Here is a 42,219-nt window from a genome sequence, read left to right on the forward strand (position 1 = left end):
CGTGACAGCGGTGAATCCCGCATCGGCCAGTTCGGCCCGCACCGTGTCGCCGGTGCTCCTGAGTGCCCGCGGGTGGATCACCAGGACGCGGCGAACCCGCTCCCCCAACACAGCCGGGAGCCGTTCCAGCAGCCCGTGCCCGATGACTACCTCGTAGTTCTCTGCCGCCTGGGTTCCGGTGACGTTGATAACGGTCGGCTCTTTGCTGACTGTCGGCTCGTTGGCCATGACTGTCCCTTCGTTGGTCTGATCAGCTACGACTGTGTCAGCTGAAACTGTTGGATGAGCTCGGCGACGAGCTGGTCAATGGAGCGGCCCCGCGTATCAAGGACGCAGTCGGCCAGGCCTTCGTAGACTGGCCGCCGCTCCCGATCCATCCGGGTCCAGGCCTCCACCGGATCGCCGGCAAGGAGCGGGCGGCTCCGGTCCCGGGTGATCCGGCGACGCACCGTGGCTATGTCAGCGTCCAGGAAGACCACCCGTGCCCCGGCGAGCAGCGCGCGGGTCCCCTCGTCGAGGACGGCTCCCCCACCGAGCGATACCACCTGGTGCGCCGGTGCCTCGGTGAGCACCTCGGCAACCACCTGGGCCTCGAGCGTCCGGAAAGCCGGTTCACCCTGCTTCTTGAAGATGGTGCTGATCCGCCCGTGCCGCGCAACGATGATCTGATCGGTATCGACGAACGGCCAGCCCAGCCGTGCGGCGAGGCCCGCGCCGACCGCTGACTTACCGGTAGCCATCAGTCCGATGAAGACCACCGGTCCGACGCCGGGTGAAGCCACTAGTTCCCAGCCGAGTTGAGCGAGGTGGGAATGGCCGCCAGATAGGCTGCCAGGTTGCGTGCTGTCTCCTGGACAGAGTCCCCACCGAACTTCTCGGTGACCGCTTCGGCGATGACCAGGGCCACCATGGCTTCGGCGACCACCCCGGCGGCGGGGACGGCGCAGACGTCGGACCGCTGGTGATGCGCCCGGGCGGCGTCACCGGTGCTGACATCAATGGTGCGCAGGGCTCGTGGCACGGTGGCGATGGGTTTCATGGCGGCACGGACCCGCAGTGTGTCGCCGATGCTCATCCCACCCTCAATCCCGCCGGCGCGGTTGCTGGTCCGCTCGATCATGCCGGAGTCACCGCGCACAATCTCGTCGTGGGCTTTTGACCCGCGTCGCGCGGCAGTGAGGAACCCGTCGCCCACCTCGACGCCCTTGATGGCCTGAATGCCCATCAGTGCTGCCGCGAGGCGGGAGTCCAGGCGCCGGTCCCAGTGAACGTAGCTCCCCAGCCCTGGTGGCAGCCCGTAGACCACCACCTCCACCACCCCGCCGAGCGTTTCACCCTCTTTGTGGGCGGCGTCCACCTCGGACACCATCGCGAGGGAGGTTTCGCGGTCAAAGCAGCGCAGCGGATCCTGATCCAGCGCGATCACATCGGACGGCCCGGGCAGGGGTGAACCTTCGGGGACTGCTACCGACGCGATGGCGACCGTGTGGCTGACCAGGGAGATGCCGAGCGCTGACAGGAAGCGGGCGGCTACTTCTCCCAGCGCAACCCGGGCGGCTGTCTCCCGCGCGCTGGCCCGTTCCAGCACGGGACGCGCCTCGTCGAAGCCGTACTTCTGCATTCCGGTGAAGTCCGCGTGTCCCGGACGGGGGCGGGTCAGTGGCGCGTTCCGGGCGAGTTCGGATAACTCGGAGGGGTCCACCGGGTCGGCTGACATGATCTGGTCCCACTTGGGCCATTCGGTGTTGCCCACCTGAATCGCCACGGGTCCGCCCTGGGTCAGCCCGTGCCGGACACCGCCGATGATGCTGACCTGATCCTGCTCGAACTTCATTCGGGCGCCACGCCCATAGCCGAGCCGCCTACGGGCCAGCGCAGCCTGAATGTCACTGCTCGTGATCTCCACGCCTGCAGGCATTCCTTCAATAATTCCCACCAGTGCCGGTCCGTGGGATTCTCCGGCAGTTAACCAACGCAACATGCCTCCAATCCTGCCACGGTGTCGCTGCTGTTTCAGCGCGAGGGCGCTCCGACTGCGTCACACATGACTTTTAGGACCGGCAGATCGTCGGTGAAAGCACCGCCGGAGAACAGCCTGACCTGCTCCACCGCCTGATAGATCAGCATCTCCAGTCCCGGCACGATGGCCCCGCCTCGGACCTGCCAGACGTCAGCGAGGGGACTTGGCCAGGGGTCGTAGGCAACGTCCAGGAGCACCGGCTGGACCCCCACCAATGCTTCCGGAGCGCAGGACACTTCCTGGGCGAGCGAATCAGCCCCGTGCGGAGGGAGGGTGGAGATGGCGACGTCGGCGTGTCGCAGACCCTCCACGGCGTCGTTCCACCCGCGGACAGCGACGTCGAGCCCGAGGGAGCGTCCGAGGACCTCCAGGGGTGCAGCACGCTCAGGGGATCGGACAAAGACGGTGACCCGGGTGGCACCCAGTTCCTGCAGGGCGGCCAGGGAGGCGGCAGCGGTCCCGCCGCCACCGAGGATCACCGCAGTCTCCGGCGGTACACGGACTCCGCCGTGCCTGAGCGCACCCACAATGCCTGCGACGTCCGTGTTGTGGCCGGTCAGGACGCGGTCTCCCCCCGCGCCGTCGACAGTCACAGTGTTGAGCACGCCCAACGCAGCTGCGTGCCCACTCACCTGGTCGACCAGGTCAACCATCGCTGCCTTGTGCGGCATGGTCACCGACAGTCCACGCCAGCCGTCAGCCGTCCGGACCTGGCTGACAAACGACTGGAGGTCTTCGGGCAACACCTCGATGGCCTCATAGCTGCAATCAAACCCCAGGAGCCGATAGGCGGCCCGGTGAAGCGCAGGCGATTTTGAGTGTCCGATCGGTGACCCAATCACTGCTGCCCGCAGTGGCTGCCGGGCGCGGGCTGTGCTGGCGGCGGCGTGCGCCGACCGATTCACCTAGCTGCACCGGCCGGGGTTGTCAGCGCACCAGGCCTGGTATTCCGCGACATAGACGGCGTGCTCGGCGAGTGTTTCCGAGAACTTTGTTTCGCCTGTGTCGAGGTTAACGGTGACCCAGTAGTAGAAGGGCACGTCCGCGGGATTCACCGCGGCATCGATTGCTTCGGCACCGGGTGACCCGATTGGCCCCACCGGCAGACCCGGGTTGGCGAAGGTGTTGTACGGGTTGGACTCGTCGGCGCGTTCCTCTTCGGTGAAGTCGAAGCTGCGCCGGTCCAGCCCATAGGTGACCGTCGCATCCGACTGGATTAGCCCGTTCGTCTCGGTGTTGTCTTCTCCGAGCCGATTCTCGATAGCCCCGGAGACCGCGGCGTAGTCGGCTTCGCCGGCCTCGGCCTCGATGATGCTGCCGATCGTCAGAATTCTGAACTGCTCCTCCGGATCGGTGACACCCGCGTCCTCGAGGAGGGCGAATGTCCCATCGACCATCGTCTGGATCATCTCGGTTGCGGTGGCGTCGACGTCGAACCGGTACTCTCCCGGAGCGAGATAGCCTTCAAGGCTCCGAGCGTCGTCGGGAAGCCCGAACTGGGTGGGATCGGCGGCCAATTCTTCAAACTCGTCCCGCGCGATGCCGGTCGACTCGGCGAGAATGTCAAGCGTTTCCCCCTGCCGGAGTCCCTGCGCGACAGCCGCGTAGAGGACCTTGTTCGCTTCGACGTCCAGCAGTGCCAGCGCCGCACCCTCGGAGGACATCTGGTAGCTGAGTTCGTACTCGCCGGGCTGCACTTCGCGTCCGTCTGCCACTTGTTGCAGCGCGGAAACGAATTCGGAGCCGTCAGCGACAATATCGACAGATTCCAGGCCGTTGCCGATGGCGAGTGGGCCCGCACCCTCGGGCACCGTGAAGACAACGCTGCCTTCGCCGGGTCCGGGATAGTCGGTGATGTCGTCCAGTCCAAGCAGATCGCGAAGCATCAGGGACACCGCAACGACTACCCCGATGAATCCGAGGATGACCACCAGCATGACGATGGTGCGACGACGGCGGCGACGCTGCCTGGCTTTCGACGGACGGCGGTTGCGCCGGTGGCCCGACCGGGGTTCGAAGAACTGTTCGACGGGTTCGACTGTTTCGTCGTGGGAACCCTCGTACCCGTCGTCGTGCTGGGCGTCGTCGGTGTGACGCTCCGGTTCGCTGTCGGCGGCCGGGAACTGGGGGTGGTGGTGGCTCACAGTTCCAGGTTCCTTTCGCGGCTGTTCTCCGTAATGTCCTGCTCCTTGTTAAGGGTCAGCGGGTCCCCTTGTGGGCGGGCCCGCTGTCGCGCTGCAACCGGATCCCCCACATCCCGCATTTGTGACCTTTGCATATCCATGGCGTGCTGCAGAATTTCGACAGCCGCCGCCTGATCTACCACCTTACGGTGATCGCGGGTATTCAAGCCAGCTTGCCTCAGGGAACGATGTGCCGAAACGGTGCTCAACCGTTCGTCGATCAGCCGGACGCTGGCGGTGAGACCGGCCCTCTGGATCGCGTTCGCCAGCTCCAGCGCATAGCCGCGGGCCATCTCGGCGGACGCCGATTCGGTGCCGCTCAGGTTCCGCGGCAGACCCACGAACACCTGGACGGCCTCCCGTTCGGCAATCTCCCGGACCAGAATGTTGAGGTCCGATTTTTTCTTCAGATCCCGTTTCATCGTCCGGACGGGGGTGGCGAGCAGCGACCCGCTGTCGCTGCTGGCTACCCCCACCCGTACCATTCCGACGTCGACGCCAATTTTGACGCCCCGCGGGTAGTCCCCGGTGCCGGGTGAAGTGTCAGTCATCGCTGATCAGGCGGGTGATCAGCGGGACGCGACAGCGGACCGGATGGCGGTCAGGGCAGCCTCGATCTGCGCTGGATCGGACCCTCCGCCCTGAGCCACGTCGTCCTTACCGCCGCCGCCGCCGCCGAGGATTCCAGCGGCGACGCGGACCAGCGCGCCGGCCTTCACGCCGGCGGCGCGGGCGTCCTCGTTGGTCGCGACCAGGACAAGCGGACGGTCGTTGCTGATTCCGGCGGTAGCCACCACTGCAGCGCCTGATCCTAGCCGGCTTCTGAGGTCGAGAGCGAGAATCCGCAGGTCGTCGGCTCCGCTCACCGTTCCAGCGTCGTGCGCAAGGAGGCGGACGCCGTCGACGTCGACCGCGGAGCCCACCAGGGCCGCAGCCGACGCGCTGAGCGCTTCCTTCCGCAACCGTTCAAGTTCCTTTTCGGCGGTCTTGAGCTTCGCCAGGGTGGCTGCGAGCCGTTCCGGCAGCTGGACTGACGGCACCTTGAGCATGTCCGACAGCTCGGTCACCAGGGCACGCTCAGCCGCGAGGTGGCGGAACGCGTCCATTCCGACGAACGCCTCAACGCGGCGGTTACCTGAACCGACCGACTGTTCGCCCAGCAGGGTCAACGATCCAATGAGCGACGTCGATCCGACGTGGGTGCCCCCACAGAGTTCCCTTGACCAGTCACCGTCAATTTCGACCACCCGGACGGTGTCGCCATAGGCTTCGCCGAACAGGGCGGTCGCGCCGAGTGCTTTCGCCTCGTCGAGCTTCATCAGCTTGGTTTCTACCGTGTGGTTGTTGCGGATGGCGATATTGGAGACTTCTTCGATCTCCGACTTGGCGCTGGCGCTGATGCCTTCGCCCCAGGAGAAGTCGAACCGCAGGTACCCGGCCTTGTTGAAGGAGCCGCGCTGCAGCGCTTCGGGGCCGAGGATCTGGTGGAGGGCGGCGTGCACGATGTGGGTACCCGAGTGGGCCTGCTCCCCGGCGTGACGGCGCTGCCGGTCCACGGCCGCCACCACGGGTGAGGTGACCGAAATGTCGCCTTCCCGGACAACCGCGCGGTGGACGCTGAGGCCTTTGATGGGGCGTTGCACGTCGAGGACTTCGACCACGAAGCCGTTGCCGGTGATGAGCCCGGCGTCGGCGGCCTGGCCGCCTGCCTCAGCGTAGAACGGCGTCTGGTCCAGGATCAGGTCGATCTCTTCGCCCTGCGATGCCGCGGGCACGGCAACGCCGTCGCGGACAATTCCGGTGACGATGGCTTCGGTGGTCAGCTCGTCGTACCCGGTGAACACGGTCTGGCCGCTGGCCAGCAACTCGGTGAAGACGGACAGATCGGCCTGGCCAGCCTTCTTACCGCGGGCGTCAGCCTGGGCGCGTTGGCGTTGCTCGAGCATCAGCGACCGGAACCCGTCGGCGTCGACCGCGAGGCCGGCTTCGGCAGCCATTTCGAGGGTCAGGTCGATGGGGAAGCCGAAGGTGTCATGCAGCGCGAAGGCGTCCTCACCGGACAGCGGGCGTCCTGCGGCCTTCGATTCCAGGACCGCGCCCTCAAGGCGGGCGGTACCAGAGGCGATGGTGCGCAGGAAAGCACGTTCCTCGGCGTAGGCGATCCGGCTGATCCGTTCGAAGTCCTTCTCCACCTCGGGGTAGGTGCCCTTCATCGCGTCCCGGGACGCCGGCAGCAGTTCGGGGAGGCAGGCGCGTTCGACGCCGAGCAGACGCATGGCACGGACGGCCCGCCGGATCAGGCGGCGCAGCACGTACCCGCGGCCCTCGTTGGAGGGGGTCACACCGTCGGCTATGAGCATCAGGGCTGAACGGATGTGGTCGGCCACGACGCGCATCCGCACGTCATCGGTGTGGTGCGGGTCCGTGTCTGATTCGGCACTGGTGTAGGTCTTGCCCGAGAGTTCCGCGGCGCGGTCCAGCACCGGACGCACCTGGTCGGTCTCATACATGTTCTCGACACCCTGCAGCACCATGGCGAGGCGCTCGAGGCCGAGCCCGGTGTCGATGTTCTTGGCCGGCAGTTCGCCGGCGATGTCGAAATCTTCCTTGCTACGGACTGCTGACAGCTGGTATTGCATGAACACCAGGTTCCAGATTTCGATGTACCGCGGGGAGTCGGTGGCCGGTCCGCCGGCAATGCCGTACTCGGGGCCCCGGTCGTAGAAGATTTCCGAGCAGGGTCCGCCTGGCCCGGGCTGCCCGGTGCTCCAGTAGTTTTCCGCTTCGCCGAGCTTCTGGATGCGTTCAACGGGGATACCGACCTGGTCGCGCCAGATGGCGAGGGCCTCGTCGTCGTCCTGGTAGACGGTGACCCAGAGACGATCGGGGTCCAGCCCGAAGCCTCCGGCGTCGAGTGGGGAGGTCAGGAGCTCCCACGCCATCGGGATGGCGCCTTCCTTGAAATAGTCTCCGAAGGAGAAATTACCGCACATCTGGAAGAACGTTCCGTGGCGGGCCGTTTTGCCTACTTCTTCAATGTCGCCGGTCCGGATGCACTTCTGGATACTGGTGGCCCGGTCGAAGGGGGCCTTCTCACGAGCCGTCAGGTACGGGATGAAAGGGACCATTCCGGCGATGTTGAAGAGCAGTGACGGGTCGGTCGATACCAGCGACGCCGACGGCACAACCGTGTGCCCCTTGCCCTCGAAAAACGCGAGCCAGCGCCGTGCAATCTCATGGGATTTCATTGAAGCTTTCAGTCCTTATGGTTTTTTCAGGGCCAGGATCCTGTGGGTCGCACCCCAGCTGGGGGTGCGGGACGGGCTGCCAGGCAGCCCCGGTCCGGTTACTGGCCGGGACGTTCCGGGCGAACTTCGGCGGGGTCGATGCCGAGGGCGGCACGGAGGTCGGATTCGCGCTCCTGCATCCCTGTCCGCAGCGCATCAGCGAAGTTGGCGACACCATCAGTCACTTCGCCCATCGCACGGTTCAACCCGGCAGGCCCGTAGCTGTCGGCGACGGAGGCGAGTTTCCGTACGGCGATGACGCCGATGGCAACTCCGGCGCCCATCCAGATGACGCGCATGATCATTGTGTTTTTCATCGTTTCCTTAGCGGCTGCGGCGGCGGGGAGCGGGCTTGCCTCGACCGGCCAGGGCGGTGCGCACCCCGTAGGAGAACGCGGCAACCTTGATCAACGGGGCACCGACGGTAGCGGCGATCAGGGATGACAGGGCCGAGAGGTTGGCGGTCGCGTCGGAGACGTTGGACGTGATTCCGTCGACATTCTTCAGCTGCTGATGCGTGGTGGTGACGGTGCTTGTCACTTCCTCGATCAGGGGTGTGGTTTCGTTGCTGACACTCCTGATGGTGGTCCGCAGTTCGTCAAACACTTTGCCGAGCTTCCACACCGGTATAGCCAGCAGTGCGACCAGCACCGCGAACACACCGGCTGCGATGAGACCGGCGATATCTCCACCAGACATGGATCGTGTCTCCTTTTGAATCAGGTAGGCCGCCTGGGCGTCGATAGCTCAGCGGCGATAACTTACCTATGTACCTTACCTACTCAAAGGCCCGCGGCGTGTGCCGCGGGCCTTTGAGCGCCGGTCCTTGCTGTAAAAGCTAAGGAACTAGCGTGCGTAGTACTCCACCACGAGCTGCTCTTCGCAGGTCACTGGGACCTCGGAGCGCTTCGGGCGGCGCACCAGGCGCGCCTGGAGCTTGTCCAGCTGGACCTCCAGGTAGCCGGGTACTGCGGGCAGCACATCGCGGTGCGCGCCTGCGGCGGCAACCTGCAGTGGGTCGAGGACCTCGCTGCGTGGGTGTACGTGAATGAGCTGTCCTTCGGCGACGCGGTAGGACGGGCGGTCAACGCGTGAACCGTCGACCATGATGTGACGGTGAACGACGAGCTGGCGAGCCTGCGCGCTGGTGCGGGCGAAGCCGGCGCGGAGCACCAGGGCATCGAGACGCATTTCGAGCAGTTCAATCAGGTTCTCACCGGTCAGGCCCTTGGTGCGGCGAGCTTCCTCGAAGACCCGGGTCATCTGGGCTTCGCGGATGCCGTACTGGGCGCGCAGACGCTGCTTTTCGCGCAACCGTACAGCGTAGTCGCTGTCCTGCTTGCGGCGGGCGCGTCCGTGCTGGCCGGGCGCGTACGGCCGACGTTCCAGATACTTTTCGGCCTTAGGGGTCAAAGCAATGCCGAGGGCACGCGAAATGCGAACCTTGCGGCGGGCACGTGTGTTGTTAGCCACGAATACCTTCCATTATTTTTGCGGCAAAGTTGCGCTGCTGCCCAGTTGGTTTCCCAGTTGAACGGCAGGCACTTTCAGTGTCGCTGGCCTCCACTTGCGGAGAGCCGGGAGTGGCCGCTTCCCGGTACTACAGTTCGCAGTGCGCGCAGCCCTGCCCCGAAGTGAACCGCCGGAGCGGGTCATGCCTGAATGAATCAAAGCTTCGATGGTGGGTTGCGCAGAACGCGACTTGCCAGTCAACCGTCAATCCTAGCAGTGCTGCGGGCACCGAGCTGAATCACTTGCCGCGGATGATCCGCCGCAGTCGGGCGAGCCTGGAGCCGATGTCCCGTTCGGCCCCACGATCGGTGGGCTGGTAGTAGTCGTGGCCGGTCAGATCATCAGGTGCGTATTGCTGCGCGGCGATGCCGTGCGGCTCGTCGTGGGAGTAAAGGTAGCCGCTGCCGTGCCCCAGTTGTTTGGCCCCCGGGTAGTGGGCGTCCCGCAGGTGCTGCGGAATGCCCTGCCCCCGCCCGGCGCGCACATCGGCGACGGCTGCGTTGATTCCGTTGTACGAGGCATTGGATTTGGGCGCCGTCGCGATATGCACCACCGCCTCGGCCAGGATGATCCGCCCCTCGGGCATGCCGATCAACGCGACGGCCTGTGCTGCAGCGACGGCCGTTTGCAGGGCGGTCGGATCGGCCATCCCGACGTCCTCGGCGGCCGAGATCATCAGCCTCCTAGCCACGAAGCGAGGGTCCTCCCCCGCCTCCAGCATCTTCGCTAGATAATGCAGCGCCGCGTCGACGTCGGACCCCCTCAACGATTTGATGAAGGCACTGGCGACGTCGTAGTGCTGGTCGCCGGCACGGTCGTAGCGCAGGGCGGCCACGTCGACTGCTTTCTCGGCATGTTCGAGCTGCACCAGAACCTGCTCCCCGGGCTCGTCGGTGGCCGAGTGGGCCACCCCGGCTGCGGCTTCGAGGGCGGTCAGTCCCCGGCGTGCGTCCCCTGCGGCCAGCCGGACCAGGTGTTCGAGAGCGTCGTCGCTGACCCGAACCGACCCGTCGAGTCCCCGCGGATCATTCACCGCGCGGGTCAGGAGATCGGCGATGTCCGCCTCGGTGAGAGGTTTCAGGGTTTGCAGCAGGGACCGTGACAGCAGGGGTGATACCACCGAGAAGGAGGGGTTTTCGGTGGTGGCGGCGATAAGCACCACCCAGCGGTTCTCGACCCCGGGCAGCAGCGCGTCCTGTTGTGCCTTATTGAAGCGGTGAATTTCATCGAGGAAGAGGACCGTGGTGGTGCGGTGCAGGTCGCGGGCGGTGAGGGCCTCGTCCATCACCCGGCGGACGTCCTTCACCCCGGCGGTAATGGCCGACAGCTCAACAAAGGTCCGGCCGCGGCCCCGCGCAATCACATGTGCGAGCGTGGTCTTACCGGTGCCTGGCGGCCCCCAGAGGATCACCGAGGACGGTCCTGCCGGGCCGGTACGGTCGGCGTCGCCCGCCAGGGTCCGCAGCGGCGACCCTGGGCCGAGGAGGTGTTGCTGACCCACTACTTCGTCAATTGAACGCGGCCGCATCCTCACGGCCAGGGGGCTGCGGTGGCGTTCGGCACTGGTGACGCTGTGGCTGGTGACGTCGTCGTCGTCGTCGGACCCGTACGCCGCGCTGAATAGATCATTCACACAGCCAAGGCTACTGTGAAGCACTGAGGGTGGGGCTATCGGCAGCCGGCCCAGCTGAGGGACAACCAGTCGCAGAGGAAACGGAGACGCTAGTGGGATCACCGCGCCAGGTGCTGGTGTCACCCGAGCGGCTGCCCGGCTGGGTGGAGCGGTTCAGTGCGGGGAACGGCGGTTTGGCTCCGACCGACGGGCTCGACGACGACGCCCGGTCGCGCGGGGCGCTCATGCTCCGCGGCGCCAACGGCTGCGTGGCCGTGCTCCACCCGCCCGGGGAGTCCGGCGGGGAGTCCGCCGGGGACAGCCCGGGGGGCCCAACGGTCGATGACCTGGTCGCGGCGGCCACCAGCCAGCGTCTCATTGGGTTGCTGCTGGTACGCCGGGGCGGCTATGCGGTGGGTGTGGCCGAGCACGGCAAGCTGGTGGCGTCGAAGACCGGCACCAAATATGTCCAGTCCCGGACCGCGGCCGGCGGCTGGTCACAGCAGCGCTTCGCGCGGCGGCGGGCCAATCAGGCGGCCGGGTTGGCCGATGCAGCAGCGGTTCATGCGGCGCGGCTGTTCGCCGAGCACAGCCCCGGCAGCCTGCAGCTGGGCGGAGACCGGCCGCTGGCCAGCGAAACCCTGGCGAACCCGGTCCTGCGCAGCTATCGGGCGCTGCCGCAGCTGGCATTCCTGGTGGTACCCGATCCGCGGCTGGACATCCTCAAGCAGGCAGCAATCGACGCCCGCTCGATCAGGATTACCATCACCGACCCGTGACTCGGGTGCGGGTTGATGCGTCGGTTGACCTGCCTCAGCCGGTTGATGCGTCGGTTGACCTGCCGGTTGCCGGACTTACCGGCGTTCGTCTGAGGCGCGTTGGGCGGCGTCGCGGAGACGTATAACAGCCTGATCGGGATCGTCCGCACCGTACACCGCGGAGCCTGCGACAAAGACTGTTGCCCCGGCGTCGGCGGCCCGGAGGATGGTGTCCTCGGTGATGCCACCGTCCACCTGAAGTGCCACCGGCAGACCGCTCCCCCTGATCGCTTCGGCCGCGCGCCGGATTTTGGGCAGCATGACGTCGAGGAACGGCTGGCCACCGAAACCGGGTTCGACCGTCATGATCAGCAGGAGATCCAGTTCGCCCAGGAGGTCGAGGTAGGGTTCGACGGGTGTCGCCGGGCGTAGCGCCATGCCTGCCTTGGAGCCGATGCTGCGCAGTTCGCGGGCCAACCGGATCGGCGCCGCCGCTGCTTCGGCATGGAACGTCACTGAGGCTGCACCGAGTTCGGCGTAACCGGGAGCCCACCGGTCGGCGTCGTCAATCATGAGGTGCACGTCCAGCGGAAGGTTACTGACCTCGTGGATCCGTTTGACCACCGGAAGACCAAGGGTCAGGTTGGGGACGAAACTGTTGTCCATGACGTCCACGTGCACCGCATCAGCCGACGCAATACGTGCGAGCTCTGCCTGCAGGTTGGCGAAGTCGGCGGACAGGATGCTCGGGTTGATGCAACAGGCGGTCATGGCGCTCCTTGGGCGGAAGAGGATGGTTCTATGCAGTGCGGCGGATCAGGGCCAGATACATCGCATCCGTGCCATGGACGTGTGGCCAGAGCTGGGCTGTCGACTCGTGCCCGGCGGCCAGCGACCCGGTGAGGCTGACGCCGTCGAGGACAGCGCCCGCGTCGATGAGTTCGACGTCGTCACGGCGGCGCAGGCAATCCTGGACCACCGCCGAGGTCTCGGCCGGGTGCGGGGAACAGGTCACGTAGGCGACAACTCCCCCGGGTCGGACGGCCGTCAGCGCCGCGGCCAGGAGTTCACGCTGCAGCGTTCCGAGTCCGGCAATGTCGGAAGGCTTGCGCCGCCAGCGGGCTTCCGGGCGGCGGCGCAGCGCGCCGAGTCCAGTGCAGGGCGCGTCCACCAGGACGCGGTCAAAGGTGTCGGGGAAATCCTCGGCGACCGTTCGACCGTCGCCGACCCGGACGGACCAGACCGCAGGGTCGAGCGGCCGGAGTGCCTGCCGCACCAGCTGGGCCCGGTGCTCCAACGGCTCATTGGCCACCAGCGTGTTACCCCGCTGCTGTGCCAGGGCACCCAGCAGTGCCGACTTGCCGCCGGGGCCAGCGCACAGGTCCAGCCACTGCTCGGAGTGGCCGGCAGTGCCGGTTTTCACCGACCCCGCTCCGTCTTCCGCCGCCTCCGGTTTCACGGCTTCCGACTCAGCTGGCACCAGCTTCACTGCCGCGAGGGCACGGGCAACCAACTGGGATCCGGCATCCTGGACCCGGGTGGTGCCGGTCCTGATGCTTTCCAGGCGGCCGACGTCGCCCGCTGAGAACAGTGCCGATCCTTCGGCCAGCTCCCCGGGAACAGCCCCGGCTTCGAACGCCTCATCGAGGGACCCCAGCCCGGGGAGTGCCAGTAAATTGACTACCGGTGCCGCGTTGTTCGCCGCGAGCAGCGTTTCTATCTCGGACACGTCCCGGCCGTGGTCGACGAGGGCCTGCCGGAGCGCCCGGACAATCCACTCCGGGTGGCTGTGGGTAAGCGAACTGATCTTGGTGGCATCGGTCAGGCCAGCGGTGAGTTCTGCTGTCCACTCCTCAAGGGATTTCGATGAAACCCGCCGCAGGACTGCATTGATCAGAGCCGACGGTCCGGCACCGATGACGGCGCGGGCGAGGCCGACGGTCTGGTCCAGTGCAGCATGAGCGGGAATCCGCATGGCGAGCAGCTGGTGCGTGCCGATCCGCAGGGCATCGAGGATGGCAGGATCGAGCTTCTCCAGGGGGCGGTCGACGCACTTCGCCAACACAGCGTCATACGTGCCCTGGCCGCGCAACGCTCCGTAGGCCAGTTCGGTGGCAAAGCCTGCGTCGCGCTTGTCGAGCTTGTGTTTGCGGATGCTGACCGGCAGCACCAGGTTGGCGTAGGCGTCGTCGGCGGCGACGGCGCGGAGCACCTCGAAGGCGACCAGTCGTGCCGGGTCGGCGCGTCGGGTCCGCTCCGATGGTGCGGCGGTGGAGAACCCGCGCGGCTCTGACCTGTTACGTTCCCGTCCGGCCGCATTGCGACGGCGGTCGGAACCGCCCGCTTTGCCCTGCCCTGGATTGCTCACGAAAATAACCTCGTCACGAAAAAACCAGCTCTCCTTGTTGAAGGGCGCCGCGCGCCCAGTCCTGTGCACGCATCATCTTTTTCCCAGCAGGCTGAATATCGCCCAGCACCACGGGAGTGGAGCCTGTTCCGACCAGCACGGCAGCGCCGGCCATCGTCACTTCGCCCGGGGCGAGAGCCGCAACCGCGTCCGCACCCACATCGGGATTCGCGACCCACGGCGACACCGGGCCCACCTTTACCCGCTGATCACCCAGCTGGGTCCAGGCGCCCGGCTCGGGTGTCACACCATTGATCCGTCGGCGGACAGCAAGAGCCGGCTGACCCCAATCCACCCGGGCATCGTCGATGGTGAGTTTGGGTGCCAGGCTGATATCTCCCTGTTGGGGAACTGCCACGGCCTGGCCGGCCGCGATGGCTGACAGGGTCTGGACCAGCAGGACGGCGCCACTGTGGGCTAGCCGTTCCAGCAACTCGCCACTGGTGTCGCTGGGTTGCACCGTTTCGGTCATGGTGCCGAAGACCGGCCCCGTGTCGAGGCCCGCTTCCAGGCGGAAGGTGGAGGCTCCGGTGATTTCGTCGCCGGCGATGACTGAGTGCTGCACCGGGGCGGCACCGCGCCAGGATGGCAGCAGCGAGAAATGGAGGTTGATCCAGCCATGCTGCGGCAGCTCCAGCGCTGGCTGCGGAACCAGCCCGCCGTAGGCAACGATGGCTGCCACTGCGATATTGAGGTCGGCAATCTGCGCGGTAACTGCGCCGTCAATCCGGTTGGCGCGAATGACCGGGAGATTCAGTTCCGCCGCTCGGGCGGCTACCGGACTGGGCGTCATGATCCGTTTACGGCCCAGTGGCGCGTCTTCACGTGTCAGCACCGCGACGACGTCGAACCCGGCAGCCACCAGCGCGTCGAGGGAGGGCACCGCCACGGCCGGAGTGCCTGCAAAGAGCACCCTCATGATCGTCTGGCCCCACTCCGGCTCGTCCCAGTGGTTGGTCGGGCGGTTGACGCTCCGAGCCCGAAACTGGAACCGAGTGACTGTGACCGGTCACGGGTGGTCTGGTCGGCAACCGAGGAGTAGGCCGAGCTCCGGATGGCACGCATGGCGGCTTTGCGGTGCTCCCCGTCGAGGCGTTCGATGTACAGGGAGCCGTTGAGGTGGTCGGTCTCGTGCTGGAAGCAGCGGGCGAGCATACCGGTGCCCTCATAGGCGACAGCGTCACCATGGATATCCACGCCAGTCACCCGCGCCCAGTCCGCGCGCTTCAACGGGTAGCCGAGTCCGGGGATCGACAGGCAACCTTCCAGTTCCTCGTCCCCGGTCCCGGTTTTTACCTCCAGGACAGGGTTGATGACGTACCCGGAAACGTCGTCGATCCTGAAGGTGAAGACCCTCAGGCTCACCCCCACCTGGGGCGCTGCGAGTCCGGCGCCATGCACGTCGTCCATGGTTTCCATCATGTCGGAAACCAGTCTGGCGAGTTCGGGTCCAAAACTGGTGACCTCGGCAGAGGGGGTTCTCAGTACCGGGTCGCCGATGATCCGAATGCTCAAGACGGCCATGCTCTCCGTGGTCCTAACGTTGGGAATACTTCACTTTGGGTCGATGCCATTCTAGGCGCGAACCTCGTCGACCTCGGTCGAAGGAAGGCTAGCCGACCATCCCGCTTGCCGTGACGCCCGCGGCGGGTACCGGCGGTGGGCCGATGGGCAGCAGCGCGCGGCCGGCGGCGGCGGCGTCGAGCCCGGCCTCCCAGGACCGGCGCAGGGCACAGAACCGGAACCAGTGCTCTTTCAGGACCTCGGGGTTGGCGCGCATGGCGCGTACCTCGGTCTTACCGATTGCGACTCCCAGCAGGATCAGCTCGTGGTCATACTTCCACGGCTCCCAGACCCCCTTCTCGCCGTCGACCAGGCTTTCCTGAGCTTTCATGCCGGCCACCAGTTGCATCACCACTTTGTCGTCCAGCGGTTTGACCTGTCCGTCACGGTCGGTGTTCTTGGTCTTGAAGTCGATCAGGCACAGCCGTCCCCCAATCTCGGCCAGTAGGTCAAGTGTCCCGGCGTAGCCGACCTCGTCGTTCCAGACGGTCAATTCAGCAGCGATCGGGCGGACCTGGTAGAGCGTCCACCATTCGTCAAACCGGTCGGCGAAGGCTTCCTCGCCGTTCTCCACCAGGGCTAGCCGGGCGGCGTCGACGTCGTGCGCCTGTTCCAGATCACGAAGCGCCACCTGTTCGCAGTAGTAGTGCACCCGGGTGCCTCTGCCCGCTGCCTCATCGCGGTACCGCTCCGCAGCGACTGATGCGTCCTTCACGACGGTCCGGAGCTGCGCCGGATTGCCCAGTGCCGCGGGGACGCGGGGATCATTGGCGACGGCGTTGGCAGCCATGTAGCCGATCCACCCGTCCAGCGACGCAGCAGCCTGCGAGATCACTGTGGTGATCGAGGGGACTATCGGGCGGTCCCTGGTGGAGCGGGAATACATGCGTCCGTGCTCTGTTGAGTGAGCCAGCAGCGGTTGTGTCATGCTTCCAGTCTGACATCGGATACTGACAATCTACATTTGGCCCGAATCTGACGCTGGTGGACGCGGATTGGACGAACCCCATTTCCTCCTATAGAGTTTTTACTCGTTGGAAAACGACGAATAACCCTGCAAATCCAAGGATTTTCACTGGGTTATGGATCATCACTCAACATGCGGACGTAGCTCAGCTGGCTAGAGCACCACCTTGCCAAGGTGGATGTCGCGGGTTCGAATCCCGTCGTCCGCTCGCAAGTCACTGTAGCTGTCGAAGTACGTTTCGGCAGTCCTGGTTTACTAGGCACGGTGGGGTGGCCGAGAGGCGAGGCAGCGGCCTGCAAAGCCGTATACGCGGGTTCGAATCCCGTCCCCACCTCCAGTACAAAAGCTTGCACCCATCTCGATGGGCGATTGGCGCAGCGGTAGCGCGCTTCCCTGACACGGAAGAGGTCACTGGTTCGATCCCAGTATCGCCCACTCAAAGCGGTTCCCGTGGTTTCTTCGGAATTCACCGGGTACCGCTTTTTCGCGGACGTAGCTCAGCTGGCTAGAGCACCACCTTGCCAAGGTGGATGTCGCGGGTTCGAATCCCGTCGTCCGCTCCACACCACGCAGCACCCAGGACACCCCCAGCTTCGTTTGGGGGTGTTTTTTCTTGCTGGTTCGGCTCCATGCGACCCCGATGCCCGCGCGGCGGACGGTTTCACTGGGCCTGAGCACCGCCGCCCAGGGACAGCCCGCCGGTAGCGGGCCTCCGTGCAGGGCTTGGCCCAGGATCAGTGCAGCAGTTTCAGGCCCACCACGCAGGCCACAATCCCGAGGACCAGCAGCACTTTGATGACGGACGCGGATTCGCCGTCGAAAATCATCGCGTAGGCCACAGTCAGCGAGGCGCCGATTCCCACCCACACCGCATAGGCGGTCCCGACGGGCAGTGTGCGCATGGCCCAGGCCAACCCGACCATGCTCAGCGTCACCGCGACACCGAAAACGATTGAGGGAACCAGCCGGGTGAACCCCTCGGACTTCCCCAGGGCCGTAGCCCAGACGGCTTCAAGTACGCCGGATACCACTAGAACAATCCATGCCATGACAGTCTCACTCCTGAAACGCCGTCTTGTCGCTGACCGGGTACGGCGCACCTCGTCCGGGTGCCATCTGGCTCGTCAAGATTGTCACACCCCCGGTGCCGGGGCAATCTGGGTGGGAACTGGGTGGAAATACGCCGAGGGCGGACACCCAGGTGTTGCACAGGTTACGTCCTTGGAACTGCCATTCCATCGGCCTAAGATATTTGGCAGAGGGAACAACAGGTTCCCGGATCGAAAGGAGGTGCCTGTGTCTGTATTTGACGGGCTCAAAGGCAAGGCCGGGATGCTGAAGGAAAAGGCGACCGAGCTGGTGGGCGAGAACTCTGGCAAGATCAAGGACGGCATCGGTCACGCTGGCAACTTTGTTGACAGCAAGACCGGAGGCAAGTACGCCGACAAGATCGACAAGGTTCAGTCCAAAGCCTCCGAAATGGTCGATAAGACCGACCGCGGGGACACCAACCGGCCAGCTGGCCCCGGGACTCCCCCGGCCGTATAAGACCTACTGCTCGACAAGAAAGTGCCGGTCCTGCCGCGAGGCAGCACCGGCACTTTTTGCGTGCCAGGGGTCTGGCTAGGCTTCACTGCCCTGGCGTGCCAGGGCTGTCAGGCGTGACACCGCACGGTGATACTTCTTCATGTAGCCGCCGGTCATCATTTCCTCGGTGAAGAGCTGGTCGAAGGCTACGCCGCTAGCCAGCACCGGAATGTCCTTGTCATAAATCCTGTCCGCGAGGACCACGAAGCGGAGCGCTACCGCCTGCTCCGAAATAGTTGTCACATTGTGCCAGGCAATGAAATCGACGTCGTCGATCAGCTGGCGGTACCGGCTTGGGTGCACCCCGGACAGGTGCTTCACCAGATCGCTGAACGTATCCTCGGCGAGGATGCCGTCCGGGCCGGCCCTGAGCTCACGTACCCGGTCGTGAAGGCCGGATTCGCTGAAGGGGACGGGTGCCTCGGGAAGGCCCCGGTGACGGTAATCCTCGCCATCAATCCGGAGCACGTCGAACTGGTCGGCGAGGACCTGGATCTCCCGCTGGAAATCCACTGCCGCAAAACGCCCATCCCCCAACGAACCGGGAAGGGTGTTGGACGTGGCCGCGAGCTTGACCCCGGCATCCGCCAATTCACGCATCAGGCGGGACATCAGGACCGTGTCTCCTGGATCGTCGAGCTCAAACTCGTCAATGCAGACCAGCGCGTAACCGCTCAGCGCGTCGACGGCCCGACGGAAGGACAGCGCACCCACCAGGTTGGTGTACTCGACGAAGGTGCCGAAGGCCTTTTTACCGGCTGTTGCATGCCAGAGGGAAGCGAGGAGGTGGGTCTTTCCGACACCAAAACCGCCGTCGAGGTAGATTCCGGCCCGCGCCGCTGGCTTCTTCGCGCCGAAGAGCTTCCGCAACCCTGTCGGCTCCGGCTGATTCACCATGTCGGCGAACTCGGACAACGCCTTGACGGCCGCGGCCTGCGACGGCTGCCCGGGGTCCGGACGGTAACTGTCGAAGGACACCTCACCGAATCGAGGGGACGGATAGAACCCGGTCAGGAGTTCGTCGACCGAAACTTTGGGGGTCCGCTGGGAGAGCTGCTCGATTGTTGCCACGGTAGGCAAGAATACGGCACTTTCGCTGGCCGCCGCGCCCTGCGACGACCCCACGGCCCGCCATTTATGGCATGCGGTGAACGCATCGGAAATAAATGGGGGAACGCGTGGTTAGGCTAGTAGAGACCACAAGAACGTCACGAGAAAGGCCAACGGATGTCAGTCGCAGCAGACCCCCATGAGAAGTTCGCTCACTATGCCCACCCGGAACGGCTCGTCTCCGCGGACTGGCTCGCCCAGAATCTCGACAACCCGTCGGTCGTGGTGGTGGAGTCTGATGAAGATGTTCTGCTGTATTCCACGGGCCATATCCCCGGTGCGGTCAAGGTCGACTGGCACACGGATCTGAACGATGAGGTGACCCGCGACTATGTCGACGGCGCCGCTTTCGCCCGGCTGATGTCGGCCATGGGAATCACCAGGGATTCGACAGTCGTCATCTACGGCGACAAGAGCAACTGGTGGGCAGCCTACGCGCTCTGGGTTTTCAGCCTGTTCGGGCACGAGGATGTCCGGCTGCTGGATGGCGGCCGCGACAAGTGGCTCGCCGAGGGCCGGCCCACTACCACCGAGGTGCCGGCGCCCCAGACCGCCGACTATCCGGTGGTGGAACGCAACGACGCGCCGATCCGCGCCTATCTGAGTGACGTCCTCGGTCACCTGGGCAAACCGCTGATCGATGTCCGCTCCGTGGACGAGTACACCGGCGCACGGACCCACATGCCTGCGTACCCGGAGGAGGGCGCGCTTCGCGGCGGTCATATCCCAACCGCGGCTTCCGTCCCGTGGGCTCGCGCCGCCGCCGAGGATGGCACCTTCAGAAGCCGGGCCGAACTCGATGCAATCTACCGGGATGAGGTGGGCCTGAAGGACGACGACGACGTCGTCGCCTACTGCCGTATCGGTGAACGGTCGAGCCACACCTGGTTTGTCCTGTTCCACCTGCTGGGCTTCACCAAGGTCCGCAACTACGACGGTTCGTGGACCGAGTGGGGCAACGCTGTGCGCGTCCCGATCGTCAAGGGTGAAGAGCGCGGCGAGGTTCCGGCGTCATGACCACTGAACTTCCCACCAAATTGAGTGAGATTGTCGAGGACTTTCAGGCCCTCGACGAACCTGACAGGTTGCAGCTGCTGCTCGAATTCTCCCAGGGTCTCCCCGAGCTCCCCCAGCACCTTCAGGAGCATCCGGAACTGCTGGAACAGGTGGTCGAATGCCAGACTCCCCTGTTCCTCAGCGTCGACATCGACGACAGCCCGGAGCAGATCGTGCGCCTGTACTTCTCGGCCCCGCCTGAGGCTCCGACAACCCGCGGGTTCGCCGGGGTGTTGCTGGAAGGTCTCGATGGGCTCTCCTCGGCCGACATCCTCGCCGTGCCGGACGACGTTCCGGACCGGCTGGGACTCACCCGGGCCATCACGCCGCTGCGGATGCGCGGGATGACGGCCATGCTGGGGCGGATCAAACGCACCGTCAGGGCCGGGCAAAACAGCTAACCGGCTTGCCCGTTCCGGACGCCCGGGCGGGCGCGGCCGTGGAGTACGGGGGCAAGCCAATTGGCCACCGTCTGCTCCCATTTCATCGGGTCCACATTCCATTCCTTGGTATGGCGGGCCCGGTGGAACCGCTCGAAGGTGACAAACGCAGGGTTGCGTTCCGCAAGTTCAGCCGAAGCACCCACCGGCACGAACTCATCGTCCTCGCTGTGGATGATGAGTGTGGGAATGGTCAGCTGCTCGGCCCGTGACACCCAGTCGAGGCTCTTCAGGTCGAGCGGTGCCGCGAGGCCCGTGGCTTTCCGGCCGGCCCGGTTGGTCAGCAGCCACTGGCCAAGCCGGCCAATCGGCGCGGGGATGCGGTTGAGCTGGGCGTGATACGCCAGCACCTCAATCCAGTTGACCACCGGACCGTCAAGTACCAGCGCCTTGATCCGCTGACGATGACCCGAGAGGTCGGCGGTCTGCAGGCAGATGGCGCCACCCATCGACCACCCAAAAAGCACCACGCCCTCGGCGCCGTGTGCCACCGCGTAGTCGATTGCCGCCTCAACGTCACGCCACTCGGTCATCCCGAGTCCGTACCTGCCATCGGCTGCGTGCGGGGCTTCGCCGTCGTTCCGGTAAGAGGTCAACAAACTGGTCATGCCCAATGACCTGGCCAGACGCACCGCCCGCAGTCCTTCGGTCCGCTGCACTCCCCTGCCGTGGACCATAACCGCCCAATCCTTCGAGGCTTCCTCGGCGCGGATCAGCCAGGCCGGAGCTACTCCCCCGTCAACCGGGATGTCCACCTCTTCATCAGCGAAGCCAACCGCCGACGGCGACGGGAAGACCGCGCCGCTCCACCAGCCCCGCGTCGCGCTTGCCAGATGCCCGGAGTACACCGCCTCCACCTCGCGTTGCACGGTCCCTTCACGGGGAACGTAGGACAGGATCGCCCCAATCCGGGCATGTCCTGCTCCACCGTCGAAGTAGAGACTGTAGGTCCCTTCGACGGTGGTGTCGTCATTCGCGGGGAGAATGACTTGCTGGCTACCCCCGGTGCCGATCACCGCCAGGATGTCGAGGTTTTCGTCCCTGACCCGGGCTGGGGTCACTACCTGGCGCGCGAAATGCGCGGCGAGACCGGAGGTGCCGGCCGCAATTGTTGAGCCGACGGCACCACCAATCCCCACCCCGAGCATGGTCCATTTGACCCAGGGGGCGGTGGTGGACTGCTCCGGCACCGTGGCGGAAAGTTTACGCATACCCCCATTCTTGCCTGTGGACCGGAGGATCGGCGGCACACGGGAGCGGGGTGTCGTGAGAGCTGCTGTCTCCGTGCACTAGGGCGCCACGCGTTGGAGCACTAGTCTTGGCTCATGTCCGAGACGATAGTGGTACTAACCGAAGAAAGCCTCAACGACGGCGACGCGAAGAACCTGTTGACCCTGGTGGGTGAGGAACAGGCCACACTGCTGGTGTTGATCCCCGATGACCGGCACAAGAATGTGATGGCCGAGTTCTTCCATCACCTGAGCTTGCTGGAGTTCGCCGACGCGTTCCGCGAATTGTCCCAGGGGCAGCCATCGGCCCAGAAATCACGTGGGAGCGCAGAGGCGGCTCTCGAAGCGTCGCTGCGGGTGGCCGAGGCCCACGGCCTTACCGCCCACGGGTTTATTGCCACCGGCAACGCTGTCGAGGCAATGGTCGACGCCGTCAGCCAGCATGGCGCACAGCAAGCGGTTGTCATCACCCGACCGCACGCCGTCGCCGATACCCTCCACACCGACTGGGCGAATCAGGCCCAGGACCGGCTGGGAGTGCCTGTGCTGCACCTCTATTCCGGTTCGGGATTTATCGGCGGTTCTTAGGCGTTGAAGGAATTATGAGCACAACAGAACCCAGCGATGTCCCTGTCCAGAAGACCGACGACGAATGGCGCTCCGAGCTAACCAGTGAGGAGTACCGCGTCCTGCGTCAGGCTGGTACTGAGCGGCCTTATACCGGCGAGTACTACGACACCAACACCAAGGGTGTTTACCAGTGCCGCGCCTGCGGGCACGAACTCTTTACCAGCAACGAAAAATTTGATTCACATTGCGGTTGGCCATCCTTCTGGGCGCCCCTCGCCGAGAACACGGTCCGCTACCTGCACGATAATTCCATGGGGATGCAGCGCACCGAGGTCCGGTGTGCCAACTGCGACTCGCACCTCGGCCACCTGTTTGAGGGTGAGGGTTATGGCACCCCCACCGACCAGCGCTTCTGCATCAACTCGGTGTCCATGAAGCTGCTCGAACAGTCCTAGCAGAACCGCGGGGAGGTCCAGCATGTCTGGGCCTCCCCACCAGTGCAACCCAGTCACAAATAAGAGTTGCTTATGCTCAAGGGTTTTTTGAGTAAGTAAACCTTTTCAGTTGCTACGCTCGCTTTCATGACTTCGACGACCATTGACACCAGCCTCGCCTCACCTGCCGGAGCCCCTGAGCGTTCACCCGCCTGGCATCAGCTCAAAGCCGCCGCTTCGGCCCTTCAACCGCTCCAGGTCAAGGACGGATCCGTCCCGGAAACCTCGAACCATGCGTTGGCGTCCGAACTGGTCGACGCTATTGTCGAGGCGATCAGGACCCTGGCTCCGTCTTTCCCCCACGACGCCGGCTACCTCACGGCCCTCGTGGAGGACTTCCAGACCTGGCAGTCCTCGGACTTCGGAGTGCCCGATTTCCTGAGCTCGTTGCTGCAGTTCCAACCGCAGGAGCATCGGGTCGACGGCCTCAGGCACCTGGTGGTGTTCCCCATGTACACGCAGAACGGCAGCACCAACCGGCTGGTCGAAGCGGTGCTCATTGAAGTGCTCTGGCCCGAGTTCATTGCCGAGCTCGAAGCCGGTGACTACTCCAACAAGCTCTTCGTCCCCATCCGCTTCCTCGACTTCACCGCCGGATACGACACCAACTCGGCAGTCCTCTTCCCGGAGACCGTCGCCGTCAGCACCACACCGCAGTTCACCTGGGGCGCCATTTTCGCCGACCGCGAAGCGGCACGCTTCCGCCGGGTGGTCACCGCCGCGGCGGAGATCACCAAGCTGGAACTGCCTGCCGAAGCCAGCGAGCTCGTGGGAGACCAACAGCTGGCCGAGCAGACCTTCGTCATGTGGGACCTCATCCATGACCGCACCCACATGCGCGGTGACCTCCCGTTTGACCCGTTCATGATCAAGCAACGCATGCCTTACTTCCTGTACTCCCTGGAGGAACTCCGGTGCGACCTGACGGCGTTCCGCGAATCAGTGAAGATCGCCCTCGACGAATCGGCTCCCGACGAGACCCGCCGTCATGCACGACTGGTGCAGTACGCAGTCATCTTCGACCGGATCTTCCGCTTTTCCATCACCGGCAGCAGGGTCCGCAACTACGACGGTCTGGGCGGTCAACTCCTGTTCGCGTGGATGCACCAGCACCACGTGCTCCACTGGACCGACAGCCGCCTGAGCATCGACTGGGCGGAGGTTCCCGACGTCGTCATCGCCCTCGGCGAGAAAATTGAGCAGCTCTACTGGCGCTCCATTGACCGGCCGAAGACCGCCCACTGGCTTGCCGCCTACCAGCTGGTCACCGAAACCGTGACACCCCACCCGGCGTCGGTCTGGGCCAAGGGCCCGGACGCCCTCGAACTGACCGGACCACCTCGTGGATTGACCGATGCCGTCCTCGACGACGAATTCCCGCTGTCGATGTTCTTTGAGGCATTGGACCGCAAAATGAAACCGGTCATCGAGTCCACCGCCGGTATCACCGGGGCCGCTGAATGAGCAACGCGTTGCCAGCACTCGACGGACTGACGGTGGTGGTGGCCGGCGCCGCCGGCGCTTCGGGGATCGCGTGCGCCACCCTGCTCCGCCAGCAGGGTGCCGCGGTGGTAGCTGTCGGATCCCACGCCGGCCGGCTTGAGCAGGCGCTGGGCCAGCTCGACGACGTCGACCGCCGGGTCTGCGACCTGGCCGATGCCCAGGCTGTCACTGCGTTATGCCATGCGCTCACTGCGGACTATGAGTCACTGGACGGCCTGATTCATCTGGTGGGCGGCTGGCGCGGCGGCAACGGAATCACCGGGCAGACGGATGAGGACTACGAGCTGCTCCACACCAGCGTGCTCACCACCTTGCGGAACACCACTCGTGCCTTCTACCCCCCACTCCTCGCATCCTCCAGGGGGCGGGTGGCCATCGTGTCCTCCACAGCCGTGGACAGCCCGACGGCGGCAGCCGCCTCCTATGCGGCTCTCAAGTCAGCCGCGGAAGCCTGGACCCGAGCGGTGGCCGACGGATTCCGGCGCGATCAGGACGCCGCCGGCGACAGCACCACCCCGGGCGCCGGTCAGACATCAGCTGCCACCATCCTCGTGGTGAAAGCCCTCGTCGACGACGCACTGCGGGCCGCGCATCCGGAACGCAGATTCCCCGGGTACACCCATGTCGATGATCTGGCCGCAGCGGTGGTTGGTCTTTACGCCGCCGAGGCGCAATCGGTAAACGGACAACGCATCATCCTGCCCAGTTAGGGCAAACGCTACTGCGTGGCGGCGTCCTCGCCGCCCCAGGCCTTCGCGTAAAACTGCGGGGAAAGTGAGCTCACCAGGTCCGCGTAGTAACTGGGCTGCAGCGCCTGCGCTGAACCGGCCGGGACACGCGAGGCGAACGCTGAAACACCCAATCCTGCCTCCTGACCCGCCAGCGTCAGGCCGGCAGCTTCCAGGATCGTCGGGTACATGCTCAGCTGGTCCACGCGGGGGCGCAGGTCACTGTTACCGTCCTCGCCCGGCACCCAGATCCGGTTGAAGATGGTGCGGTTATTGTGGTCCGTCAATTCCGCCTGGAACGCATGGCCGCCACCTATTTGCTTCAGGTGGTCACCCATAATCACTACGGCAGTGTCCTCGAGATAACCCTGCTGCCTCATGTGGTCCACGAATCCGGCCACCTGCGTCATGGAGCAGGAAAACGCGGCGGTTACCTCGCTCTGCGTACCCACGGTGCAGTAGTCATAAATGTGCACCGGCTCATGCGAATCCAGGGTCAGCATCGAGAGGTTAAATGGCTGACCAGTCCTCTCCGCCTCGGCGTGCAGTTCGTCGACCTCGTCTTTCGCGTGGGCCAACAGGCGTTCATCGCTCAGACCCCAGTCACTGCGGAAGGCCTTCTCCGGCTCACCCGCGGCACGCCAGTCCGGCAGGTCCTTCACCTCGGAGTAGCCGTGCCCGCCCAGGAAGACGTCTTTCGCCGCAAACGCGGCATTGGCGCCGCCAAGGAATACGTTCGTATAGCCGTACTCAGCGAGCACATCGCCCAGGCAAGTCACCCCTTCGAGGTACGTCTGGACGTTACCGCCGAGCGCGTTGTAGGCGCCGCCGCCCGAGGTGGAGCCGATACCCTTCAGCGGGATCCCGCACTGCGTCGCGGTGATCCCGGACATGGTCCAGCCGCCCCCCTCGTACTGCTTCAGGTTCTCGACGCTTTGCCAGCCATCCGACGCCTTCGTGGCCGCCTTGAGCGGAGCGAAGACATCCTTCCCGAAGAGCTGGTCGTCCTCGAGCGTGGCCTCCCCGGACTCGAGATAGATCAGTACCAGGTTGCGTTTGTCCGTGTCGTCGGTGATGGTCGGTTCCACATAGAAGTCGCCGAAGTCGTACCCGGAGTTGGCCGCCTCAAGGTAGTCCCGAACGCCTACCGTGGCGGCAAAAGCGGTGGTCCCGCCGATGACGACTGCGGCCACCAGGGCGGCAGAAACGGCGCGCATGATCCACTGCACGCGAGGCGGCCGCCGAAGGTCGCCATCACGGCGGCGCTTACGGCGCCGGAAAAACAGCCAGAGCGCGATCCCCACCGTAACCAGCAGGGGCACCACAGCAATGCCTAGGATGCTGATCCAGACGATGGACCCGCCACCACCATCGGCTTCCACGGCGACAATGTTCAGGAACATCTGGTTGACCGAAATCTCGCCCCAGAAGAGGCGGATGATGACGGCAGCCATGAGGAGGGCGAGCCCCACTCCGATCAGAAGGTGGACCACAAGGTGTCCGACCACGACGCCGGCCCGGCGGGTCACCTGAACAATACGACCAAACATGGCACCCCCTGCCTTTCGGATGCCTGGATGTCCGATGACCATCCGTGTCACCAACCCATTCCCGGGCCCATAAAAGCGTAATACCGTTTCATGCCCCGTTCAACAGGCGTTCAGCTGGCGGTGGTGAATCGTTCACCCCAGCGCAACCTCGGGCCCGTTCCGGCGTCGGGAGAGGCGTCAGGGGAAAAGTCAGGGGAACAGTCAGGCTGAAACGCTGAGGATGACCCACCGCCTAGGTGATAATTGATAGGTGACTGAAACAATTGCGCCCCCTGCCTCCCTGCACGACCCCGACGTTCGCGGCTTCGCGTCCGACAATTACTCGGGAGTACATCCGGAAATCCTCGCGGCCTTGGCTGCCGCAAACGGCGGCCATCAAACGGCCTACGGCGAGGACGTCTACACGCACCGCCTGCAGGAACTGATGCAGGAGCACTTCGGCGCCGGCACCGAAGCGTTCCCGGTCTTCAACGGGACCGGAGCAAACGTCCTGAGCCTGCAGTCCCTGCTGCCACGGTGGGGCGCCGTGATCTGCGCTGAAACGGCCCACATCAACAAGGACGAGAACGGGGCGCCCGAACGCATTGCCGGAATCAAACTCCTCACCGTTCCCACCCCGGACGGCAAACTCACCCCGGAACTCATCGATCTGGAAGCCTGGGGCTGGGGCGACGAGCACCGGGCCCAGCCGCTGGCCGTCTCCATCACGCAAACCACCGAGTTGGGGACGCTCTACACGGTTGAAGAGATCAGGGCGATCGCGGACCACGTGCACGCCCGCGGCATGCATCTGCACCTGGACGGCGCACGGATCGCCAACGCCGCAGCGGCCCTCAACCTGCCGCTGCGCGCCTTCACGAGGGACGCGGGAGTCGACATCCTCTCCTTCGGCGGTACCAAGAACGGCCTGATCTTTGGTGAGTGCGTCGTGGTGCTGAACCCTGACGCGGCCACCGGCCTCACCTACCTGCGCAAAATGAACATGCAGCTCGCGTCCAAAATGCGCTTCATCTCGGCGCAGCTCATCGCCCTCCTTGAGGATGGGCTGTGGCTTCGTTCGGCAGCCCATTCCAACGCCATGGCGGCACGCCTGACCGCGCTGGTCCAGGAGATTCCCGGGGTGCAGCTCACCCAGCAGACCACCGCGAACGCAGTCTTCGCCGTCCTCCCCCGGGACGCCGCGGACCGGGTCCGTGAGCAGTTCAAGTTCTATGACTGGGACACCGCCACCGGGGAAGTGCGCTGGATGTGCTCCTTCGACACCACAGCCGACGACGTCGACGCCTTCGCCGAAGCGATCCGCCGGGAAACGGCCGCCAGCCCACACCAGATCGGGGCTCCCCGGGCCTAGAACAATCTCGCCGGCCGCACCGGCGAGCCTGCCCGGCACGGGGGTCGGTGTGCCATAGCCTTCCTGAGTGAGCGCAATTGGCGATCTGACCCCCCTGCCCCGCGAGTTCCAGTCAGCCCTGACCGAACTCCGCCAGGCGAAGTGCCGCGGCGAGATTCGACTGGACGAAATTCCGGCGCCCTCGCGGCTGGCACCCTTTGCTGTGGCCCTCGGCGCTGAAGTATTCCAGGCTGGCCCGCACCGGATGCCGGTGCACGGCCCGGCAATGGCCGCTTCCGCTGGCAGTGAGCCGGAAGAATTAGCCACCGGACGCTTCATCCTCCTGCATGACCCCAATGGGTCCGACCTGTGGGATGGCACTTTCCGGATTGTCACCTACATCAGGGCGCAACTCGAACCCGAGATGGGCAACGACTCCCTGCTGGGATCAGTCGCCTGGACGTGGCTGGTGGAAGCCCTCCAGAACCACGGCGCCGATTACGGCTCCGCTGGGGGAACAGCCACCCGGATCCTCTCCGAAAGCTACGGCACGTTGACCGACCGACCCGACAGTATCGATATTGAACTACGTGCGTCCTGGACCCCTGACTCGTCGATGGTGCGGAACCATCTGGAGGCCTGGGCGGATATGATGTGCACCTTCGCCGGTCTACCACCGCTGCCCGACGGCGTCACCTCCCTGCCGAACCGTCGCCGAAACTAGCCCGCCGTGACCCAGCCAGCACCCCGTCGTCGTGCTGGCTCACCACTCCGAACCACGCGGCTAGACTGGATCATCATGACCTCGCAGATTTCGCAGCACCCTGACGATCGCACTCCAGGTGATGACGCACCGGTTGAGGACGTCATCGAACCGCTCCCCCTCCTCAACGAACCCAAAGACGGCGTCCCCCTGGTCATCAACACCCAGGCGGGTCTGGAACGTGCAGCCCGGACGCTGGCTCAGGGCACCGGCCCGGCCGGCGTCGACGCGGAGCGCGCATCCGGATTCCGGTACGGGCAACGCGCTTTCCTCGTGCAGATCCGGCGTGAAGGAGCCGGCACCTGGCTGATCGACCCCGAGCCATTCACCGACCTCCGCATCATTGATGAGGCACTTGAGGGAGTCGAATGGATCCTGCACGCGGCGTCCCAGGATCTGCCCTGCCTGTCGGAACTTGGGATGTGGCCCGACCGGCTCTTCGACACCGAACTCGCTGCCCGCCTCGCGGGGATGCCCCGCGTGGGGCTGGCGGCGGTCATCGAGAGTCTCCTCGGATACACCCTTGCCAAGGAGCACTCAGCCGCTGACTGGTCGCGCCGCCCGCTGCCCGAACCGTGGCTTCGCTACGCCGCCCTCGACGTTGAGGTGCTGACCGAGCTACGCGGCGAACTTATTGCCCTGTTGACCCGCGACGGCAAACTCGACCTTGCCGAGCAGGAATTCGAGCACATCCGCAACACCCCACCCGCCGAGCCGCGCGTCGATCCGTGGCGCAGGACGTCGGGCCTGCACCAGATCCGCGACCGGCGCCAACTGGCAGTGGTTCGCCAGCTCTGGCTGGAACGCGAGGACCTCGCCAGGAACCGGGACATCGCCCCGGGCCGTCTGATCCCTGATTCGGCAATCCTGGCCGCGGCCAAGGCCATGCCGACAACAGTCCCGCAGCTTCTGGGCACCAGCGGCTTCCATGGCCGAGCGGCGTCACGGGAGGCGCCCAGGTGGTTGCGTTGCATCAGCGACGGACGGTCATCGGATGATCTCCCGGATCTCCAGGTGCCCACCAACGCGCCCCCACCGCCGCGGGTCTGGGCGGACAAGGATCCCGAGGCCGCTGCGCGCCTGGCGACTGCGCGCCCCCGGCTGGCAGCAATAGCGGAATCCTCAAATCTACCCATCGAGAACCTGCTGACTCCCGACTACCTGCGCCGGGTGGCCTGGCGTCCGCCGGCCGAGATCACGCTCGAGTCGATCAGCGCCGCCCTGGCCGAGCTTGGCGCGCGTCCGTGGCAGATCGAAAAAATAGCTGCGGTGCTCACGGTCGCGTTTCTGGACCCCGATCCGCTGCCCGAGAAAGCACCGAGGACCGCGGACTCAACCCGGTAGCCCCTCACTGTTCGACACTTCCGCCGGGCAATCCTTGCAGGCTAAGTTACTCACAAGTAACATAGGGTCGAATCACTATCTCGGATCGAATAAAGACTCAATGAGGAGCAATAGGTGAGCACCACTACAGTGCCAGCGCAGTCCGGCTCAGGCCGCCGGATCAAGGATGTCGTATTCGTCGACGGTGTCAGGACACCATTCGGCAAAGCCGGTGAGAAGGGCATCTACGCGGGCGTCCGTGCCGATGATCTGGTGGTGAAGTGCATTCGCGACCTGATGCGCCGCAACCCAACCCTGCCCCCTGAGCGAATCGACGACGTCGCCATCGCCGCCACCACCCAAACCGGTGACCAGGGCCTGACCATCGGTCGCACCGCTGCCCTGCTGGCGGGACTCCCCCGGTCCGTTCCCGGCTTCGCGATTGACCGGATGTGCGCCGGTGCGATGACAGCCGTGACGACGACCGCCTCGGGCATCGCTTTCGGTGCGTACGACGTGGTGATCGCCGGGGGCGTGGAGCACATGGGCAACCACCCAATGGGCGCGGACACCGACCCCAACCCGCGGTTCATGTCCGAACGGCTGGTTGACCCCGCGGCGCTGAACATGGGAAACACGGCAGAAAACCTGCATGATCGCTTCCCCGCCATCACCAAGGAACGAACCGACGCGTACGCAGTAGGCAGCCAGAAGAAGCTGGCCGCCGCCTATGCCAGCGGCCAGATCCAGCCCGATCTGGTGTCCGTCGCTTCCCGAAAGGAAGGGGCAGGCTGGACGCTCAATTCTGTCGACGAGCCACCCCGCCCCGAAACCACCACCGAGGACCTGGCTGCGCTTCGCACCCCGTTCCGTGCGCACGGTCGGGTCACTGCAGGAAACGCCGCCGGGTTGAACGACGGCGCCACCGCCGCGTTGCTCGCATCCTCGGATGCCGCCGCCGAGCTGGGCCTGCCCGCGAAGATGCGCCTGGTGGCGTACGCCTTCGCCGGCGTTGAGCCTGAGGTGATGGGCATTGGACCGGTTCCGGCGACCGAGAAGGCACTGCGGCAGGCGGGCCTGTCCATTGACGACATCGGCCTGTTTGAAATCAACGAGGCATTTGCCGTGCAGGTGCTTTCGTTCCTCGATCACTTCGGCATTGCCGACGACGACCCCCGCGTGAACCGCTATGGCGGCGCCATCGCCGTCGGGCACCCCCTGGCGTCCTCCGGAGTGCGGCTGATGCTGCAACTTGCCCGGCAGTTCGAGGAAGACCCAGCAGTGCGGTACGGCATGACCACCATGTGCATTGGCCTCGGCATGGGCGCCACAGTGATCTGGGAGAACCCCCACCACCCTGACTACTCGTCGAACACAGCAGAGGACGCAGCATGAGCTTTGACCGTTATGAAGAACTCGCAGCCCTGGTTCCGGACGAGGTAATCACCCACTCCTACGTGCAGGACATTGCCCTCCCCCAGGGCGCGGGAACCCTCGCGTTGATCACCCTGGACAACGGGTTGGACCACACCAAGCCGACCACCCTCGGCCCGAACACCCTGATCGAACTGGGTCGGGTTCTTGAGGGCCTGAAACTCCGGGCCGCCGCCGGTGAGCTGGCCGCCGTCGGGATCACCGGCAAGCCCTATTTCCTGGTGGCGGGCGCTGACCTGTCGACGGTCAAGTCACTCAAGGCCGCACAGTACGGCGCCCTGATGGCCGAGCTGGGACACGAAGCCTACAACCTGCTGGGCAGTCTCGGCGTGCCCAGCTTCGCCTTCATCAACGGCGTGGCGCTCGGCGGCGGCCTGGAGGTTGCCCTTGCGGCCGATTACCGCACCATCTCCACCGGAGCCAACGGCATTGGCCTGCCGGAGGCATTTATTGGCCTGGTTCCGGGGTGGGGCGGGGTCTACCGGCTGCCACGCCTGATTGGTCCTGCTGCGGCGATAAAGGTCATGATCGAGAACCCCCTCAGCAACAACCGGATGCTCGACGGGCGTGCGGCCTATGGCCTGGGCATTGCCGATGTCCTGCTTGAGCCTGCCGATTTCCTTGAGCAGTCCCTCACCTGGGCCGCGGGCGTCCTGAAGGACCCCTCGGCAGTTGCAGCAAGCCGGGCCAAGCACGCCGCCTACACCGACGCCGACTGGGACGCGGCGGNGGCCGCCGCCGGGCGGGCCTTCGTGGCCGCCAGGACCTCGAACGCCGCACCGGCGCCGGGGAAGGTGCTGGACCTCTTTGAGGCTGGGAAGACCCTGACCCGCGAAGAGTCGGCCGCCGCCGAGTGCGAGGCCCTGACCTACCTCATGCAGACTCCCGAGTTCCATGCGACCGTCTACGCGTTCCTGGATCTGGTGCAGAAGCGCGCCAAACGTCCGGCAGGCGCGCCCGACCGCAAGCTGGCACGGAAGGTGACCAAGGTCGGCGTCGTCGGTGCTGGTCTGATGGCCGGGCAACTCGCCCTGCTGTTCGCCCGGCAGCTGAAGGTGCCGGTGGTCCTCACCGACATCGACCAGCAGCGCGTCGATAAGGGAGTGGCCTATGTCCACGCAGAAGTGGACAAGCTGCTGTCGAAGAAGCGGCTGTCCCCCGATGCGGCGAACCGAACCAAGGCCCTGGTCTCGGGTTCGGTCTCGAAGGAGGCGTTCGCTGACGCCGATTTTGTGATCGAAGCGGTCTTCGAAGAGATGGCGGTCAAGAAGACAGTGTTCGCCGAGGTTGAAGCGGTGGTCTCTGCCGAGTGTATTCTCGCGACCAATACCTCGTCACTGTCGGTCACCGAGATGGCAGCTGACCTCGCCCACCCGGAACGTGTGGTGGGTTTCCACTTCTTCAACCCGGTCGCTGCCATGCCATTGCTGGAAATCGTCAAAGCACCGCACACGGATGACGCCGTGCTGGCGACAGCTTTTGCGCTGGCCAAGGAGCTGAAAAAGTCGGCGGTGCTGGTGCAGGATGCTCCGGCGTTTGTGGTCAACCGCATCCTCGGCCGGATGTTTGGCGAGATCACTGCGGTCTTCGATGAGGGCACAGACGCGGCGACAGCTGACAATGCGCTGCGCCCTATGGGCCACCCGATGACGCCGTTCCGGCTGCTCGCGCTCGTGGGCCTGCCGGTCGGCCAGCACGTGCAGGAGTCGCTGAACACCGCGTTTGGTGACCGTTTCCATGTTTCCGCCAACCAGCAGAAACTCATTGACGCCGGAATCAAGGGTCTGTGGGTGAAGGGCGACGACGGCGCCGAGACCGTACCCGAGTCGACCCTGGCCCTGATGACCCGGGGCGATTCGCCGTCGGACAGCGCGGAGGTGCTCCGCCGAACCCAGGATGCCCTCGCCGACGAGATTGGCCGGATGCTCGATGAGGGAGTTGTTGCCGCACCTGAGGACATTGACCTGTGCGTCATCCTGGGCGCCGGCTGGCCGTTCCACCAGGGCGGCATCACACCGTACCTGGATCGGGTGGGCGCGGCCGAGCGGGTCAATGGGAAGACCTTCCACTAGGCACTTCCCCGCCGCTCGTCGTGACCCAACGACACTGACGGCGCCCGCACCGGCCTTGGTGCGGGCGCCGTTCTGTGTCTGGCTCAACTGGCCTAACTGGCCTAACTGGCACAACTGGCACAACTGGCACAACTGGCACAACTGGCACAACTGGCACAACATAGGTGACCCGGCTGACCTCCCGCAGTTTGGTGAGCAACCCGGTCAGGTGGGGTCAATCTGGCATCGGTGCCGGGAATGTTGACCACCGGCGTCCAGGTTCCTCACGACCCAGCCTGAAACCTGACCGCTGCTAGAGGACAGCCGCCCCGAACTGTAGCTGCGGGAGCTCCTCGAAGGCGGGCTTCGCGAACCAGTATCCCTGGAACAGGCCGATACCGGCTGCCTTCAGGGTCGCAAACTCCGCCTCCGTCTCAATGCCTTCCGCGAGGACCGTGATACCGAACTCCCTACACATGCCCACGATGCTGGACACAACTGTCTGCCGCGCCGGGCTGGTATCGATGCCGCGGATCAGCAACATGTCGATCTTGATCAGGTCGGGTTGGAAATCGACCAGAAGACCCAGTCCCGCGTGTCCGGCACCGAAGTCGTCGATGGCGGTGGTGAACCCATGTTTGCGGTATTCGATGATGATGTTCGTGAGGTGCCCGGTGTCGGAGACCTCCTCGTTTTCAGTGAATTCGAACATGATTGACGACGGCGGAAAGCTCCACCGGGCGGCCGCCCGCAGCGTCGCGCGAAGGCATGCAGCCGGTTCGTAGACCGCGTTCGGCATGAAGTTGATCGAAAGTTTCAGATCCTCCCCCGCAGGGAACAACCGCGATGCCAGCTCAATGGCTTTGACACGGCAGTCCTGGTCAAAGCGATACTTCTGCTCGGGTGACACCTTGGACAGGATCTCGTAGGCGCCCTCCCCCGAGGTTCCCCTGACCAACGCCTCATAGCCCCAGACGCGACCGGCAACGGCGTCGTAGATCGGCTGGAAGGCCATGCTGAAGTCGAAGTCGAGCTCCGCCGCTGTGGTGCAACTGCCGCAGGCCATGGTCAGGGGGTCGACCTCGGGAAAATCCGGTCCAGTTCCTGAAGCTCAGTTTCGGACGGGGCCCAGCACACCGCCTCGGCATTCTGTTGAATCTGCTCCGGTTTGGTGGCTCCGGCGATCACTGACGCGACGGACGGCTGCGCGGCGAGCCAGGAGAAGGCCACCTGCAGTTCGGTCAGGTCGCGGGCCCGGGCGAACGCTCCGAAGTCGGCCAGCTGGTTCCAGTCAGCCCCTTCGAGCAGGTTCGTCCGGGAGTGGGTCAGCCGGCTACCGGCCGGAACCTTCGAGGCACTGTATTTGCCGGTCAGCAGACCGTTCGCCAGCGGGAAGAAGGGCAGCACGCCAATCCCATAGGCTTCGGCTGCCGGAACCACCTCGGCCTCGATGCTGCGCTCCAGCAGGTTCCAGTGGTTTTGCGCGGAAATGAACGGCGTGTACCCGCCGAGCTGGGCAACAAACTCGGCTTCGGCGAGCTGCCAGCCAGCCCGGTTTGAATGGCCGATGTACCTGACCTTGCCGCTCTTGACCAGTGCGTCGAGGGCCGAAAGGGTCTCCTCGATGGGGGTCAGCGGGTCCGGTGCATGGAACTGGTAGAGATCAATAAAGTCCGTGCCCAGGCGCCGCAGTGATGCCTCGACCGCCTTCATGATGTAGCGCCGCGACCCCCTGGCACCCCAGTCCGGGCCGTTGGCACCCTTGAGGTCCAGTCCAAACTTGGTGGCGACCAGCACGTCATCGCGATTTTTGACCAGGGCTTTGCCGAGCATTTCCTCGCTCAGGCCAGGCGTCTTTCCATAGGAGTCCGCCACGTCGAAGAAGTTGATTCCCGCGTCGACAGCTGCGCCGATCACCGCGTTGGTGCCGCGCTGGGTTTCGGTTGGCGTTCCGGGGCGGCCCAGGTTGTTACATCCGAGTCCCACCACTGAGACGTTCAATCCGGAGTTGCCGAGCCTGCGATATTCAGTCATGGCTCTACGCTACAACACCGGTTACCCGAGGCATCTTTCGGCGCCCCGGGTAACACCCGGCATCGACGAGGGGTCAGGCGAACCAGATACCGATTTCGCGCTGTGCCGACTCCGCCGAGTCCGAGCCGTGGACGAGGTTCTGCTGTACCTTCAGGCCCCAGTCGCGGCCGAGGTCGCCGCGGATGGTGCCGGGTGCGGCTGCCGTCGGCTCGGTGGCGCCAGCAAGGGACCGGAATCCCTCGATAACCCGCTCGCCCTCAAAAATCGCAGCCACGATGGGCCCGCTGAGCATGAACTCGACGAGTGGTTCGAAGAAGGGCTTCCCAACATGCTCGTTGTAGTGCTCTTCGAGCATCTCGCGGCTGGCCGAGACCAGCTTGAGGTCCACCAGGGTGTATCCCTTGGCTTCCACCCGGGACAGGATGGTCCCGGACAGTGCGCGGGACACGCCGTCGGGCTTGATCAGTACAAGAGTGCGTTCAGCGCTCACAGAAGTCCTCCAAAGTGTTGGGTATGGCCAGTGGAACTCTACTAAACTTATCCTGCGGGCTCTGACTCGTCCTCCGGGTTCGCCCGCTCCCACTCAGCCTGCTGGCGGTCCCGCTCGACGTTCTCGGCGTCGAGGCGGATGCCGGTACGAATCCCGTACAGCCAGGTCAGGGCGAACAGCACCCCAATCAGGAACATGGTGGGTTCGATGAACCCGGTCGCGATGATCACCAGCTGGAGAATCCAGCCGATGGCAATGCCGTAGGGCTTGGTGAGGAACGCGCACGCCCCGACCAACGCGATGGCCAATGCGATGCCCACCGAGAGGATCAGCACCGGTGAGATGGTGTCGCGCAACAGGCCGAATGCGGTGAGGGTCGCGAACAGCACCACCAGCGCCTCGAGGGTGAGGACCACCGAGGCGAAGGTGACTTTGATGGAACGCCGTTTCTTGGGCGTTCCGGGTCGCCATTCGCGTTGCGCCTTGGTCATGCGACGCTTTCGATTCTGCTCCATCAGAGTCAGCCTCACTTGCCCAGCAGGGTGCGGGCTTCCCCCACCACCGTGATGGAACCGGTGATGAGGATGCCCCCTGCGAGGTCGTTGTTTTCTTCGGCCTTCATGACCGCCCATTCGAGGGCGTCATCGAGCCGTTCGGCGATGTGGACGTTTTCCTCGGCGAAACCAGCCGCCAACGCATCCTGCAGGAGCTCGGCCGCGGGAATGGCGCGGGGCGAGGTTGACTGGGTCAGGCAGATGTCCTCGAGGATGCCACCGAGTTCCTCATGCAGTTCGGCCAGGATGGCCCCCGCGTCCTTGTCCTGGAGCACACCGACCACCAGGATCAGCCGGCTGAAGTCGAAGGCTTCCTTGACCGCCGCTGCTGCTGCCTTGGCGCCGGCGGCATTGTGCGCGGCGTCGACGATGATGCTCGGTGCGGTCCGCACCACTTCGATCCGCCCCGGCGAGGTCACGGTCCGCAACCCTTCGCGGACCACCGCCGCATCAAGTTCACGGGTCCCGCCACCGATGAATGCCTCGACGGCGGCGACGGCGACGGCGGCGTTCTGCGCCTGGTGCGCCCCGTGCAGGGGCAGCAGCAGTTCCTCGTACCGGCCGGCGATCCCGTTGATGGACAGCACCTGGCCGCCGACGCCGATCGTCCGGGTTTCAACCCCGAACTCAACGCCTTCGAAGCGGAACTCAACGCCGACTTCGCGGGCCTTTTCGAGGAGCACCTGGGCGGCCTCCTGGGGTTGGGCCGCACTGATCAGGAACCCGCCGGGCTTGATGATCCCCGACTTTTCAAGCGCAATGTCGTATTCGGTGTCGCCGAGGAGTTCCGTGTGGTCCAGGGAGATCGGCGTGACGACAGCAACCTGGCCGTCGCCCACGTTGGTGGCGTCGGTGATCCCGCCGAGGCCCACCTCGATGATCGCGACGTCGACCGGCTCGTCGGCGAAGACCGCGAACGCGAGAATGGTGATGCTCTCGAAGTAGGTCAGCCGGGGGTCGCCCGCCGCTTCCAGTTCGCCGTCGATGATTTCCAGGAACGGCCTGATCTCGTCCCAGATCCGCACGAAGGTTTCGTCGGAGACCGGTTCGCCGTCGATGCTGATGCGCTCGGTGACGCTGCTCAGATGCGGGCTCGTGTAGCGCCCGGTCCGCAGCTCATGCGCCCGCAGGATGCCCTCGACCATGCGTGCGGTCGAGGTTTTCCCGTTGGTTCCGGTCAGGTGGATGATCGGGAACGCCTTGTTGGGTTCGCCGAGGATTTCCATTGCCCTGATCATCGGGGCCATCCGCGGTTCCATTTTGTTCTCAGGTGCCCGGCTCAGCAGTTCCGCGTAGACACTTTCCACCGAAAACTTGTCGAACGCTGTGGGCGCCGGGCCGTTTGACTCCGAATCCATTGATTCTGAATCCCTTGGCTCTGAATCCCTTGGCTCTGGGTTCTGCTGGCTCATGAGTGCCTCTCTACTGTGACGGTAAACTCGCCGTCCGTTGGCGCAGCAGCGACAACGTGCAGTTCGTTGGTCAGCGTTTCCGCTTTGATGAGTGCCGCGTTCGATGTCAGGGCATCGACCAGGTCCGGTGCGACGCCAAGCGTGGTCACGATCCGGTCGCTGATGTGCAGGTCCGCGTCGCGGCGGGCCTGCTGGATGGCCCGGATCGCGTCCCGGGCTGCTCCTTCGGCGGCGAGCTCCCCGGTGACGACGGTATCGAGCACGAGGAAGCCGCCCCCGGGCAGCACCGTGACAGCCTTCCCGGAGTTGTCGCCGTCGTCGGCCACCACTGTTTCCAGGGTGTATTCGTGGGGTTCGAGCGCCAGCTCGCCGGCGGTCACTGCACCGGCTGCGGAGACCGTCCAGTCGCCGGCCTTGGCGGCCTTGATGGCTGCCTGGACATTCTTTCCCAGGCGCGGCCCGGCGGCCCGGGCGTTCACCACCAGTTTCTGCACAATCCCGAATTCTTCGGGTGATGCGTCGGCGGCGTCGAGGAGCCGGACCTGCTTGATGTTCAGCTCATCGGCGATGATCCCCTGGTACTGACCAATCAGGTTGCCCGCCGAGGGCGCCACGACGGTGAGGTGGGCCAGCGGCAACCTGACGCGCAGGTTGGCTGCCTTCCGGAGGCTCGACCCGGTGGAGCAGATTTGGCGGGTGCGTTCCATCCGTTCCACGAGGTCGGGTGCCTCCGGGAATGCCGACGCCTCCGGCCAGTCGGTCAGGTGCACCGAGCGCCCGCCGGTGAGCCCACGCCAGATTTCCTCGGTGACCAGGGGCAGCAGGGGCGCTGCGGCCCGGCAGACCGCTTCGAGGCAGGTGTAGAGCACATCGAAGGCGTCGGCGTCCTCATCGAAGAACCGCTGCCGGCTCCGGCGGACGTACCAGTTGGTCAGCGTGTCCAGGTAGCGGCGCAGCGTCTCGCAGGCGTCGCTGATGTTGAAGGCATCGAGCGACGCTGTCATATCCCGCACCAGGTTTCCGGTGTAGGCGAGGATGTAGCGGTCCACTGGTTCGGCGAGGTGATTGGCCCGTTCGGGGCTGACCGTTTTTGCCTCGTAGCCGGTGCCGCCGGCTGCCGCGTTGGTGTAGAGGCTGAAGAAGTGCCAGACATTCCAGAGTGGCAGGATGACCTGCCGGACGCCGTCGCGGATGCCCTGTTCGGTGACGATCAGGTTGCCGCCACGCAGCACCGGGGAGGACATCAGGAACCAGCGCATGGCGTCGGCGCCGTCCCGGTCGAGGACCTCGGTGACGTCCGGGTAGTTGCCCAGGCTCTTCGATGCCTTCTGCCCGTCGTCGCCCAGGACGATGCCGTGGCTGATCACGTTGCGGAACGCCGGCCGGTCGAACAGCGCCGTGGAGAGCACATGCAGCATGTAGAACCAGCCGCGGGTCTGGCCGATGTACTCGACGATGAAGTCAGCAGGGTTGTGGGAGTCAAACCATTCCTGGTTCTCCATCGGGTAATGCACCTGGGCGAAGGGCATGGAACCGGAGTCAAACCAGACGTCCAGTACGTCCTCGACCCGGCGCATGGTGGACTGGCCCTCAGCTGGTGTGCGGGGGTCGTCGGGGTTGGGGCGGGTCAGCTCATCGATGAAGGGACGGTGGAGGTCCGGCTCCCCCGCCTTGTTCAGCGGCAACCGGCCGAAGTCCGCCTGGATCTCGGCGAGCGAGCCGTAGACGTCGGTCCGCGGGTAGGCGGGATCGTCGGACTGCCAGACCGGGATGGGGCTGCCCCAGTACCGGTTCCGGCTGATCGACCAGTCCCGGGCGTTAGCCAGCCACTTGCCGAACTGTCCCTCTTTCACGTTCTCGGGGATCCAGTTGATGCCCTGGTTCAGGTCCACCATCCGGTCCTTGATCTTGGTGACCTCCACAAACCAGGACGACACAGCCCGGTAGATCAGCGGGTTGCGGCACCGCCAGCAGTGCGGGTAGCTGTGCACGTAGCTGGCCTGACGGACCAGGCGTCCGCTGTCCTTCAGCACCCGGCTGATGGGCTTGTTCGCCTCGAAGACCTGCAGTCCGACGATGTCGGCGAGAGGCCCCTGCCCGTACATCGGGAGGAAGCGCGCACCTTCATCGACTGAAAGGATGACCTGGATGCCAGCCTCCTCGCAGATTTTCTGGTCCTCTTCACCGTAGGCGGGTGACTGGTGCACAATGCCGGTGCCGTCGGTGGTGGTGACGTAGTCGGCCACGAGGAACCGGAAGGCGTTGCGGTAACCGCCCTGTTCGGGGTCGGCCAGGTAGTCCCAGAGGGGTTCGTAGGCCAGGTCCGCGAGCTCGGCGCCCTGCAGGGTTCGCTCGACGGCGGCTGTCGCCTCTTTCGCTGAGGCGTAGCCGAGGTCCTTGGCGTAGTTGCCCAACAGGTCAGCGGCGATGAGGAAGCGGCGGTCGTCGTCGGCCAGTGTCGGTCCGGCGGGAACCAGTGCATAGGCAATGTCGGGCCCGACGGCGAGAGCGGCGTTGGTGGGCAGGGTCCAGGGCGTGGTGGTCCACGCGAGGGCCTGCACCCCGGCGAGCTCCTGCGACAGCTCGGTGCTGCCGGCCAGGATGGGGAAGGTCACGGTGACGGTCTGGTCCTGGCGGTCCTGGTAGACGTCGTCGTCCATCCGCAGCTCGTGGTTGGACAGCGGCGTCTCATCGTTCCAGCAGTAGGGCAGGACGCGGTAACCGTTGTAGGTGAGGCCCTTGTCGTACAGGTTCTTGAACGCCCAGATAACCGACTCCATGTAGTCGACGTTCAGCGTCTTGTAGTCGTTGTCGAAGTCCACCCAGCGGGCCTGGCGGGTGACATAGTCCTGCCACTCGCCAGCGTATTTCATCACTGAGGACCGGCAGGCGTCGTTGAATTTGTCGATGCCCATGGCTTCGATCTGCGCCTTGTCGCTCATGCCCAGCTGCTTCATCGCTTCCAGCTCGGCGGGCAGTCCGTGGGTGTCCCAGCCGAACCGGCGCTCCACGCGGTGGCCGCGCTGGGTCTGGTAGCGGCCCACCAGGTCCTTGGCGTAGCCAGTCAGCAGGTGGCCGTAGTGGGGTAGCCCGTTGGCGAACGGGGGGCCGTCGTAGAAGACAAACTCATTCGAGCCGTTCTCACCGTCGGGAAGGTCTGCGCTGCGGGCGTCGATCGACGCCTGGAACGTGCCATCTGCGTCCCAGTACTTGAGGATTCGTTCCTCGATCTCGGGGAACCGCGGGGACGCCGAAGAGGAGGAGGCAGCGCCAGCCGCGCTGTCATGGCTGGTGCCCTTGGGGTAGATCTGTGGCATGTTGTTCATCCTGTAGGCAAGGTGTGGTTCAGTTACCTGCGAGGACGCGTCCAACAATCGGGTCAGCCTGCAACCCGGGTGCCAAACCCGCGGTACCACCTCACTTGCCGCCAACGAGACATATCTTCTCGCGGCTGCCTCTTCGTGACCGCTATGACGGGCTTACCCGTCCGGTTCTACTAGCCTGCAGCACGAAGGACGTACGACAGGGGTTCTTCCGGAAGCTCACCGGTGATGGCCGGGTCAAAGCTGTTGCACCTAGTCTAGCGGAAACGGACCGCCCCGCGCGGGGCGCCAATGCAGCTGGGCCTACTGGCTCCGGATCACCTTGTGCGCTGCGGCCTGCGCCAGCGGGCGGACCACAATCTCGTCGAGGTTCACATGGTGGGGCACCGTCACCGCGTAGACGACGATATCCGCCACGTCCTCGCTGGTGAGTGGCTTTTCGACGCCGTCGTACACCTTTGAGGCGGCGTCTGCACTGCCCAGCCGGTTCAGGGAGAACTCCTCGGTGTGCACCATGCCGGGCAGCACCTCGACCACACGGACACCATGCTCTGCTTCCTCCAGCCGCAGCGCCCGGGTCATGGCACGCTGGGCAGCCTTCGCCGCGTTGTAGCCGGCGCCACCTTCGTAGGAGACCATTCCGGCCGTCGACGTCAGGTTCAGGACAGTGCCGCCATCCGCCTGACCCCTGAGCATAGGGAGAAACGCTCGGGTCATCTTCATCGTGCCCACCACGTTCGCCTGGTACATCCAGTCCCAATCGGCAGTCTTCGCGTCGACCAGCCGGTCGGCGCCGCGGGCACCGCCGGCAATGTTGATCAGGGTGTCAGCACCACCTGCGTCGGCGACGGCGCCCAGAAGGCGCTCGACGTCGTCGTCCTCGGTGATATCGGTGGGCACCGCGATGGCACCGGTCTCGGCGGCCAGCT

The 42,219-nt window shown here is 65.0% G+C and carries 40 protein-coding genes, 4 tRNA genes and 1 riboswitch (1 of these 45 running past the window's edge); of the genes, 17 read left to right on the plus strand and 27 right to left on the minus strand.

Annotation, left to right across the window (positions count from 1 at the left end; all coding sequences use genetic code 11):
* From aroB to B384_RS0109210, 11 genes are all read right to left on the minus strand, one after another.
* A protein-coding gene (gene aroB, locus B384_RS0109160; protein WP_019482819.1) for a 3-dehydroquinate synthase crosses the window boundary here: on the minus strand, positions 1-228 show its 5' portion. 882 nt of this gene lie to the left of the window's left edge; only the first 228 of its 1,110 coding nucleotides appear in the window; the start codon lies at positions 226-228; its stop codon lies beyond the left edge, outside the window.
* 26 nt (positions 229-254) lie between these two features.
* Positions 255-782, minus strand: coding sequence for a shikimate kinase (locus B384_RS0109165; protein ID WP_019482820.1), 528 nt, complete (start codon positions 780-782; stop codon positions 255-257).
* Positions 782-1,981, minus strand: coding sequence for a chorismate synthase (aroC, locus tag B384_RS0109170; RefSeq protein ID WP_024476966.1), 1,200 nt, complete (start codon positions 1,979-1,981; stop codon positions 782-784). Before aroC ends, B384_RS0109165 begins: the two co-directional genes overlap by 1 nt.
* A 32-nt stretch (positions 1,982-2,013) precedes the next feature.
* The gene (locus tag B384_RS0109175; RefSeq protein WP_019482822.1) at positions 2,014-2,925 is read right to left on the minus strand and encodes a shikimate dehydrogenase; all 912 of its coding nucleotides are present in this window, start codon (positions 2,923-2,925) and stop codon (positions 2,014-2,016) included.
* Positions 2,926-4,164 (minus strand): endolytic transglycosylase MltG, encoded by a 1,239-nt coding sequence (gene mltG / locus B384_RS0109180; RefSeq protein WP_019482823.1) that lies wholly within the window; start codon positions 4,162-4,164, stop codon positions 2,926-2,928.
* Positions 4,161-4,754, minus strand: a complete 594-nt coding sequence (gene ruvX, locus B384_RS0109185; protein ID WP_019482824.1) for a Holliday junction resolvase RuvX — start codon at positions 4,752-4,754, stop codon at positions 4,161-4,163. Before ruvX ends, mltG begins: the two co-directional genes overlap by 4 nt.
* 18 nt (positions 4,755-4,772) lie before the next feature.
* Positions 4,773-7,451: an alanine--tRNA ligase gene (alaS, locus tag B384_RS0109190; RefSeq protein WP_019482825.1), complete on the minus strand. Its 2,679-nt coding sequence runs from the start codon at positions 7,449-7,451 to the stop codon at positions 4,773-4,775.
* Positions 7,452-7,549: 98 nt separating this feature from the next.
* The gene (locus B384_RS0109195) at positions 7,550-7,807 is read right to left on the minus strand and encodes a DUF6167 family protein (protein ID WP_237715275.1); all 258 of its coding nucleotides are present in this window, start codon (positions 7,805-7,807) and stop codon (positions 7,550-7,552) included.
* A 7-nt stretch (positions 7,808-7,814) separates the two neighbouring features.
* Positions 7,815-8,189 carry a DUF948 domain-containing protein gene (locus B384_RS0109200; RefSeq protein ID WP_019482827.1) on the minus strand — a complete coding sequence of 125 codons (375 nt, stop codon included), beginning with the start codon at positions 8,187-8,189 and terminating at the stop codon, positions 7,815-7,817.
* A 147-nt stretch (positions 8,190-8,336) separates the two neighbouring features.
* Positions 8,337-8,963, minus strand: coding sequence for a 30S ribosomal protein S4 (rpsD, locus tag B384_RS0109205; RefSeq protein WP_019482828.1), 627 nt, complete (start codon positions 8,961-8,963; stop codon positions 8,337-8,339).
* Between the two features lie 277 nt (positions 8,964-9,240).
* Positions 9,241-10,635: a replication-associated recombination protein A gene (locus B384_RS0109210; protein ID WP_019482829.1), complete on the minus strand. Its 1,395-nt coding sequence runs from the start codon at positions 10,633-10,635 to the stop codon at positions 9,241-9,243.
* Between the two features lie 92 nt (positions 10,636-10,727).
* Here B384_RS0109210 and B384_RS0109215 point away from each other — a divergent pair, with 92 nt between their 5' ends.
* Entirely contained in the window at positions 10,728-11,393 is a 666-nt protein-coding gene (locus B384_RS0109215) for an acVLRF1 family peptidyl-tRNA hydrolase (protein ID WP_019482830.1), read from the plus strand.
* Positions 11,394-11,468: 75 nt separating this feature from the next.
* On the opposite strand, the gene rpe is transcribed toward B384_RS0109215, so the two are convergent.
* The 5 genes from rpe to B384_RS0109240 form a co-directional block, all read right to left on the minus strand.
* Positions 11,469-12,143, minus strand: a complete 675-nt coding sequence (gene rpe / locus B384_RS0109220; RefSeq protein ID WP_019482831.1) for a ribulose-phosphate 3-epimerase — start codon at positions 12,141-12,143, stop codon at positions 11,469-11,471.
* A gap of 28 nt (positions 12,144-12,171) precedes the next feature.
* The gene (locus B384_RS0109225; protein ID WP_019482832.1) at positions 12,172-13,740 is read right to left on the minus strand and encodes an RsmB/NOP family class I SAM-dependent RNA methyltransferase; all 1,569 of its coding nucleotides are present in this window, start codon (positions 13,738-13,740) and stop codon (positions 12,172-12,174) included.
* A 13-nt stretch (positions 13,741-13,753) separates the two neighbouring features.
* A complete protein-coding gene (gene fmt, locus B384_RS0109230; protein WP_019482833.1) occupies positions 13,754-14,698 on the minus strand; it encodes a methionyl-tRNA formyltransferase in 945 nt (314 codons plus the stop codon).
* Positions 14,695-15,303, minus strand: coding sequence for a peptide deformylase (gene def, locus B384_RS0109235; protein WP_019482834.1), 609 nt, complete (start codon positions 15,301-15,303; stop codon positions 14,695-14,697). The genes fmt and def overlap by 4 nt, the downstream gene beginning before the upstream one ends.
* Before the next feature lie 88 nt (positions 15,304-15,391).
* Positions 15,392-16,270 (minus strand): hypothetical protein, encoded by an 879-nt coding sequence (locus B384_RS0109240; RefSeq protein ID WP_019482835.1) that lies wholly within the window; start codon positions 16,268-16,270, stop codon positions 15,392-15,394.
* 173 nt (positions 16,271-16,443) lie between these two features.
* Here B384_RS0109240 and B384_RS0109245 point away from each other — a divergent pair.
* The 4 genes from B384_RS0109245 (at position 16,444) to B384_RS0109260 (ending at position 16,872) form a co-directional block, all read left to right on the plus strand.
* Positions 16,444-16,517, plus strand: a tRNA-Gly gene (locus tag B384_RS0109245).
* Positions 16,518-16,572: 55 nt separating this feature from the next.
* Positions 16,573-16,646, plus strand: a tRNA-Cys gene (locus tag B384_RS0109250).
* Between the two features lie 26 nt (positions 16,647-16,672).
* Positions 16,673-16,744, plus strand: a tRNA-Val gene (locus B384_RS0109255).
* 51 nt (positions 16,745-16,795) lie between these two features.
* A tRNA-Gly gene (locus tag B384_RS0109260) sits at positions 16,796-16,872 on the plus strand.
* Between the two features lie 171 nt (positions 16,873-17,043).
* Here B384_RS0109260 and B384_RS0109265 read toward each other — a convergent pair.
* Positions 17,044-17,358: a DMT family transporter gene (locus B384_RS0109265; RefSeq protein ID WP_019482836.1), complete on the minus strand. Its 315-nt coding sequence runs from the start codon at positions 17,356-17,358 to the stop codon at positions 17,044-17,046.
* Between the two features lie 15 nt (positions 17,359-17,373).
* A riboswitch (guanidine-III (ykkC-III) riboswitch) is annotated at positions 17,374-17,435 on the minus strand.
* A 170-nt stretch (positions 17,436-17,605) separates the two neighbouring features.
* On the opposite strand from B384_RS0109265, the gene B384_RS0109270 reads away from it, so the two are divergent.
* Positions 17,606-17,857 carry an antitoxin gene (locus B384_RS0109270; protein ID WP_019482837.1) on the plus strand — a complete coding sequence of 84 codons (252 nt, stop codon included), beginning with the start codon at positions 17,606-17,608 and terminating at the stop codon, positions 17,855-17,857.
* A gap of 75 nt (positions 17,858-17,932) precedes the next feature.
* On the opposite strand, the gene zapE is transcribed toward B384_RS0109270, so the two are convergent.
* Positions 17,933-18,967, minus strand: coding sequence for a cell division protein ZapE (gene zapE / locus B384_RS0109275; RefSeq protein WP_019482838.1), 1,035 nt, complete (start codon positions 18,965-18,967; stop codon positions 17,933-17,935).
* A gap of 156 nt (positions 18,968-19,123) precedes the next feature.
* Here zapE and B384_RS0109280 point away from each other — a divergent pair, with 156 nt between their 5' ends.
* A complete protein-coding gene (locus tag B384_RS0109280; RefSeq protein WP_019482839.1) occupies positions 19,124-20,023 on the plus strand; it encodes a sulfurtransferase in 900 nt (299 codons plus the stop codon).
* Entirely contained in the window at positions 20,020-20,463 is a 444-nt protein-coding gene (locus B384_RS0109285; protein ID WP_019482840.1) for a SufE family protein, read from the plus strand. Before B384_RS0109280 ends, B384_RS0109285 begins: the two co-directional genes overlap by 4 nt.
* Here the strand turns inward: B384_RS0109285 and B384_RS0109290 are convergent.
* On the minus strand, positions 20,460-21,713 hold the full coding sequence (locus tag B384_RS0109290) for an alpha/beta fold hydrolase (RefSeq protein WP_019482841.1): 1,254 nt from the start codon (positions 21,711-21,713) through the stop codon (positions 20,460-20,462). The genes B384_RS0109285 and B384_RS0109290 overlap by 4 nt on opposite strands.
* Positions 21,714-21,827: 114 nt before the next feature.
* Here B384_RS0109290 and B384_RS0109295 point away from each other — a divergent pair, with 114 nt between their 5' ends.
* The 4 genes from B384_RS0109295 (at position 21,828) to B384_RS0109310 (ending at position 25,008) form a co-directional block, all read left to right on the plus strand.
* Complete coding sequence (locus B384_RS0109295) at positions 21,828-22,319, plus strand: hypothetical protein (RefSeq protein ID WP_019482842.1); 492 nt, start codon at positions 21,828-21,830, stop codon at positions 22,317-22,319.
* 14 nt (positions 22,320-22,333) lie between these two features.
* Positions 22,334-22,756, plus strand: a complete 423-nt coding sequence (gene msrB / locus B384_RS0109300; RefSeq protein ID WP_019482843.1) for a peptide-methionine (R)-S-oxide reductase MsrB — start codon at positions 22,334-22,336, stop codon at positions 22,754-22,756.
* A gap of 126 nt (positions 22,757-22,882) precedes the next feature.
* Entirely contained in the window at positions 22,883-24,259 is a 1,377-nt protein-coding gene (locus B384_RS0109305) for a DUF6421 family protein (RefSeq protein WP_019482844.1), read from the plus strand.
* Positions 24,256-25,008 (plus strand): SDR family oxidoreductase, encoded by a 753-nt coding sequence (locus B384_RS0109310; RefSeq protein ID WP_019482845.1) that lies wholly within the window; start codon positions 24,256-24,258, stop codon positions 25,006-25,008. The genes B384_RS0109305 and B384_RS0109310 overlap by 4 nt, the downstream gene beginning before the upstream one ends.
* A gap of 8 nt (positions 25,009-25,016) precedes the next feature.
* Here B384_RS0109310 and B384_RS0109315 read toward each other — a convergent pair whose 3' ends face one another.
* Positions 25,017-26,576, minus strand: a complete 1,560-nt coding sequence (locus tag B384_RS0109315; protein ID WP_035766851.1) for an LTA synthase family protein — start codon at positions 26,574-26,576, stop codon at positions 25,017-25,019.
* Positions 26,577-26,826: 250 nt separating this feature from the next.
* Between B384_RS0109315 and B384_RS0109320 the strand changes: the two genes are divergently transcribed.
* The 5 genes from B384_RS0109320 (at position 26,827) to B384_RS0109340 (ending at position 33,498) form a co-directional block, all read left to right on the plus strand.
* Positions 26,827-27,927 (plus strand): threonine aldolase family protein, encoded by a 1,101-nt coding sequence (locus B384_RS0109320; RefSeq protein ID WP_019482847.1) that lies wholly within the window; start codon positions 26,827-26,829, stop codon positions 27,925-27,927.
* Between the two features lie 67 nt (positions 27,928-27,994).
* The gene (locus tag B384_RS0109325) at positions 27,995-28,630 is read left to right on the plus strand and encodes a DUF3000 family protein (RefSeq protein ID WP_019482848.1); all 636 of its coding nucleotides are present in this window, start codon (positions 27,995-27,997) and stop codon (positions 28,628-28,630) included.
* Positions 28,631-28,705: 75 nt separating this feature from the next.
* On the plus strand, positions 28,706-30,013 hold the full coding sequence (locus B384_RS0109330; RefSeq protein WP_019482849.1) for an HRDC domain-containing protein: 1,308 nt from the start codon (positions 28,706-28,708) through the stop codon (positions 30,011-30,013).
* A 114-nt stretch (positions 30,014-30,127) separates the two neighbouring features.
* Positions 30,128-31,387, plus strand: a complete 1,260-nt coding sequence (locus B384_RS0109335) for a thiolase family protein (protein WP_019482850.1) — start codon at positions 30,128-30,130, stop codon at positions 31,385-31,387.
* A complete protein-coding gene (locus B384_RS0109340; protein WP_019482851.1) occupies positions 31,384-33,498 on the plus strand; it encodes a 3-hydroxyacyl-CoA dehydrogenase NAD-binding domain-containing protein in 2,115 nt (704 codons plus the stop codon). The genes B384_RS0109335 and B384_RS0109340 overlap by 4 nt, the downstream gene beginning before the upstream one ends.
* Positions 33,499-33,790: 292 nt before the next feature.
* On the opposite strand, the gene B384_RS0109345 is transcribed toward B384_RS0109340, so the two are convergent.
* The 7 genes from B384_RS0109345 to B384_RS0109375 all read right to left on the minus strand — a co-directional run.
* Complete coding sequence (locus B384_RS0109345; RefSeq protein ID WP_019482852.1) at positions 33,791-34,543, minus strand: EAL domain-containing protein; 753 nt, start codon at positions 34,541-34,543, stop codon at positions 33,791-33,793.
* A gap of 2 nt (positions 34,544-34,545) precedes the next feature.
* Positions 34,546-35,511 (minus strand): aldo/keto reductase, encoded by a 966-nt coding sequence (locus B384_RS0109350; RefSeq protein ID WP_019482853.1) that lies wholly within the window; start codon positions 35,509-35,511, stop codon positions 34,546-34,548.
* A gap of 73 nt (positions 35,512-35,584) precedes the next feature.
* On the minus strand, positions 35,585-36,001 hold the full coding sequence (gene ndk, locus B384_RS0109355) for a nucleoside-diphosphate kinase (protein WP_019482854.1): 417 nt from the start codon (positions 35,999-36,001) through the stop codon (positions 35,585-35,587).
* A 47-nt stretch (positions 36,002-36,048) separates the two neighbouring features.
* The gene (locus B384_RS0109360; protein ID WP_035766809.1) at positions 36,049-36,516 is read right to left on the minus strand and encodes a DUF4233 domain-containing protein; all 468 of its coding nucleotides are present in this window, start codon (positions 36,514-36,516) and stop codon (positions 36,049-36,051) included.
* Between the two features lie 11 nt (positions 36,517-36,527).
* A complete protein-coding gene (locus B384_RS0109365) occupies positions 36,528-37,913 on the minus strand; it encodes a bifunctional folylpolyglutamate synthase/dihydrofolate synthase (protein ID WP_019482856.1) in 1,386 nt (461 codons plus the stop codon).
* Positions 37,914-37,963: 50 nt separating this feature from the next.
* Positions 37,964-41,284: an isoleucine--tRNA ligase gene (gene ileS, locus B384_RS0109370; protein ID WP_156809035.1), complete on the minus strand. Its 3,321-nt coding sequence runs from the start codon at positions 41,282-41,284 to the stop codon at positions 37,964-37,966.
* A 309-nt stretch (positions 41,285-41,593) separates the two neighbouring features.
* On the minus strand, positions 41,594-42,219 hold a 626-nt coding region (locus B384_RS0109375), incomplete at its 5' end, for an SDR family oxidoreductase (RefSeq protein WP_019482858.1).

The sequence above is a fragment of the Arthrobacter sp. TB 23 genome (assembly GCF_000294595.1).
Lineage (GTDB): Bacteria > Actinomycetota > Actinomycetes > Actinomycetales > Micrococcaceae > Arthrobacter_D.

Coding starts and splice junctions, on each gene's coding strand:
- aroC (WP_024476966.1), bottom strand. CDS start 1,981: ATGTTGCGTTGGTTAACTGCCGGAGAATCCCACGGACCGGCACTGGTG.
- ruvX (WP_019482824.1), bottom strand. CDS start 4,754: ATGACTGACACTTCACCCGGCACCGGGGACTACCCGCGGGGCGTCAAA.
- alaS (WP_019482825.1), bottom strand. CDS start 7,451: ATGAAATCCCATGAGATTGCACGGCGCTGGCTCGCGTTTTTCGAGGGC.
- B384_RS0109195 (WP_237715275.1), bottom strand. CDS start 7,807: ATGAAAAACACAATGATCATGCGCGTCATCTGGATGGGCGCCGGAGTT.
- B384_RS0109200 (WP_019482827.1), bottom strand. CDS start 8,189: ATGTCTGGTGGAGATATCGCCGGTCTCATCGCAGCCGGTGTGTTCGCG.
- rpe (WP_019482831.1), bottom strand. CDS start 12,143: ATGACCGCCTGTTGCATCAACCCGAGCATCCTGTCCGCCGACTTCGCC.
- fmt (WP_019482833.1), bottom strand. CDS start 14,698: ATGAGGGTGCTCTTTGCAGGCACTCCGGCCGTGGCGGTGCCCTCCCTC.
- def (WP_019482834.1), bottom strand. CDS start 15,303: ATGGCCGTCTTGAGCATTCGGATCATCGGCGACCCGGTACTGAGAACC.
- B384_RS0109240 (WP_019482835.1), bottom strand. CDS start 16,270: ATGACACAACCGCTGCTGGCTCACTCAACAGAGCACGGACGCATGTAT.
- B384_RS0109265 (WP_019482836.1), bottom strand. CDS start 17,358: ATGGCATGGATTGTTCTAGTGGTATCCGGCGTACTTGAAGCCGTCTGG.
- B384_RS0109280 (WP_019482839.1), top strand. CDS start 19,124: ATGTCAGTCGCAGCAGACCCCCATGAGAAGTTCGCTCACTATGCCCAC.
- B384_RS0109285 (WP_019482840.1), top strand. CDS start 20,020: ATGACCACTGAACTTCCCACCAAATTGAGTGAGATTGTCGAGGACTTT.
- B384_RS0109290 (WP_019482841.1), bottom strand. CDS start 21,713: ATGCGTAAACTTTCCGCCACGGTGCCGGAGCAGTCCACCACCGCCCCC.
- B384_RS0109295 (WP_019482842.1), top strand. CDS start 21,828: ATGTCCGAGACGATAGTGGTACTAACCGAAGAAAGCCTCAACGACGGC.
- msrB (WP_019482843.1), top strand. CDS start 22,334: ATGAGCACAACAGAACCCAGCGATGTCCCTGTCCAGAAGACCGACGAC.
- B384_RS0109305 (WP_019482844.1), top strand. CDS start 22,883: ATGACTTCGACGACCATTGACACCAGCCTCGCCTCACCTGCCGGAGCC.
- B384_RS0109310 (WP_019482845.1), top strand. CDS start 24,256: ATGAGCAACGCGTTGCCAGCACTCGACGGACTGACGGTGGTGGTGGCC.
- B384_RS0109315 (WP_035766851.1), bottom strand. CDS start 26,576: ATGTTTGGTCGTATTGTTCAGGTGACCCGCCGGGCCGGCGTCGTGGTC.
- B384_RS0109330 (WP_019482849.1), top strand. CDS start 28,706: ATGACCTCGCAGATTTCGCAGCACCCTGACGATCGCACTCCAGGTGAT.
- B384_RS0109345 (WP_019482852.1), bottom strand. CDS start 34,543: ATGGCCTGCGGCAGTTGCACCACAGCGGCGGAGCTCGACTTCGACTTC.
- B384_RS0109350 (WP_019482853.1), bottom strand. CDS start 35,511: ATGACTGAATATCGCAGGCTCGGCAACTCCGGATTGAACGTCTCAGTG.
- B384_RS0109360 (WP_035766809.1), bottom strand. CDS start 36,516: ATGGAGCAGAATCGAAAGCGTCGCATGACCAAGGCGCAACGCGAATGG.
- B384_RS0109365 (WP_019482856.1), bottom strand. CDS start 37,913: ATGGATTCGGAGTCAAACGGCCCGGCGCCCACAGCGTTCGACAAGTTT.
- ileS (WP_156809035.1), bottom strand. CDS start 41,284: ATGCCACAGATCTACCCCAAGGGCACCAGCCATGACAGCGCGGCTGGC.